General features: G+C 60.5%; 59 protein-coding genes and 4 tRNA genes (2 of these 63 cut by a window edge). 50 read left to right on the forward strand and 13 right to left on the reverse strand.

From position 1 onward, the window contains the following. The 5 genes from aat to QTL56_RS02865 form a co-directional block, all read right to left on the reverse strand. On the reverse strand, positions 1-386 hold the 5' portion of the coding sequence (gene aat, locus QTL56_RS02845) for a leucyl/phenylalanyl-tRNA--protein transferase (protein ID WP_245137073.1). It extends 229 nt beyond the left edge of the window; the window shows 386 of its 615 coding nt (coding positions 1-386); the start codon lies at positions 384-386; its stop codon lies beyond the left edge, outside the window. A 4-nt stretch (positions 387-390) separates the two neighbouring features. Beyond that, a complete protein-coding gene (gene accC / locus QTL56_RS02850; RefSeq protein WP_229576002.1) occupies positions 391-1,743 on the reverse strand; it encodes an acetyl-CoA carboxylase biotin carboxylase subunit in 1,353 nt (450 codons plus the stop codon). A gap of 4 nt (positions 1,744-1,747) precedes the next feature. Further along, the gene (gene accB, locus QTL56_RS02855) at positions 1,748-2,224 is read right to left on the reverse strand and encodes an acetyl-CoA carboxylase biotin carboxyl carrier protein (protein WP_245137072.1); all 477 of its coding nucleotides are present in this window, start codon (positions 2,222-2,224) and stop codon (positions 1,748-1,750) included. Positions 2,225-2,246: 22 nt separating this feature from the next. Continuing rightward, positions 2,247-2,687, reverse strand: coding sequence for a type II 3-dehydroquinate dehydratase (aroQ, locus tag QTL56_RS02860; protein WP_229576004.1), 441 nt, complete (start codon positions 2,685-2,687; stop codon positions 2,247-2,249). Positions 2,688-2,828: 141 nt separating this feature from the next. Beyond that, a complete protein-coding gene (locus QTL56_RS02865) occupies positions 2,829-3,590 on the reverse strand; it encodes a DsbA family protein (RefSeq protein ID WP_245137071.1) in 762 nt (253 codons plus the stop codon). A gap of 195 nt (positions 3,591-3,785) precedes the next feature. On the opposite strand from QTL56_RS02865, the gene QTL56_RS02870 reads away from it, so the two are divergent. After that, a complete protein-coding gene (locus QTL56_RS02870; protein WP_245137070.1) occupies positions 3,786-4,952 on the forward strand; it encodes an aminotransferase class I/II-fold pyridoxal phosphate-dependent enzyme in 1,167 nt (388 codons plus the stop codon). Between the two features lie 116 nt (positions 4,953-5,068). Next, positions 5,069-5,629 (forward strand): GNAT family N-acetyltransferase, encoded by a 561-nt coding sequence (locus QTL56_RS02875; RefSeq protein WP_245137069.1) that lies wholly within the window; start codon positions 5,069-5,071, stop codon positions 5,627-5,629. A gap of 74 nt (positions 5,630-5,703) precedes the next feature. Here the strand turns inward: QTL56_RS02875 and QTL56_RS02880 are convergent, their stop codons facing one another. Beyond that, on the reverse strand, positions 5,704-8,625 hold the full coding sequence (locus QTL56_RS02880; protein ID WP_245137068.1) for an Rne/Rng family ribonuclease: 2,922 nt from the start codon (positions 8,623-8,625) through the stop codon (positions 5,704-5,706). A 679-nt stretch (positions 8,626-9,304) separates the two neighbouring features. On the opposite strand from QTL56_RS02880, the gene QTL56_RS02885 reads away from it, so the two are divergent. From QTL56_RS02885 to prfB, 3 genes are all read left to right on the forward strand, one after another. Continuing rightward, positions 9,305-10,588, forward strand: coding sequence for an N-acetylmuramoyl-L-alanine amidase (locus tag QTL56_RS02885; protein ID WP_370660319.1), 1,284 nt, complete (start codon positions 9,305-9,307; stop codon positions 10,586-10,588). A gap of 236 nt (positions 10,589-10,824) precedes the next feature. Then, positions 10,825-13,278 (forward strand): penicillin-binding protein 1A, encoded by a 2,454-nt coding sequence (locus tag QTL56_RS02890; RefSeq protein ID WP_245137067.1) that lies wholly within the window; start codon positions 10,825-10,827, stop codon positions 13,276-13,278. A gap of 105 nt (positions 13,279-13,383) precedes the next feature. After that, positions 13,384-14,512, forward strand: a protein-coding gene (gene prfB, locus QTL56_RS02895; RefSeq protein ID WP_229576010.1) for a peptide chain release factor 2 whose coding sequence is annotated in 2 segments (ribosomal slippage) — positions 13,384-13,452 and positions 13,454-14,512 — 1,128 coding nt in all. Because the reading frame shifts where the segments join, the coding sequence is not laid out codon by codon here. 78 nt (positions 14,513-14,590) lie between these two features. Here the strand turns inward: prfB and QTL56_RS02900 are convergent. Both QTL56_RS02900 and QTL56_RS02905 read right to left on the reverse strand, forming a co-directional pair. After that, positions 14,591-15,067, reverse strand: a complete 477-nt coding sequence (locus QTL56_RS02900) for a hypothetical protein (RefSeq protein ID WP_245137066.1) — start codon at positions 15,065-15,067, stop codon at positions 14,591-14,593. 7 nt (positions 15,068-15,074) lie between these two features. Then, entirely contained in the window at positions 15,075-16,034 is a 960-nt protein-coding gene (locus tag QTL56_RS02905) for an NAD kinase (protein WP_280640732.1), read from the reverse strand. A gap of 8 nt (positions 16,035-16,042) precedes the next feature. On the opposite strand from QTL56_RS02905, the gene QTL56_RS02910 reads away from it, so the two are divergent. The 3 genes from QTL56_RS02910 (at position 16,043) to QTL56_RS02920 (ending at position 17,751) form a co-directional block, all read left to right on the forward strand. Next, positions 16,043-16,118 (forward strand) — tRNA-Thr (locus QTL56_RS02910). Between the two features lie 83 nt (positions 16,119-16,201). After that, the gene (locus QTL56_RS02915) at positions 16,202-17,176 is read left to right on the forward strand and encodes an MliC family protein (protein ID WP_245137065.1); all 975 of its coding nucleotides are present in this window, start codon (positions 16,202-16,204) and stop codon (positions 17,174-17,176) included. Positions 17,177-17,265: 89 nt separating this feature from the next. Next, positions 17,266-17,751: a hypothetical protein gene (locus QTL56_RS02920; RefSeq protein WP_245137064.1), complete on the forward strand. Its 486-nt coding sequence runs from the start codon at positions 17,266-17,268 to the stop codon at positions 17,749-17,751. Between the two features lie 16 nt (positions 17,752-17,767). Here QTL56_RS02920 and QTL56_RS02925 read toward each other — a convergent pair whose 3' ends face one another. The 3 genes from QTL56_RS02925 to rlmB are packed head-to-tail and all read right to left on the reverse strand — an operon-like array spanning position 17,768 to position 20,693. Next, positions 17,768-18,982, reverse strand: coding sequence for a glycosyltransferase family protein (locus QTL56_RS02925; protein WP_245137063.1), 1,215 nt, complete (start codon positions 18,980-18,982; stop codon positions 17,768-17,770). Between the two features lie 38 nt (positions 18,983-19,020). Next, positions 19,021-19,812 carry an HAD-IIB family hydrolase gene (locus QTL56_RS02930; protein ID WP_245137062.1) on the reverse strand — a complete coding sequence of 264 codons (792 nt, stop codon included), beginning with the start codon at positions 19,810-19,812 and terminating at the stop codon, positions 19,021-19,023. Further along, positions 19,812-20,693: a 23S rRNA (guanosine(2251)-2'-O)-methyltransferase RlmB gene (rlmB, locus tag QTL56_RS02935; RefSeq protein ID WP_229576017.1), complete on the reverse strand. Its 882-nt coding sequence runs from the start codon at positions 20,691-20,693 to the stop codon at positions 19,812-19,814. The genes QTL56_RS02930 and rlmB overlap by 1 nt, the downstream gene beginning before the upstream one ends. Positions 20,694-20,899: 206 nt before the next feature. On the opposite strand from rlmB, the gene QTL56_RS02940 reads away from it, so the two are divergent. The 3 genes from QTL56_RS02940 (at position 20,900) to tuf (QTL56_RS02950) (ending at position 22,479) form a co-directional block, all read left to right on the forward strand. Then, a tRNA-Tyr gene (locus QTL56_RS02940) sits at positions 20,900-20,984 on the forward strand. Positions 20,985-21,005: 21 nt separating this feature from the next. Next, positions 21,006-21,079, forward strand: a tRNA-Gly gene (locus tag QTL56_RS02945). Positions 21,080-21,303: 224 nt separating this feature from the next. Next, complete coding sequence (gene tuf / locus QTL56_RS02950) at positions 21,304-22,479, forward strand: elongation factor Tu (protein ID WP_245137060.1); 1,176 nt, start codon at positions 21,304-21,306, stop codon at positions 22,477-22,479. A 106-nt stretch (positions 22,480-22,585) separates the two neighbouring features. Here tuf (QTL56_RS02950) and QTL56_RS02955 read toward each other — a convergent pair whose 3' ends face one another. After that, the gene (locus QTL56_RS02955; RefSeq protein WP_229577021.1) at positions 22,586-22,960 is read right to left on the reverse strand and encodes a pentapeptide repeat-containing protein; all 375 of its coding nucleotides are present in this window, start codon (positions 22,958-22,960) and stop codon (positions 22,586-22,588) included. 753 nt (positions 22,961-23,713) lie between these two features. Here QTL56_RS02955 and QTL56_RS02960 point away from each other — a divergent pair. From QTL56_RS02960 to rpoC, 9 genes are all read left to right on the forward strand, one after another. Next, positions 23,714-23,789: transfer RNA gene (locus QTL56_RS02960), tRNA-Trp, on the forward strand. A 180-nt stretch (positions 23,790-23,969) separates the two neighbouring features. After that, positions 23,970-24,170: a preprotein translocase subunit SecE gene (secE, locus tag QTL56_RS02965; protein WP_112248105.1), complete on the forward strand. Its 201-nt coding sequence runs from the start codon at positions 23,970-23,972 to the stop codon at positions 24,168-24,170. A gap of 16 nt (positions 24,171-24,186) precedes the next feature. Then, positions 24,187-24,717: a transcription termination/antitermination protein NusG gene (nusG, locus tag QTL56_RS02970; protein ID WP_112248104.1), complete on the forward strand. Its 531-nt coding sequence runs from the start codon at positions 24,187-24,189 to the stop codon at positions 24,715-24,717. Positions 24,718-24,864: 147 nt separating this feature from the next. Continuing rightward, positions 24,865-25,296 carry a 50S ribosomal protein L11 gene (gene rplK, locus QTL56_RS02975; protein WP_147888564.1) on the forward strand — a complete coding sequence of 144 codons (432 nt, stop codon included), beginning with the start codon at positions 24,865-24,867 and terminating at the stop codon, positions 25,294-25,296. A gap of 2 nt (positions 25,297-25,298) precedes the next feature. Continuing rightward, a complete protein-coding gene (rplA, locus tag QTL56_RS02980; RefSeq protein ID WP_229577022.1) occupies positions 25,299-25,994 on the forward strand; it encodes a 50S ribosomal protein L1 in 696 nt (231 codons plus the stop codon). Between the two features lie 341 nt (positions 25,995-26,335). Continuing rightward, complete coding sequence (rplJ, locus tag QTL56_RS02985; protein ID WP_229577023.1) at positions 26,336-26,854, forward strand: 50S ribosomal protein L10; 519 nt, start codon at positions 26,336-26,338, stop codon at positions 26,852-26,854. Between the two features lie 67 nt (positions 26,855-26,921). Then, a complete protein-coding gene (gene rplL, locus QTL56_RS02990) occupies positions 26,922-27,296 on the forward strand; it encodes a 50S ribosomal protein L7/L12 (protein ID WP_229577024.1) in 375 nt (124 codons plus the stop codon). A gap of 248 nt (positions 27,297-27,544) precedes the next feature. Beyond that, positions 27,545-31,678, forward strand: a complete 4,134-nt coding sequence (rpoB, locus tag QTL56_RS02995) for a DNA-directed RNA polymerase subunit beta (protein ID WP_229577025.1) — start codon at positions 27,545-27,547, stop codon at positions 31,676-31,678. A 194-nt stretch (positions 31,679-31,872) separates the two neighbouring features. After that, positions 31,873-36,084, forward strand: coding sequence for a DNA-directed RNA polymerase subunit beta' (gene rpoC / locus QTL56_RS03000; RefSeq protein WP_229577026.1), 4,212 nt, complete (start codon positions 31,873-31,875; stop codon positions 36,082-36,084). A 213-nt stretch (positions 36,085-36,297) separates the two neighbouring features. Here the strand turns inward: rpoC and QTL56_RS03005 are convergent, their stop codons facing one another. Beyond that, a complete protein-coding gene (locus tag QTL56_RS03005; RefSeq protein WP_054149591.1) occupies positions 36,298-36,591 on the reverse strand; it encodes a hypothetical protein in 294 nt (97 codons plus the stop codon). Between the two features lie 509 nt (positions 36,592-37,100). Here QTL56_RS03005 and rpsL point away from each other — a divergent pair. From rpsL to QTL56_RS03155, 30 genes are all read left to right on the forward strand, one after another. Beyond that, positions 37,101-37,472, forward strand: coding sequence for a 30S ribosomal protein S12 (rpsL, locus tag QTL56_RS03010; RefSeq protein WP_003507760.1), 372 nt, complete (start codon positions 37,101-37,103; stop codon positions 37,470-37,472). 85 nt (positions 37,473-37,557) lie between these two features. Beyond that, entirely contained in the window at positions 37,558-38,028 is a 471-nt protein-coding gene (gene rpsG / locus QTL56_RS03015; RefSeq protein WP_076395909.1) for a 30S ribosomal protein S7, read from the forward strand. Positions 38,029-38,060: 32 nt separating this feature from the next. Next, positions 38,061-40,160 (forward strand): elongation factor G, encoded by a 2,100-nt coding sequence (fusA, locus tag QTL56_RS03020; RefSeq protein ID WP_245137061.1) that lies wholly within the window; start codon positions 38,061-38,063, stop codon positions 40,158-40,160. A gap of 71 nt (positions 40,161-40,231) precedes the next feature. Further along, the gene (gene tuf, locus QTL56_RS03025; protein ID WP_245137060.1) at positions 40,232-41,407 is read left to right on the forward strand and encodes an elongation factor Tu; all 1,176 of its coding nucleotides are present in this window, start codon (positions 40,232-40,234) and stop codon (positions 41,405-41,407) included. Between the two features lie 375 nt (positions 41,408-41,782). Then, the gene (rpsJ, locus tag QTL56_RS03030; RefSeq protein WP_009109911.1) at positions 41,783-42,091 is read left to right on the forward strand and encodes a 30S ribosomal protein S10; all 309 of its coding nucleotides are present in this window, start codon (positions 41,783-41,785) and stop codon (positions 42,089-42,091) included. 173 nt (positions 42,092-42,264) lie between these two features. Beyond that, positions 42,265-42,903, forward strand: a complete 639-nt coding sequence (gene rplC, locus QTL56_RS03035; RefSeq protein WP_229576468.1) for a 50S ribosomal protein L3 — start codon at positions 42,265-42,267, stop codon at positions 42,901-42,903. 13 nt (positions 42,904-42,916) lie between these two features. Beyond that, positions 42,917-43,537, forward strand: a complete 621-nt coding sequence (gene rplD, locus QTL56_RS03040; protein WP_229576467.1) for a 50S ribosomal protein L4 — start codon at positions 42,917-42,919, stop codon at positions 43,535-43,537. Then, entirely contained in the window at positions 43,534-43,827 is a 294-nt protein-coding gene (locus QTL56_RS03045) for a 50S ribosomal protein L23 (protein WP_006728685.1), read from the forward strand. The genes rplD and QTL56_RS03045 overlap by 4 nt, the downstream gene beginning before the upstream one ends. A gap of 17 nt (positions 43,828-43,844) precedes the next feature. Next, complete coding sequence (rplB, locus tag QTL56_RS03050; RefSeq protein WP_229576466.1) at positions 43,845-44,681, forward strand: 50S ribosomal protein L2; 837 nt, start codon at positions 43,845-43,847, stop codon at positions 44,679-44,681. Positions 44,682-44,696: 15 nt separating this feature from the next. Continuing rightward, positions 44,697-44,975: a 30S ribosomal protein S19 gene (gene rpsS / locus QTL56_RS03055; protein ID WP_102019766.1), complete on the forward strand. Its 279-nt coding sequence runs from the start codon at positions 44,697-44,699 to the stop codon at positions 44,973-44,975. Between the two features lie 2 nt (positions 44,976-44,977). Then, a complete protein-coding gene (gene rplV / locus QTL56_RS03060; RefSeq protein WP_006728682.1) occupies positions 44,978-45,367 on the forward strand; it encodes a 50S ribosomal protein L22 in 390 nt (129 codons plus the stop codon). After that, a complete protein-coding gene (rpsC, locus tag QTL56_RS03065; RefSeq protein WP_136558515.1) occupies positions 45,367-46,101 on the forward strand; it encodes a 30S ribosomal protein S3 in 735 nt (244 codons plus the stop codon). Before rplV ends, rpsC begins: the two co-directional genes overlap by 1 nt. 39 nt (positions 46,102-46,140) lie before the next feature. After that, the gene (gene rplP / locus QTL56_RS03070; RefSeq protein WP_006728680.1) at positions 46,141-46,554 is read left to right on the forward strand and encodes a 50S ribosomal protein L16; all 414 of its coding nucleotides are present in this window, start codon (positions 46,141-46,143) and stop codon (positions 46,552-46,554) included. An 11-nt stretch (positions 46,555-46,565) separates the two neighbouring features. Continuing rightward, complete coding sequence (gene rpmC / locus QTL56_RS03075) at positions 46,566-46,766, forward strand: 50S ribosomal protein L29 (RefSeq protein ID WP_136558514.1); 201 nt, start codon at positions 46,566-46,568, stop codon at positions 46,764-46,766. Between the two features lie 12 nt (positions 46,767-46,778). Beyond that, on the forward strand, positions 46,779-47,015 hold the full coding sequence (gene rpsQ, locus QTL56_RS03080) for a 30S ribosomal protein S17 (RefSeq protein WP_112247641.1): 237 nt from the start codon (positions 46,779-46,781) through the stop codon (positions 47,013-47,015). Between the two features lie 229 nt (positions 47,016-47,244). Then, positions 47,245-47,613, forward strand: a complete 369-nt coding sequence (rplN, locus tag QTL56_RS03085; RefSeq protein ID WP_006728677.1) for a 50S ribosomal protein L14 — start codon at positions 47,245-47,247, stop codon at positions 47,611-47,613. 13 nt (positions 47,614-47,626) lie between these two features. Beyond that, positions 47,627-47,935, forward strand: coding sequence for a 50S ribosomal protein L24 (gene rplX / locus QTL56_RS03090; RefSeq protein WP_076395922.1), 309 nt, complete (start codon positions 47,627-47,629; stop codon positions 47,933-47,935). After that, complete coding sequence (gene rplE, locus QTL56_RS03095; protein WP_229576465.1) at positions 47,928-48,485, forward strand: 50S ribosomal protein L5; 558 nt, start codon at positions 47,928-47,930, stop codon at positions 48,483-48,485. The genes rplX and rplE overlap by 8 nt, the downstream gene beginning before the upstream one ends. 33 nt (positions 48,486-48,518) lie before the next feature. Beyond that, positions 48,519-48,824 (forward strand): 30S ribosomal protein S14, encoded by a 306-nt coding sequence (gene rpsN, locus QTL56_RS03100; protein WP_229576464.1) that lies wholly within the window; start codon positions 48,519-48,521, stop codon positions 48,822-48,824. A 12-nt stretch (positions 48,825-48,836) separates the two neighbouring features. Beyond that, positions 48,837-49,235, forward strand: a complete 399-nt coding sequence (rpsH, locus tag QTL56_RS03105; protein ID WP_112247650.1) for a 30S ribosomal protein S8 — start codon at positions 48,837-48,839, stop codon at positions 49,233-49,235. 43 nt (positions 49,236-49,278) lie between these two features. Continuing rightward, positions 49,279-49,812 (forward strand): 50S ribosomal protein L6, encoded by a 534-nt coding sequence (gene rplF, locus QTL56_RS03110; protein ID WP_229576463.1) that lies wholly within the window; start codon positions 49,279-49,281, stop codon positions 49,810-49,812. Positions 49,813-49,824: 12 nt separating this feature from the next. After that, positions 49,825-50,187: a 50S ribosomal protein L18 gene (gene rplR / locus QTL56_RS03115; protein ID WP_229576462.1), complete on the forward strand. Its 363-nt coding sequence runs from the start codon at positions 49,825-49,827 to the stop codon at positions 50,185-50,187. 141 nt (positions 50,188-50,328) lie between these two features. Next, entirely contained in the window at positions 50,329-50,898 is a 570-nt protein-coding gene (gene rpsE / locus QTL56_RS03120) for a 30S ribosomal protein S5 (protein ID WP_229576461.1), read from the forward strand. Between the two features lie 14 nt (positions 50,899-50,912). Beyond that, entirely contained in the window at positions 50,913-51,122 is a 210-nt protein-coding gene (gene rpmD, locus QTL56_RS03125) for a 50S ribosomal protein L30 (protein WP_220328596.1), read from the forward strand. Between the two features lie 16 nt (positions 51,123-51,138). Continuing rightward, positions 51,139-51,618, forward strand: a complete 480-nt coding sequence (gene rplO / locus QTL56_RS03130; protein WP_245137059.1) for a 50S ribosomal protein L15 — start codon at positions 51,139-51,141, stop codon at positions 51,616-51,618. A 240-nt stretch (positions 51,619-51,858) separates the two neighbouring features. After that, on the forward strand, positions 51,859-53,199 hold the full coding sequence (gene secY / locus QTL56_RS03135; protein ID WP_229576459.1) for a preprotein translocase subunit SecY: 1,341 nt from the start codon (positions 51,859-51,861) through the stop codon (positions 53,197-53,199). Further along, positions 53,196-53,846 carry an adenylate kinase gene (locus tag QTL56_RS03140; RefSeq protein WP_245137058.1) on the forward strand — a complete coding sequence of 217 codons (651 nt, stop codon included), beginning with the start codon at positions 53,196-53,198 and terminating at the stop codon, positions 53,844-53,846. The genes secY and QTL56_RS03140 overlap by 4 nt, the downstream gene beginning before the upstream one ends. A 231-nt stretch (positions 53,847-54,077) precedes the next feature. Continuing rightward, on the forward strand, positions 54,078-54,446 hold the full coding sequence (gene rpsM / locus QTL56_RS03145) for a 30S ribosomal protein S13 (protein ID WP_229576457.1): 369 nt from the start codon (positions 54,078-54,080) through the stop codon (positions 54,444-54,446). 129 nt (positions 54,447-54,575) lie between these two features. Next, positions 54,576-54,965: a 30S ribosomal protein S11 gene (gene rpsK, locus QTL56_RS03150; protein WP_015915761.1), complete on the forward strand. Its 390-nt coding sequence runs from the start codon at positions 54,576-54,578 to the stop codon at positions 54,963-54,965. A gap of 100 nt (positions 54,966-55,065) precedes the next feature. After that, on the forward strand, positions 55,066-55,413 hold the 5' portion of the coding sequence (locus QTL56_RS03155; RefSeq protein WP_112247662.1) for a DNA-directed RNA polymerase subunit alpha. Its footprint extends 663 nt past the window's final position; 348 of the gene's 1,011 nt are visible here — the first part of the coding sequence; it begins with the start codon at positions 55,066-55,068; its stop codon lies off the right edge, out of view.

Below are 55,413 nucleotides of genomic sequence, written 5' to 3' on the forward strand. Positions count from 1 at the left end.
ACGCCGTAGAGACCACCGACCAGTTCATCGCCTTCGAAGGCCTCGACGCTATGGGCGTGGCCGAGGCGATGGAGGGCCCCGTAGAGTTCGCGGATGGTCTGGTTGATCCAGGTGCTCGGCCGGTCGGGGGCCGCCTCCGCGCATTTGTCCACCACCTGGTCGAAGGCGGTGTCGAAGCGGATGTCGAAGGGTCGTTTGCGGATTGCCTTGGCAAGGCTCGACGAAACGTGGAAGTCGTCGAGGGGGATAATGCCCCGGATCTCCGGTTCGACCCAGAAGAGCTCCGGGTCGTCGGCTGAATCCGACATCGGGAACATCCCGATGGAATAGGCGCGCAGCAGGAGTTCCGGCGTAATGCTTCGGTCCCTGCTGCGTCGCCCAGCCATTGTTTTACTTGGCCGAGGTTTCGGCCAGGTATTTTTCCAGCCAGTGGATGTCGTACTCGCCATTGGCGATGTCCTGGTTGGACACGAGATCCTGGAACAGCGGCAGCGTGGTCTTGATGCCGTCGACGACGAATTCGTCGAGCACGCGGCGAAGGCGCATCATGCATTCGACGCGGGTGCGTCCATGCACGATCAGCTTGCCGATCAGGCTGTCATAGTAGGGCGGGATCTTGTAGCCGGCATAGGCGCCGCTATCGACGCGAACGCCCAGACCACCCGGGGCATGGAAATGCGTGATCGTGCCCGGCGACGGCACGAAGGTGCGCGGGTCCTCGGCATTGATGCGGCATTCGATGGCATGACCGGAGAAGACGATCTCGTCCTGTGTGACCGAGAGGCCGGCGCCGGAGGCGACGCGGATCTGCTCATGCACGAGGTCGATGCCGGTGATGGCTTCCGTGATCGGGTGCTCCACCTGCAGGCGGGTGTTCATTTCGATGAAATAGAACTCGCCGTTTTCGTAGAGGAATTCGATCGTGCCGGCGCCCCGGTACTTCATCTTCTTCATGGCTTCGGCGCAGATCGAACCGATCTTCATCCGCTGCTCGACATTGAGGGCAGGGGAATTCGCCTCTTCCCAGACCTTCTGGTGGCGGCGCTGCAGCGAGCAATCGCGTTCGCCGAGATGGATCGCGTTGCCCGCACCATCGCCGACGACCTGCACTTCGATATGGCGCGGCTTGCCGAGATATTTTTCCATGTAGACGGCGTCATTGCCGAAGGCTGCGAGCGCTTCGGAACGGGCGGTCGAGACGGCCTCTTCCAGCTCTTCCTCGGTCTTTGCCACCTTCATGCCGCGGCCACCGCCGCCGGCCGTCGCCTTGATCAGCACGGGAAAGCCGATTTCGCGGGCGATTTCCAGCGCATTTTCCGGCAGAACTTCACCGGCGGATCCCGGAACGACCGGGATGCCGAGTTCGACCGCGGTCTTCTTCGCCGTGATCTTGTCGCCCATCAGGCGGATATGCTCCGCCGTCGGTCCGATGAAGGTGATGCCATGGGCGTCGAGAATGTCGGCGAACTTGGCGTTTTCAGACAGAAAGCCGTAGCCCGGATGAACGGCGTCAGCGCCGGTGATCTCGCAGGCAGCCACGATCTGGTGAATGTTGAGATAGCTGTCGCGGGACGGCGGCGGGCCGATGCACACGCTCTCGTCGGCAAGGCGCACATGCATGGCATCAGCGTCTGCCGTGGAGTGCACGGCCACCGTCTGGATGCCGAGTTCCTTGCAGGCGCGCAGCACGCGCAGGGCGATTTCGCCTCTGTTGGCGATGAGAATTTTTGAGATACCGCTCATCGGCTCACTCGATGATCACAAGAGGCTCGCCGTATTCGACCGGGCTTGAATCGTCGATAACGATTTCGACGACCTTGCCGGACTTGGGCGAGGGGATCTGGTTCATGGTCTTCATCGCTTCGATGATCAGCAGCGTCTGGCCTTCCTTGACCATCTGGCCGACTTCGACGAAGGCGCGGGCGCCCGGCGCCGGCGACAGATAGACGGTGCCGACCATGGGGGCCGTCACGGCATTGGAGAGATCGCGGCCGGCGGGAGCGGCCGGCGCTGTGGCAGCCGCAGGGGCGGCAGCCGGTGCAGCCGGCGCCTGATAGGCATAACCTGCCATCTGCTGCGGCATCATCATCGGGGTCCCGTTGCGCGAGACGCGGATGCGCAGGTCGTCCTGCTCCACTTCGATCTCGGTGAGATCCGTGTCGTTGAGGATGTTTGCGAGATCGCGGATCAGCGACTGGTCGATGCCCGATTTCTTGTCAGCCATGGGTTGATGTCCTGTATTCTTGTTATTGCGTGATGGTTTTCAGCGCCTGAAGCGCCAGGATGTAGCTATGAGGTCCGAAACCACAGATGACGCCCTTTGCGGCGGGCGCTATCATCGATTTGTGGCGGAATTCCTCGCGCGCATGCACGTTGGAAATGTGCACCTCGATCACCGGGATCGGCGAAATGGCACGGATCGCGTCATGCAGCGCAACCGAGGTGTGCGTATAGGCGCCGGCATTGAAGGCAACGCCGGCTGCCTTGTCGGCGGCCTCATGCAGCCAATCGACGAGCATGCCCTCATGATTGGACTGGCGGAAGTCGATGGTCAGGCCGAGCTCGTCACCGGCGGCCTTGCAGTCGGCCTCGATGTCGGCGAGCGTCTTGCCGCCATAAATCCCGGGCTCCCGCTTTCCCAGCATGTTGAGATTGGGGCCGTTCAGCACGAAAATGGTCTTGCTCATCTACGCTTCCGTCGACTTTCAACCGCCTCCTATAAACCGAGAGGCCTTATAGGGAAAGCCCTTTGCCGTGATCACGCCAAACCGTCCCCGGAAATCCGGGGCAGGGTTAAGATCGAAGGGCAAAGGCGGGCCGGATTTGTCTCAGCAGGTGGCCTTGCCGCAGGCGCGAATATTGGCGACCTTGGCCTCGATCGCCTCTTTGCCGACGGCACCCGGAACGGTCTCGTTGCCGATCACGTAGGATGGCGTGCCGGTGATCCCCAGGCTGGTCGCCAGCTGATAGGCTTCCTGCACCTGTTCCGTGTTCGGGCTCTCGCTCATCTTGGCGCGGATCGCGTCTTCGGCAATGCCCAGTTCGCCGGCGATCGCTATCGCGCTCTCTTCCGAGGCGCGGCCATCCTGGGTCATCATGGCGCGGAAGAAGGCGCCGTAATTGTCCGGAGACAGCTTGCGCACGGCATCGGATACCTTGTGCGCCGCTTCCGAATCCGGCCCGAGAATCGGGAATTCCTTCAAGACGTAGCGGACATTCTTGTCCCCTTCGATGACGGCTTCCATGTCGGCATGGGCGCGACGGCAATAGCCGCAATTATAGTCGAAGAACTCGACGACCGTGACATCGCCCTTCGGATTGCCAATGGCGAGATCATAGGCGGACTTGAAGATCGCATCCTGGTTGGTCGAGAGCGCCTCTGCCGAGCGCTGCGAGCGGATCTCCTCCTGCTTTTTCTGCAGGGCGTCCTGCACTTCGAGCATGATCTCCGGGTTCTCGATCAGGTATTCGCGGATGAATGCGCCGAATTCCTTTTTCTGCGCCTCGTCGAGGGCGGCGGCCGGAAGCGGCATCAGGGCAGGGAGAAGCGCGATACCGGCGCTGGCGATCATTTTGAAGTTCATGCCCATGGTGTTCCTCGTCCTTGCTGCCATCTGTCGTGTCTTCGACCACAGGCATTTCCATCCCGAAGGCCGGCTTGCGCCGAGCCTGAAGCCTGACGCTTTCATGCGGAATGGCTTTTTTGCACCGCCTTGTCCAGCCTCTCCATTGTGATGCCATGCGCTTTGCGGCAAATGTCTGGCATGTGACCGAGGAGCATCAAGTTGATTTCGATTTCCAAGCGCAGTGCCGTCGAACCCTTCCACGCCATGGACATTCTGGCCGAGGCTACCCGCAGGCGGCAGGCAGGCCGCCCGGTTATCTCCATGGCGGTTGGACAGCCAGGCCACCCGGCACCGCAGGCGGCGCTTGAAGCCGCCCGCAAGGCGCTGGAAGGGGGCCGCATCGGCTATACGGATGCGCTGGGCATGACGGGGCTGCGCCAGGCGCTTGCCGAGGAATATCGCCGCCGGCACAATGTCTCGGTCGACTGGAACCGGATCGTCGTGACAACCGGTTCATCTGCCGGCTTCAATCTCGCCTTCCTCTCCCTCTTTGACGTTGGCGACGCCGTGGCGATTGCCAGACCCGGCTACCCCGCTTATCGCAGCATCCTCGCCGCCCTCGGCCTCAAGGTCGTCGAGGTCGCCGTCGGCCCGGACACCGGCTTCACCCTGACACCTGAAAGTCTGGAACGCGCTCAGGCAGAAGCCGGTGTTCGCCTCAAGGGCGTCCTGCTCGCAAGCCCCGCCAACCCGACAGGCACCGTCACGACCAGGGTGCAGCTGAAGGCTGTCTACGACTACTGCCAGGGCCAAGGCATCACCCTGATCTCTGACGAGATCTACCATGGCCTGACCTACGGCTCCGAAGAGACGACGGCGCTGGAGATCGGCGACGAGGCCGTGATCATCAATTCCTTCTCCAAGTATTATTGCATGACCGGCTGGCGCATCGGCTGGATGGTCTTGCCCCAAGAACTGGTCCGCCCCGTCGAATGCGTCGCCCAGAGCCTCTACATCTCGGCGCCTGAACTTTCACAGATCGCCGCGCTTGCGGCCCTGAGCGCAACCGTGGAACTGGAGCACTACAAGGCGGCCTGCCGGGCCAATCGCGACTTCCTAATGGACCGACTGCCAGCGCTTGGCCTGCCGTTGCTCTCGCCGATGGACGGCGCATTCTACGCCTATGTCGATGCGACGCGCTTCACCAATGACAGCATGGCTTTTGCCAAGAAGATCCTCGCGGAGACGGATGTTGCCGTCACGCCGGGGCGTGATTTCGACCCGGCGGAGGGCCATCTGGCGCTGCGCCTCTCCTATGCGGGCACGATGGCGGAGATGGTCGAGGCGACCGACCGGCTTGAGAAATGGCTGCCACGAAGCGATTAGGCAGTGAGCGAAATGGATTCGCGATCAAGGCCTTCGCAGCGGAACGTGAATCAGATTGCGAACCGGCTCACGCGGTCTCTGAACTCCGCAGCCTGATGGAAACGGGAAGCGCGCATATGCCGATCGAAAGAATGAGCCCCTTCATCACCGCGCCCCAAATCCGGACGGAGCGAACCATTCTCAGGGCCCATCGCCTCGAAGATTTCGGTCCGATGCTCGCCATGTGGCAGGATGAGGCCGTCTACCGCCATATCTTGGGTCGCCCTTCGACAGGCAGTGAGACCTGGTCGCGGCTTCTCCGCTATATCGGCCATTGGACAGCACTCGGCTTTGGCTATTGGGTGATCGAGGACCGGCAAACGGGCCTTTTCCTCGGAGAGGCTGGCTTCGCTGATTTCCGCCGCGATATGGATCCGCCGCTCGGCCCCGCGCCTGAGGCCGGCTGGGCGCTTGTGCCTTTTGGGCACGGACGTGGTCTCGCGACGGAGGTCGTGTTGGCCGCCCATGTCTGGATGGACGCTCACAACACGCGGGACCATACCCTCTGCATCCTCAATCCGGAGCATCGGGCGTCACGCCGGATTGCGGAGAAGTGCGGCTATCGCCACGCTTATAACACCACATTCGCCGGTGGTCCGACATCGGTCATGAAGCGCATATCCGCCCTGGCGATCTGATCGGCAAACACGCGACGAACGAAAAAGGGCCCCGTTGAGGGCCCTTTTTGCATTCTGTCAGAACGTCACCATTCTCAGAAGAAACCACCGCGCTTCTGCCACCAGCCGCCCTTCTTGGGCTTTGCCTCGGTCGCATCTTCCGCCGCCTTGACCGAAGTCACGACCGGCTCGGAGGACGCGACGTTGGATTCGCGGTTGGCGCGGGTCGGCTTGGCCTCTTCGGTGACCGGGGTGGGCGCAGGCGCAGGGGCTGGAGCAGGAGCCGCTGCGACCGGCTCGGCAGCAGGTGCCTCCACGGCAACGACTTCGGCAACGGCCTCTACCGGTGCGGCAGCGACGGGTGCAATTTCGGCGGCCACTTCGGGCTCGGCCACGGCCTTTGCCTTGCGCGTCCGGCGCGGCTTGGGCTTCACCGCTTCCGGAGCGTCCACCACGACTGCGGCGGGTTCCGGTTGGGCGTCGACCGTTTCGGCGACTGCGACATCGTCCGAGCGATCGCCGGCATCGTCGCCATCGTCACCAGCCTCGTCGGAGCCTTCCATCGAGCCTTCTTCGCCCGGACGGTTGCGACGGCCACCGCGCTTGCCGCGACGGCGGCGCTTGCGCTTCTGGGCGTCGTCGCCATTTCCATCACCTTCGGCTTCAGTGGCGCGGATTTCGCCATTGCTCTCGCCGGCGTCGTCCTCGTTTTCGTCACCATCCTCATCATCGAGGTCGGAACCGTTGTCACCGTTCTGAGCATCGCCATTCGGGCCATTGCCGTTCTGGCCATTCTTGCCACGACGGCGACGACGACGCTTGCGCTTGCGATTGCCATCGTCTGCATCGGCACGCGCCGCCTGCGGTGCGCTCTCGGCCTTGGCGGCGACGACGATCTCTTCCTCGTCTTCCTCCTCCGGCTCCGGAACGTAATCGTCCTCTTCCTCGATGTCTGGCAGGAGAGACATCAGGCTCTCGATCTTCACCGGGTTCTCGACGGCTTCGCCGCGTTCGATCGTGAAGTGCTGCGCGCCGCCATGCTGTGCCGGCATGCCGCCGTCGATGACGATCGAGACGCCGAAACGGCCTTCGTAGTCGACGATGGTGTCACGCTTCTGGTTGAGGAGGTAGAGCGCCGTGTCCGGCGTCGTGTGCACGACGATGTCGTGCGTGGTGCTCTTCAGCAGGAACTCCTCGATGCCGCGCAGGACATGCAGGGCAACAGAAGACTGCGAGCGGATGAGGCCGGTCCCGGTGCAATGCGGGCAAACCTGCGTGGTCGATTCCAGCACCGAGGCGCGAATGCGCTGACGCGACATCTCGAGCAGGCCGAAATGCGAGATGCGGCCAACCTGGATGCGGGCACGATCGTTCTTCAGGCAATCCTTCAGCTTCTTCTCGACAGCGCGGTTGTTGCGCTTTTCTTCCATGTCGATGAAGTCGATGACGATCAGGCCGGCCAGGTCGCGCAGGCGCAGCTGACGCGCCACTTCTTCCGCCGCTTCCAGGTTGGTCTGCAGCGCGGTGTCCTCGATCGAGTATTCCCGGGTCGAGCGACCGGAGTTTACGTCGATGGAGACCAGCGCTTCGGTCTGGTTGATGATGATGTAGCCACCCGACTTCAGCGTCACCTGCGGCTGCAGCATCTTGTCGAGCTGGGCTTCGATGCCCGAGCGCGCAAAGATGGGATGGAGATCGCGATAGGGCTGAACCACCTTGGCATGGCTCGGCATCAGCATCTTCATGAAGTCTTTCGCTTCACGATAGCCTTCCTCGCCCGAAACGACGATCTCGGAAATATCCTTGTTGTAGAGGTCGCGAATGGAGCGCTTGATCAGCGATCCCTCTTCATAGACAAGGCACGGCGCAGTCGAGGCGAGCGTCAGCGTGCGGACGTTCTCCCACAGGCGCATCAGATATTCGAAGTCGCGCTTGATCTCGACCTTGGTGCGGTTGGCACCGGCGGTGCGCAGGATCACGCCCATGCCCTGCGGCACTTCGAGCCCGCGGGCAATTTCCTTCAGGCGCTTGCGGTCGGTCGGCTGGGTGATCTTGCGGGAAATGCCGCCACCACGCGCCGTGTTCGGCATCAGCACCGAGTAGCGGCCGGCCAGCGACAGATAGGTGGTGAGAGCTGCACCCTTGTTGCCGCGTTCTTCCTTGGCGACCTGCACGAGCAGGATCTGCCGGCGCTTGATCACTTCCTGGATGCGGTACTGCTTGCGCGGCTTGCGCTGGACGCGGTCCGGAACCTCTTCCATGGCGTCTTCGGCGCCGACGGATTCGATCTCTTCTTTTTCCTCGATGTGATCGTCGTCGTCATCATCGTTGCCATCGTCGTCGTCGCGACGGCCGCCGCGGCGTCCGCCGGCTTCCTCGGAAATCTCGTCCATGTCGACCATGGCGGCAATCGTGCCACCCGCAGCGTCATCAGAAGCTTCGCTGCCTTCCTCGGCAGGCGTCTCTTCGGCGGCGGCCTTCTTGGCGCGCGGCTTGCGGACGCGCTTCGGCTTTGCCTTGGCCGCCGGCTCTTCTGCTGCGGTCTGGCCCTCGACCGAGGCGGCGGCTGCCACGTCGGCATCGGCTTCTGCGGCGAGTTCGGCAGCTACATCGTCGACGATCGCTGACGCGACGGAAGACGTGGTGTTGATTCCGACATCGGGCTGATCCTGCTCGGCCGGATCATTGCTCATGACCTCGTCGCCCTCGACGTCGTTTTCCTTGCGGTGTTCTTCGGCTTCCGCACGAAGCAGCGCCTGACGGTCGGCGAGCGGGATCTGATAATAATCGGGATGGATTTCGGCGAAAGCCAGGAAGCCGTGGCGGTTGCCGCCGTAGTCGACAAAGGCGGCCTGCAGCGAGGGCTCGACCCTCGTTACCTTCGCCAGATAGATATTGCCCCGGATCTGCTTTTTGTGTTGGGATTCGAAGTCAAATTCTTCAATGCGGTTACCACGAACGACGACAACGCGCGTCTCTTCTTCGTGAGACGCGTCGATAAGCATTTTGTCTGCCATTTAAGCTGTGCTCCTCGGCGCCCTCGGTCTGTGGTCCACCCGCGCGCTGAACTTGGAAGCGGCTGGAACCTAGCGGACTGTGCGCCGGATATAGATGTAGACACACGGTGGACCGGGTTCGCAGCATACGGACGGACGACGGGGCTCTTTCCGATCCCGGTCCGTTCCTGGTCATGTCAACCTGCTGCAAAGACATCAAATACCGTACGTCAACGACAATGATATGGACCCCTCGGGATCCGATGAATGCTCGGTAAAGAGCTGTTGGTGGAGAGCCACCGATGAAGTGCCGACCAAGTCGGCGTGTTGAACCAGTTTCAGGAAAAAAATGCGGAGACGGCAGATGAATGTCCGGTCGAACAGGCGCCAAATCCATTGTCTGAGGTTGGCAGCCGTGGGCGGAAATTCTATCCCGTTTGCACTTTTATCCCTCGTTTGCCTTGTATGTTTTCTACGTCACAATAGCAAGCGTAAACGGATTTATGCCATAATGGCAGTCGATTAGGGGAGTTGTCTCATTCTGCGTGATTCCGATGGGTAAAAAGCGGTCTTCGGCCGTAATTTCGATAGCCATCGGGCCGGCACGGCGAGGCATGTGGCGGATAATCTGAGAAAATGGCGCGATATGCGACGTGTGACTTGTGTCACAGTTTTGTCGCTGTCATGACGGGGGCAGGATTTGACAAGAGCTTTGGCGCTGACGGCGGGGCGAAAACTCGTATTTTGGGCCCGAATCGTTCAGGCGTTTGTCTCACTGGCGGGACCCTTGTTGCTGACGCCGCTGTTGCTCGCACCGAACGTCGCCCATGCGGTCACGGCAGACGTGCCGGCGCAGCGATTGGTCGCCTTTGCCGCTCGCATTGCCGGTGACGAGGCCCGAACCCGCATCGTCCTCGACTTTGATCGCGCCCCGACCTTTGAAACCCGTTACATTGCCAATCCGGATCGCATCGTCATTGATCTGCCGGCAACGGCCTTCGCTTTTGCAGAGGCCGATCTGAAGGCGACCGGCTTGTTCAGCGATATCCGATACGGGTCGATGGATGCGGCCTCGGCCCGTCTCGTCCTGACAGCGGCCCGTCCGGCCAGGCTCGCTGCTGCGGAAGTTCAGCCCAATGAGGATGGCAACGGTTACCGCCTGGTTCTCGATGCTGAGCTCGTGCCGGAGGAGGACTTTGCAGCGCTCGTCTCGGCTCAGGCCTGGGCATCCACGCAATCCGACGCGGCTGTGACCGGCACGGTGCCCGTCGCCACTGCGGCGGCGGATGAATTCGTCATCGCGATTGACGCTGGCCATGGCGGCATCGATGCCGGTGCAACGGGTGCGTCAACCAAGACGTCGGAAAAGGACATCACGCTCGCCTTTGCGAAGATCCTCAGCGAAAAGCTGAAGGATCTGCCGGGCATTCGCGCTGTCATGACCCGCGATACCGACAAGTTCCTGTCGCTCTCCGAGCGCGTGTTGATCGCTCGCCAGAAGGGGGCAGATCTGCTGATCTCGCTCCATGCCGATACGCTGCGCCAGGCCGACATCCGTGGCGCAACCGTCTACACCATCTCCGACAAGGCCTCCGACCACATGGCAGCCCAGCTCGCCGAGCGGGAAAACTTCTCGGACACCGTGGGAGGCGTCGCGCTGCCGACCGAGACCGAGCCGGAGGTTGGCGACATCCTTCTCGATCTGACCCGGCGCGAGACCCAGGCCTTCTCGATCGCCATGGCACAGGCCGTGGTCGGCTCCTTCGAGGGCCAGATCTCGCTCATCAACAATCCCCATCGTCACGCCGGCTTCCGGGTCCTTCAGGCCCCGGACGTGCCGTCGGTTCTGCTCGAACTCGGTTTCCTTTCGAACAAGGATGATGAGAAACTCTTGCTCGACCCCGTCTGGCGCGAAAGGGTGGCGGGCCTGCTCGTGGAGGCGATCAGGAAGTATCGGCAGCCACAGCTCGCCAATGGCGGTTAGGTCACATCCCCCGAGGAAGCTGTGACCGGGCAGCGCTTCCCGTGCTACCGGCCCTATTTTCCTCACATTGTGCCCGTTACTCGGGGAAATCGCACAAGTCGGACCATTGTCGAATCGCCGCGCTTGTGCAGGAAATCGGCATGTCTTGCCATCCATGGCGTGACGTGCAAAACGCCACAGGGCGTGCGAAGCTTGTCGCGGCGCGCGAAACCTGAAGCAGAGCCGGTAGCGGAAACATGATCAGACTGATTGGATATCTCTTCGGATTGGCGTCCGTGCTGGCGCTCGGCGTCGCGGCCGTTGTCGCCGTCTATCTGAACGGGGTGACCAAGGACCTGCCGAACTACGAGGTTCTGGCGAGCTACTCTCCGCCGGTCACGACCCGCATTCATGCCGGCAACGGCGCGCTGGTGGCCGAATATGCCCGCGAGCGTCGCCTCTTCCTGCCGATCCAGGCGATCCCGGACCGGGTCAAGGCAGCCTTTCTCTCGGCCGAAGACAAGAATTTCTACAACCATCCCGGCGTCGATATTTATGGTCTCGGCCGCGCCATCCTGGTCAACGTCCAGAACCTCGGTTCCGGACGCCGTCCGGTCGGTGCCTCGACGATCACCCAGCAGGTGGCGAAGAACTTCCTTTTGTCTTCTGACCAGACCATGGACCGCAAGATCAAGGAAGCGATCCTGTCCTTCCGCATCGAGCAGGCCTATTCCAAGGACAAGATCCTTGAACTCTATCTGAACGAGATCTTCTTCGGCCTGAACGCCTATGGCATCGCCGGCGCAGCGCTGACCTATTTCGACAAGTCGGTCACCGAACTGACAATCGCTGAAACAGCCTATCTCGCGGCTCTGCCCAAGGGGCCGAACAATTACCATCCCTTCCGCCGCACGGATGCGGCCCTCGAGCGCCGCAACTGGGTCATCGATCGCATGGTCGAGAATGGCTTCGTCGCACGGCAAGAGGGTGAGGACGCCAAGACGCAGCCGCTCGGCGTCAACCTGCGCCGTTCCGGTTCGTCTCTCTTTGCCTCCGACTATTTCGCGGAAGAAGTCCGCCGCCAGATCATCGAGAAATATGGGGACAAATCTCTCTATGAAGGTGGCCTTTCGGTCCGCACCTCGCTCGATCCCCAGATGCAGATCGCGGCCCGCAAGGCGCTGCAGTCGGCACTCCTGACCTATGACCAGCGTCGCGGCTTCCGCGGACCCATCAAGCAGATTCCGCTTGAGGGCGACTGGGGTGTGCCGCTCGCTGAGATCCCTGGTCTCGCTGACGTACCGGAGTGGAAGATCGCCGTCGTCCTCGACGTGGCTGCCGACGGCGTCGATATCGGTCTGCAGCCCGCCAAGGAGGGGGGCGGCAAGGTCGTGGCGGAACGCATCCGTGGCCGTATCGCCCCCGCTGACATGGAATGGGCCTATCGCTCCGCCCTCGGCGACCGCAAGTCGGTGAAGTCACCCGAAGGTGTGCTGTCGCCGGGCGATGTGGTCTATGTCGAGGCCCTGGAAGAAGGCTCGAGCGCCTATCGCCTGCGTCAGACGCCGAAGGTCCAGGGCGGCCTCGTCGCCATGGACCCGCATACTGGCCGCGTTCTCGCGATCGCCGGCGGGTTCTCCTATGCTCAGTCCGAGTTCAACCGCGCCACCCAGGCGATGCGTCAGCCCGGTTCGTCCTTCAAGCCCTTCGTCTATGCCGCTGCACTCGACACCGGCTATACCCCGGCATCCGTCATCATGGACGCCCCGGTCGAATTCGTCTCCGGTGGCCAGGTCTGGCGCCCGCAGAATTATGGCGGCGGTTCCGCCGGTCCGCAGACCCTGCGTCTCGGCATCGAGAAATCGCGTAACCTGATGACGGTGCGTCTAGCCAACGACATGGGCATGAACCTGGTGGCCGAATATGCCGAACGCTTCGGCATCTACGACAAGATGAACCCGGTGCTCGCCATGTCGCTCGGCTCCGGCGAAACGACGGTCATGCGCCTGGTCTCGGCCTATGCCGTCTTCGCCAATGGTGGCAAGCAGATCAAGCCGACACTGATCGACCGTATCCAGGATCGCCACGGCAAGACGATCTTTCGTCACGAGGACCGGATCTGCGAAGCCTGCAACGCCGAGCGCTATACCGGCCAGGAAGAGCCGACTGTCGTCGACAATCGCGATCAGGTGCTCGATCCCATGACCGCCTACCAGATCACTTCGATGATGGAGGGCGTCGTCAGCCGAGGCACGGCTGCCGGCAAGATCAAGCTCGACCGCCCTGTCGCCGGCAAGACCGGAACCTCCAACGACGAGAAGGACGCCTGGTTCGTCGGCTACACGCCCGACCTCGTGGCCGGTGTTTTCATCGGCTTCGACCAGCCGGCACCGCTCGGGCGCGGCTCGACCGGCGGCTCGCTTGCAGCTCCTGTCTTCAATGACTTCATGCAGATGGCGACGGCCAACACGCCGCCCGGCAAGTTCTTCGTGCCGCAGGGCATGAGCTTCATTCCGGTCAACCGGACCACCGGCATGGCCGCCTATGAAGGCGAACCCGATACGATCATGGAGGCGTTCAAGCCCGGCACCGGCCCGGCCGACTCGCTGTCGATCATCGGCATGGACGGCTATGCGCCACCGGAGGAAATCCTGCGAGATTCGCCTCAGGCCAACCAGGCTGTGACCTCGGGTTCCGGCGGCCTCTTCTAGGCCTTATCGCACCGTTCCTCGTGACCCGGCTCTTTACATCAGGGCCGGGCGCAACTATGCGAGGGGCCAGATTTTCACCAGTTTCAGAGGTCGAGAACCGAACGCATGCGCAATGAAATTGAAAATGTCGTCGACGAAATCAAGCAGGCCATAAGCCTGCTGAGGAGGCATCTTTGACTGGGATCAGGCGGTAAGACGACTGGACTGGTTGAACAACAAGGCCGAGGACCCGAACCTCTGGAACGATGCCCAGGAAGCCCAGAAGCTGATGCGCGAGCGCCAGCAGCTGGATGACAGCATTGCTGGCGTCAAGCGCCTCGAACAGGCGATGAACGACAACATCGAGCTGATCGAGATGGGCGAGGAAGAGGACGACGAATCGGTCGTCAAGGATGCCGAGGACCAGTTGAAGGCCCTGAAGACCGAGGCCGCCCGCCGTCAGGTGGAGGCCATGCTTTCGGGCGAGGCGGACAGCAACGACACCTATGTCGAAGTCCATTCGGGCGCCGGCGGCACAGAGAGCCAGGACTGGGCGAACATGCTTCTGCGCATGTATACCCGCTGGGCCGAGCGCTCTGGATTCAAGGTCGAGGTGCTGGAAGTGCATGACGGCGAAGAAGCCGGCATCAAGTCTGCAACGATCCTCATCAAGGGCCACAATGCCTATGGCTGGATGAAGACCGAATCGGGCGTGCATCGCCTGGTCCGGATCTCACCCTATGATTCGAATGCGCGTCGCCACACATCGTTTTCGTCGATCTGGGTCTATCCGGTCGTTGACGACTCGATCAACATCGACATCAACGAGAGCGACTGCCGCATCGATACCTATCGTTCGTCGGGCGCCGGCGGCCAGCACGTCAACACGACCGATTCGGCCGTCCGCATCACGCATATCCCGACCGGTATCGCGGTTGCCTGCCAGCAGGAGCGCTCGCAGCACAAGAACCGCGCCAAGGCCTGGGACATGTTGCGTGCCCGCCTCTACGAGGTCGAGCTGAAGAAGCGGGAAGAGGCAGCCAATGCCGAAGCCGCCTCGAAGACCGATATCGGCTGGGGCCACCAGATCCGCTCCTACGTGTTGCAGCCCTACCAGTTGGTCAAGGACCTGCGCACGGGCGTCGAAAGCACTGATCCGGACAGCGTCCTGAACGGCGAGCTGAACGAGTTCATGGAAGCAGCCCTTGCCCACCGCATCAGCGGCAAGGCATCGGAAGTCGCCGACATCGACTGACCATATCGGTCATCAGACAGGAAAAGGCGGAGCGCCGGGCGCTCCGCCTTTTTTTATGGCGATCCGTCACCGGTCGTTTCAGTTGCTCGCCCGCTCCACGCGAATGTCGCCCAACTCGTCGATCAGCACCGTCCATTCCTCGACCCGATCGGTGTCGGGGGCGGTCTTGAGGTAGACGGTAGCAAAGAAGCCGGGCGTGCCGGCGACGCCGCCCATGCTCTCGGGACGGATGCCCGTCACATAGGGCTTGATGGCCGTGAATTCTTCGAGCTCGACGCTTTCCACCAGCCGAAGCCCTTGCTCGTCCGAGGCAATCATCTGCAGATGAACCCGGGCCGTCCGGTCCTCCTGTCGGATCGCCACGAGCTTGTAATAGCCGCGCTCGCCGCCTTCGACGCCGCTCTCTGCACCGGGCACGCCCTCCGGCCCCGATTCCCAATAGCCGCCGCTCATCACGAAGGTGGCGGCGAGGGGCAGGTCTCCGATGTCATCGGCCACGGCAGGCGCAGACATGAAGAGCAGAAAGGCGAGGGCGGTCGAAAAGCGCGCTTTCATCGGAGCCTCAATCGGAAAACTGTTCGGCAATGATTCGGTCTGACCAGGATCTGTCCGGATCGGACAGGATGCGCGCGGTGGTGTCCTCGGATTGCGCGATCTCCACCCTCAGAACCGATTTGACCTCTGTATGATCCGCCACCGCGTTGACCGGACGCTTTTCCGGCTCCAGCACTTCGAGAACCACGGTGACCTTGTCCGGCAAAAGAGCGCCCCGCCAGCGGCGGGGACGGAAGGCGCTGACCGGCGTAAGTGCCAGAAGCGGTGCCTCGAGCGGCAGGATAGGGCCATGGGCGGAAAGATTGTAGGCAGTTGATCCGACGGGCGTCGCCACCATCAGCCCGTCGCAGATCAGTTCCTCGAGCCGCACCTTGCCATCGATCACCACGCGCAGTTTCGCGGCCTGATACGATTGACGCAGCACCGAGACCTCGTTGATCGCGAGCGCAAAGGAGACGGATCCGTCGGTATTGCTGGTCGTCATTTTCAGCGGGTGGAATTCGTTTTCCACGGCCACCTCGATCCGCTCCGGCAGACTGTCGGTGGAAAAATCGTTCATCAGGAAGCCGACAGAGCCGCGGTTCATCCCGTAGATCAGCTTGCCGCTGTTCATCGTGTCGTGCAGCGTCTGCAGCATGAAGCCGTCGCCGCCGAGCGCCACGATGACATCGGCCTCAGCCGGCTCGGTGTGACCGTAGAGCCGAATCAGGTCATTGCGCGAAGCCTGGGCTTCGTCGGTGTTGGAAGCGATGAAGGCGAGCGACCGGAACGTGCGAGACATGGCGAGCCCTGATGAGATGTTGCCATGTCGTACATGACAAATAGCTGTAACCACAAGCCGTTTTGCCCTCGAAACGGTTCGGCTCGCGGTTGAGTGATCAGCCCGCGCCCCATGCGGAAATTCATCATATCCGCTAACCGTCCGGCGATTTTTTGCTTTACCGCAAATCGATTTCCGCCTAAACACCGCGCACTGCCCTTGTAGCTCAGTTGGTAGAGCACCTGATTTGTAATCAGGGGGTCGCGGGTTCGAACCCTGCCGGGGGCACCACTTCTCTTCACATCTGGCTATTTTTGTCATTGTCCTTTCGGGCTGTTCTTTGGCATGGTCTGGCGACAGCCGAGGGAGACCCGATGCACGTACCGATTTTGGCCGGCCTTGCACTGGCCATGACTGCCGTTCTGAGCCTTCCGCGCGAAAGCCGGGCCGCCGATATCAAATATGCCTGTGACGACGGTACCTCCCTGACCGTCACCTTCAGCGAGAAGGCGGCGGAACTCACGCTCCCAGACGGCGAGAAGTTCTCCCTTCCGCAACAGCCGGCCGCCAGCGGTTTCTGGTATTCAAACAGTCGTTACGAGCTGCGCGGCAAGGGCGAGGAATTGCGATTCGCAATCGGCCGCATGGCGCCCGTCACCTGCCGCAATGCTGGCGAGGTCACCGGACAGTTCGACAGGGCGACGCGCGCCGAGGTCGAGCTTGCCGAGAAAGACACAGGCTTCGACACGAAGGGCAAGCTTACCTGCCTGCGGTATCCGAACTTCGCCTTGAAGGAGCTCGACCTCGGCGAAAAAGGGGCGGCCGGGCTGTTCATCGCCTCGTCCGAGGGACCCTGTCAGCTCAACCCGGCGCTCGACCGCAGGATAGAGGACGAACGTGCCGGCTATCTCTGGGGCGCGGTCGGCCCTTACGCCTTCTTCCGCGGCGCAGATGGCTGGAACGGTGGCCTGCCATTCGTCGTCTACGACGCACGCACGGGCGCGCGCCTGATGGAGGATGTCCTGGCCGGCGAGTTTTCCGCGCTGGCCCTCGTCGGCGAGGAGCTGACCCTGCGCTATCGCCGCATCTTCGCCGCCGAATGCTCGCTGATTGCCGCGCCGGAGAGCTGCTCGGCCACTCTTCGCAGGGAGCTCGGCCTCGAAGCCGATCGCCCCATGCCCGATTGCCGTGCCGCATACCAACCCGCCATCGCCGCTGATCCGGATGCCGCAAAGACCATCGAGGCCTGGCCGAGCGTCATCGAATATCCGGTTGAGCGCAGCCTCTCTAATGATGGCACGTCCGCCGTCGCGATCGAAGGGGAAATCACCTGCCGGCCGGCCATGTGACCGCACGATGCCTGTCGGCGGATTTCGATTCGACAAACGTAAAAAATGAGAGCTTACTGCGTGGGTGCAACTGCCACGGGGACACTCTCATGATCTTCGGTATGTCGCCTTTCACATTTTTTCATGTTGTGCTGAGCCTGATCGGCATCGCCGCCGGTTTCATCGCCCTCGGAGGCTGGCTCCGTGGGCACCTGCGCTCCGGCTGGACCGTCGTCTTTCTCGTCACGACGATCGCCACGGTGCTGACGGGATTTGTCTTCCCCTTCACCGTCGTCACGCCCGCCATCGTGTTCGGGATCATCTCGACGGTGGTGCTGGCCATCGCCGTCTTTGCGCTGTACCGCCAGCATCTCCTTGGGCGCTGGCGATTGGCCTTTCTGCTCAGTGCCCTTTTCGCGCTTTACCTCAACACATTCGTGTTGATCGTCCAGGCGTTCCAGAAGGTCGGGCCGCTCAACGCTCTGGCGCCGACGGGAACGGAGCCTCCATTCGCCGTCGCGCAGGTCCTGTTGCTCGTGGTCTTCATTGCCCTCGGCTACCGGCTCTTGCGGCGTTCCGTACCCTTTGCCATGTGAGTGGCGGCGTGGAGGCTCATTCCTCCGCGTCCCGGCGCGCGGCCTCCTGTATGTCGTGCAACAGGTCGGGCAGGGCGCTCTGCACCCGGTTCCAGCTCGGCATGAAGGGCGTGGCATTCGGCTTGTCGAGATAGAGCTGGCCGGCCTCGATGAGATTGGCGGCGAACAGTTCGACCGCCTGCTCCTCGCGGTGCCGGTCGGTGGTCAGCCCGTTCATTCTTGCGTCGTGGTAATAGGTTTCCACAAGGTCCAGTGCGGTCCGGTAATAGGTGGCCTTCAGCGTCCGGAAGGCGTCCTGGCTGAACACCACGCCGTCGGTCGCAAGTTTGCGGTAGAGCGCCTTGGTGATGTCGATCGACATGCGCGACAGCCCCTTGGCCGCATCTTCGGGTGACAGCGGCTGGTGCTTGTGGTCATAGGCGTCGGCAATATCCACCTGGCAGATCGTCTGGACCGAATAATTGCGCCACAGTTCCGACAGGACGCCGATCTCCAGCCCCCAATCGGAGGGAATGCGGATGTCGGAAAGGATATGGGTCTGCATGGCGAATTCGCCGGCGAGCGGATAGCGGAAGGCCTTGAGGTACTCGATGTAGGGATGGTGCCCCACCACCTTTTCCAGGCTGAGCAGCAGGGGTGTCACCAGCAGCCGCGTCACGCGGCCATTCAAAGATCCGTCGGCAATGCGCGGATAGTAGCCCTTGGAAAAAACGTAAGGGAAGCGCGGATTGGAAACCGGATAGACGAGGCTGGTCAGCATGTCGCGGGAATAGGTGATGATATCGCAGTCATGCAGGGCCACCACACCCGCCTGCCGGCCGGCCAGCACATAGCCCATGCAGAACCAGACGTTTCTTCCCTTGCCCGGCTGGTCGGGTGACAGATTTTCGACCTTCAGTTTCTCGTCGATGGCCCGCATTCGTGGACCGTCATGCCACAAGATGGTGTGTTTCTGCGGCAGGCGCGAGAAATAGTCTTTGGCGTGACGGAACTGCTTTTCGTCCGCCTGGTCGAGCCCGATGACGATCTCGGAGATATAGGAGACCTGCGAGAGTTCGGAAACGATGTGTTCGAGGGCAGGGGCTTCCAGTTCGGAATAGAGCGACGGCAGGATGAGCGTGATCGGACGGGAGGCGGAAAAGTCCGTGAGCTCCTTTTCCATCCGTTCCTGGGAGTGTTCCCGAAGATTGTGCAGGGTTGGGACCACGCCATTCTGATGGAAATCCGCCATGTCTAATTCCTTTCGTGATGAAACCGGTTGAAACCGGCTCAGAGAAATCCCGTGGCAACGAGTTGATGGATAATGATGTTCCAGCCTTCGGGACCGGCCTGCTGCGAACGCAGGATATTCCCCTGCCTTTCCCGCTCCGTGACGGGCAGGGGCTGGTGCGCGGGATTGGCGATGATGATGCCGCAATCGGCGGCTTCCAGCATGGCAAGGTCATTGGGCGCATCCCCGAGCGCGACGGTGCGAACAGGCGTTCCCAGGCTCGACTGATAATGCGCGACCACCTCGGCCATGCGCTCGGCCTTGGAGGTCTTCGGCATCAGCGTGAAGAAGCGTCCGCCCTGGACGGCCGTGAAGCCTCGTCTATCGAGGAAGTCGAGAAACGCCTGCTTCTGCCCATCGGTCCCGCTGAAAAGACCGGGCTCCGAAAAGCGCCGCTGTCGCGCAAGCACGGCGGAGGCATGGGAGAGGCCCGTCTTCCTGGACACCTCTTCCGCGTCCCAATCCCCGAAGCCTTCGAAACAGGCGCTGAGCTCCTTAGGTAAGTCCCTAAGGATTGCCCGCAGATGTTTGTAAGGACTCGATGAATTGTCATCCGTCCCGGCCGCTTCCGAAGGCAGCCCGACGACGCCGGCGCCGTTTTCCACGATCATCGGGTGAGCAATGCCGATCGCGTCGGCAATCGGGCGCATTTCGGCCTCTGTCTTGCTGCTCGCGAGGATCACCGGGATGCCACGCGCCTTCAAGAGGTCGAGCGCCGGCCGGGCGGCCTCGAAGGAATAGCTGCCGTGGTCGAGCAGCGTTCCGTCGAGGTCGGTGAAGACGAGCATCATCAGCCCTTGGTCGCCAGATGCTGGCGCGAGGCGTAAAGCGCGATGGCTGCCGCATTCGAGACGTTGAGCGACTTGATGGCGCCCGGCATGTCGAGGCGGGCAAGCGCCGATACCGTCTCACGCGTCTTCTGCCTCAGTCCCTTGCCTTCGGCGCCGAGCACCAGCGCGATCCTGTCGCCGACAAGGGTCTCCTCCATCGGCGCTGGCCCGTCCGAATCGAGACCGACCGAGAAGAAGCCGAGCTTGTGCAACTCGGCGAGCGCATCGGCGAGATTGGTCACCTGGATATAGGGGATAAGTTCCAGCGCACCGGACGCCGATTTCGCCATCACGCCCGATTCCGTCGGGCTATGCCGCTGCGTGGTGATGACGGCACCGGCATCGAAGGCGACGGCCGAGCGCATGATCGCCCCGACATTGTGTGGATCGGTGACCTGGTCAAGCACCAGGATCAGTGGGCTGTCTTGCAGTGCCTCCAGCCGGCGCGGCGGCAGCGGCCGGGTCTCCAGCATCACGCCCTGGTGGATCGCTTCGGGGCCCAGGATCTTGTCGAGGTCCTGCGGGGTCACCGTCTCAAAGGGAATGCCGAGGTTTTCCACAGATGCGATTTCGAGCCGGACCAGCGCATTTTGTGTCGCCGAAAGCTTGATCAGCTTGCGTTCAGGATTGTCGAGTGCAGCGCGTACGGTGTGCAGCCCGTAGAGCAGCACCTGCTCCGGCGCGAGCTTCGGCGGTGTCCAGCCGGCATTGCTCTTGCGCGGCTTCTGCGGCTCCGGCGTGGGAATTTCGCCCCTTTCGCGCCTGGCATCGCGCACCTGTCGGCGCAGCGTCGCATAATGGGTGTCGCGGGCGGTTTTGTCGATTTTCGGATCTTTGGCCATGCGCCCTTATAACGTCGGGCGAGGGGCGGGCATAGACCCGGCCTGAAAATCACATATGTGTCTGATCCATGAAACTTTTCGGAATTTTTCGTCAATCTGCGTGTTGACATGAGCCGGTTGGGCCGTCATATACCCGCCGCAGATCAGGGGGCGACGCACTCTGGTCGAGACTGAAAAGCTTGGTCGCCAGATCCGGACGAAAGAATGGAGAGATGCCCGAGTGGTTAAAGGGGACGGACTGTAAATCCGTTGGCTCAGCCTACGTTGGTTCAAATCCAACTCTCTCCACCATTCGTCCTCGGATCTGAATATGCGGGTATAGCTCAATGGTAGAGCAGCAGCCTTCCAAGCTGAATACACGGGTTCGATTCCCGTTACCCGCTCCAGCTATCTTTCTGACTTAAGTCTCGGTTTGCAAACAATTTTCATGCCATGCCTTCCGCAGTGACAGGGCGCTTGTCCCGGCTGCGATTCTGGCCGTGAAAACCGTGCCTTCCGGGCGCTGGAAGGCGGATTATTTAACGCTTGCGCATTGCGCATGAAAGCCTTAAACGGCGGGACCAAACCGGTTCGCCGGGGCAACCCCGTTTCGTTCACAGGAAGCATTCAAATGGCAAAGAGTAAGTTTGAGCGCAACAAGCCGCACGTCAACATCGGCACGATCGGCCACGTCGACCACGGCAAGACGTCTCTGACGGCAGCGATCACCAAGTACTTCGGTGAATTCAAGGCCTATGATCAGATCGACGCAGCTCCGGAAGAAAAGGCCCGCGGCATCACCATCTCGACGGCCCACGTCGAGTATGAGACGCCGAACCGCCACTACGCGCACGTCGACTGCCCCGGCCACGCCGACTACGTCAAGAACATGATCACCGGTGCAGCGCAGATGGACGGCGCGATCCTGGTCTGCTCGGCTGCCGATGGCCCGATGCCGCAGACCCGCGAGCACATCCTGCTCGCCCGTCAGGTTGGCGTTCCCGCGATCGTGGTCTTCCTGAACAAGGTCGACCAGGTTGACGACGCAGAACTTCTGGAACTCGTCGAACTGGAAGTTCGCGAACTCCTGTCGTCCTACGACTTCCCCGGCGACGACATCCCCTTCGTCAAGGGTTCGGCTCTGGCTGCCCTGAACGACAGCGACAAGAAGATCGGCGAAGATGCCGTTCGCGAGCTGATGGCCGCTGTTGACGCCTACATCCCGACGCCTGAGCGTCCGATCGACCAGCCCTTCCTGATGCCGATCGAAGACGTGTTCTCGATCTCTGGCCGTGGTACGGTTGTCACGGGCCGCGTCGAGCGTGGTATCGTCAAGGTTGGCGAAGAAGTCGAATTCGTCGGCATCCGCGACACCAAGAAGACGACGGTGACCGGCGTTGAAATGTTCCGCAAGCTGCTCGACCAGGGCCAGGCTGGCGACAACATCGGTGCGCTCGTCCGTGGTATCCAGCGCGACGACGTCGAGCGTGGCCAGGTTCTCTGCAAGCCGGGTTCGGTCAAGCCGCACAAGAAGTTCATGGCAGAAGCCTACATCCTGACGAAGGAAGAAGGCGGCCGTCATACGCCGTTCTTCACCAACTATCGTCCGCAGTTCTACTTCCGCACGACGGACGTGACCGGTATCGTGTCGCTTCCGGAAGGCACGGAAATGGTTATGCCGGGCGACAACGTCACGGTTCAGGTTGAGCTGATCGTTCCGATCGCGATGGAAGAAAAGCTGCGCTTCGCGATCCGCGAAGGCGGCCGTACCGTCGGCGCCGGCATCGTCGCCTCGATCATCGAGTAAGCATCTCCCGAAGGGTGAATGAGAAGGCCTCGCTGGAAACAGCGGGGCCTTTTTCTGTTGAGCGGGAAGCAGGGGAAAGGTGGGGCGAGTCCGGCCGAAAGCCCTGTCAGGCCCTTTCGAGAAACTGCTCTTCGGCCAGCCGCAACAGGTCGGTCACGAGATAGCCGTTGATCGTCATGCCGGTGAGGTCGCATTCGGCGATCGTGGTGTCGGCGAAGCTCGCAAAGCGGATCGTGCTGCCGTTCAGGTCGACATGGGTGAGGCTGGCTGCATGCATGACGACGTTCTCGATTACCGCCGCATTCATCGCCACATTGCGGACCACCATCTGGTCCGCATTGGCGTCGGTGATCAGACAGCGCCCGAGGTCGACATTGCTGAAAACGGCCTCTTTCAGAGAGACGTCGGTGAAGCGGGACTCTGTCAGGTCACTGTCGTCGAATTCCGAGCCGGGCAGGGCGGCATTGCTGATACGGATCATGTCTGTCCTCCGCGGGAGCCTTGGGGAGTATCAGTCAAAGCAGGGAAGCTGGCAAGCGCAAGGAAAACGTCGATACCAGTCGAATGTCTGCCGGAAATCCCGGCGGGCCGGATGCATGGCTCCCGTGTGCGCCGGTCCCCTGCCTGGCGTGTAGCGGAGTTGCGTTGGAAACTGACCTGATTCGCCAGGCTTGAGCAGGGCTGCGGCGCACGCATGGGACCCACAACACATGGCGCAGACATGACATGCCGTCACTTGTGCATGGCCCGGCTGGTGTCGCTCGCTCTCTCTCCCGCTGCCAGCGCAGCAGAGGAGGGCTCCTTTGTCTGGAGCGCCGTCTTTTTGGCGAACGAGATGTCGATTCGCACCGGCCGCGCACTCGGCATGCAGTTCCACCCGCCTCGCGGCGGCGAGTCGATATCGCGCAAGGCTACGCAAACCGATGCGGGCGCAGTTTAACCGCCGCTGCGGCTGCAGGGCGAGGGGAGCGACAGCCTGAGCGATACCGCGCCTGCCGTGCTCGACCTTGCGCTGAATGCGCGGCTGCTCCCGGCATAAGCCTGGAGGAAATCCTGTCCGATCCCGCCCATGTGCCAGCCGCACGCATCCATGCGCGCGTCGAGCGGCAGTGGTGAGCGATGCCATTGACGGCTTTGGGGAAAAGCAGAAAAAAGACACTTGCCATTCCGGCGCTCCCGCCTTAAAGGGTGCTCCATGCCTCGGACGGAAGCGTTTCTGTCCGATGTGAGGCTTAGGGGTATAGCTCAGTTGGTAGAGCGGCGGTCTCCAAAACCGCAGGTCGTCGGTTCAAGCCCGGCTGCCCCTGCCAAGTCGCACGGCGCGCCTTAGGGCTGCGACGCGCAATGAAGATGTGGCAAAGCCGAAAGAGTGCTGGAGAAGATTTCCTCTTGTGAAAAGGGGAATCGCTCTCTATGTAGAGTTCAAACAGACACGCGGTGCGTGGGGCTGACGAGGTCGGCTTTACGCGCCGTAAATCCGTGGGCAATAAATGGCATCCAAGGGTAATCCATTCGCGTTTCTGCAGCAGGTACGCTCTGAGACGAACAAGGTAACGTGGCCCTCGCGCCGCGAGACCATGATTTCGACGCTCATGGTCCTGGCGATGGTGTTTTTCGCTGCGCTGTTTTTCTTCGGCGCTGACCAGCTGATCAGCTGGTTGCTCGGCCTTGTGCTGAGCGTTGGCAATTAATCGGGCGGAGACGAACATGGCGGCACGTTGGTACATCGTCCACGCGTATTCGAATTTTGAAAAGAAGGTCGCGGAAGACATTGAGCACAAGGCGCGTCAGAAGGGCCTTGAGCATCTCTTCGAGAAGATCCTCGTTCCGACCGAGAAGGTCGTCGAGATTCGTCGCGGTCGCAAGGTGGACAGCGAACGCAAGTTCTTCCCCGGTTACGTGCTGGTGCGTGCGAACCTGACGGATGAAGCTTATCACCTGATCAAGAATACCCCGAAGGTTACGGGTTTCCTCGGTTCCGACAACAAGCCGGTTCCGATCCCGGATTTCGAGGCAGAGCGCATTCTGGGTCAGGTCCAGGAGGGTGTTGAGCGTCCGAAGTCTTCCGTATCCTTCGAGATCGGCGAACAGGTTCGCGTTTCCGACGGTCCTTTCGCTTCCTTCAACGGCATCGTCCAGGATGTGGATGAAGAGCGCTCGCGCCTCAAGGTCGAAGTGTCGATCTTCGGTCGCGCGACCCCCGTCGAGCTTGAATACAGTCAGGTCGAAAAGGTCTGATTGCACGAGGGGAGGCAACTCCCCGACCCGCGTGGGAGGATGGCGGTCTTTAGCCGGACCGACCAGACGCACCACGCAACCGCAGCCGCCAGCTGAAGGCTGGCATACTGGATCGGGCAACCGGTCTGAAATGAAAGGCAGAGAGTAATGGCTAAGAAAATTGCAGGCCAGCTCAAGCTCCAGGTCAAGGCAGGATCGGCAAACCCGTCCCCGCCGATCGGCCCGGCACTTGGTCAGCGTGGCATCAACATCATGGAATTCTGCAAGGCGTTCAATGCCGCCACGCAGGAAATGGAAAAGGGTATGCCGATCCCGGTCGTCATCACCTATTACCAGGACAAGTCCTTCACCTTCGCAATGAAGCAGCCGCCGGTCACCTACTGGCTGAAGAAGGAAGCAAAGATCACCTCCGGCTCGAAGACTCCGGGCAAGGGTGCGAAGGTCGGTACGATCACCAAGGCGCAGGTCCGCGCAATTGCCGAAGGCAAGATGAAGGATCTGAACGCCGCCGACATCGATGGCGCAATGCTGATGGTTGAGGGCTCTGCCCGCTCCATGGGCCTGGAAGTGGTGGCTTGATCATGACTAAGGTTGCAAAGCGTATCCAGAAGAGCCGCGAAGGCATCGATCCCACCAAGCTGATTGCCCTTTCGGATGCAATCGTTCTGGTCAAGGAGCGTGCCACCGCAAAGTTCGACGAAACCGTCGAAATCGCCATGAACCTCGGCGTCGATCCGCGTCACGCAGACCAGATGGTCCGCGGCGTGGTCAACCTGCCGAACGGTACCGGCCGTGATGTTCGCGTCGCCGTCTTCGCACGTGGCGCCAAGGCTGATGAAGCCAAGGCCGCTGGTGCAGACATTGTCGGCGCCGAAGACCTGCTGGAAATCGTCCAGGGCGGCAAGATCGACTTCGATCGCTGCATCGCCACCCCGGACATGATGCCGCTCGTCGGTCGCCTCGGTAAGGTTCTCGGCCCGCGTGGCATGATGCCAAACCCGAAGGTTGGCACCGTGACCATGGACGTCGCTGGCGCCGTCAAGGCATCCAAGGGCGGTGCTGTCGAGTTCCGCGTTGAGAAGGCTGGTATCATCCATGCCGGCATCGGCAAGGCATCCTTCGACGCCAAGGCTCTGGAAGAAAACATCAAGGCATTCGCCGACGCCGTCATCAAGGCGAAGCCGGCTGGCGCCAAGGGTAACTATCTGAAGCGCGTTGCTATCTCCTCGACCATGGGTCCGGGCGTGCGCATCGAGCCGTCGACGGTCACCGTTTGATTATGATTTGACCGGAGCCTCGCGCTCCGGTCCAACACGTTTTCGGCCTTTCGGGGCCGGAAATGCCTGGGTGTCAAATCCAGGCACTCCTGTCCGAGATTGTGGGCGGCCTCAGGGCCTTAATATCTGCCTGCATGAGACGGGTAAGATCCGTTTTTAAACGTCTGATGACGTCTTGAAGTTCGGTTCGAGCCTTATTCGCCTTATGGTTGGAAATCATTCCTTCCAGAGGGGACAGGATCCTCAAGCGTCGCTCGGGGTCCGACATGTTGGATCCCTTGAGGCAAAGGCAAACCCGGTGGGGCCTGCAGGATTGCGGTCCCATCAACTGGAGACAGACAGTGGAAAGAGCGGAAAAACGCGAATTCGTCACAGAACTGAACGAAGTCTTCAAGGCTTCCGGTTCGGTTGTTGTGGCCCACTATGCTGGTGTCACGGTTGCGCAGATGAACGATTTTCGTTCGAAGATGCGCGCTGCTGGCGGCACCGTCAAAGTCGCGAAGAACCGCCTGGCCAAGATCGCTCTTCAGGGCACGGAAGCCGAAGGGATCACGGATCTCTTCAAGGGCCAGACGCTGATTGCATTCAGCACTGACCCGATTGTGGCTCCGAAGGTCGTCATGGAATTCGCCAAGACCAACGACAAGATCGTTGTGCTCGGCGGCGCCATGGGAACAACCACCTTGTCCCCCGATGCAGTCAAGTCGCTTGCGACCCTGCCTTCGTTGGACGAACTGCGTGCAAAGCTGCTGGGCATGATTCAGACCCCGGCTACCCGCATCGCAGGTGTTGTGGCAGCACCGGCAGCTCAGCTTGCTCGCGTGTTTGCGGCCTATGCAAAGAAGGACGAAGCCGCGTAAGGCGGTTTTTCGCTGTTCAAACCCTAATCGTTCGTTTCGAACCGAACATCTATAAGGAAGTACCATCATGGCTGATCTCGCAAAGATCGTTGAAGACCTCTCTGCTCTGACCGTTCTGGAAGCTGCTGAGCTTTCCAAGATGCTTGAAGAAAAGTGGGGCGTTTCGGCTGCTGCACCGGTAGCCGTTGCTGCTGCTGGCGGCGCTGCTCCGGCCGCTGCTGAAGAAGAAAAGACCGAGTTCGACGTCATCCTCACGGATGCCGGCGCGAACAAGATCAACGTCATCAAGGAAGTCCGCGCCATCACCGGTCTCGGCCTCAAGGAAGCCAAGGACCTCGTCGAAGGCGCTCCGAAGGCTGTCAAGGAAGGCGTTTCCAAGGCTGAAGCCGCTGACCTCAAGAAGAAGCTTGAAGACGCCGGCGCCAAGGTCGACGTTAAGTAATATCGGAATGCGGCGGGAGAAGGTTTCCTTTTCCCGCCGGTTTCCTCCGGACACATTACCCAGGTACCGTATGAAAACGGTCCCTGGGTAATGGGTTCTCAAGAGGATGGTCTCGACCCGCGCGCCCGGCAAACCGGCCGGCCGTCCGGATCTCGAGACGAGATTGAGTGATCCATTTATTGACGGAGCCGCCTGGCCAGCGGTCACCGTCTGTTGCAGGCCCGGGTGCAAACTGACAAGGAGCGACGATGGCTCAGACCCTTACCTTTAACGGTCGCAGGCGCGTACGCAAGTTTTTCGGAAAAATTCCAGAAGTCACAGAAATGCCGAACCTCATCGAGGTTCAGAAGGCATCCTATGACCAGTTCCTCATGGTCGACGAGCCGCAGGGCGGCCGTCCCGACGAGGGGCTTAATGCCGTTTTCAAGTCCGTCTTCCCAATCACCGACTTTTCCGGTGCTTCGATGCTGGAATTCGTGTCCTACGAATTCGAACAGCCGAAGTTCGACGTCGATGAATGCCGCCAGCGCGACCTGACCTATGCCGCACCGCTCAAGGTCACCCTGCGTCTGATCGTGTTCGATATTGACGAGGATACGGGCGCACGTTCGATCAAGGACATCAAGGAACAGTCCGTCTACATGGGCGACATGCCCCTGATGACGAACAATGGTACCTTCATCGTCAACGGCACCGAGCGCGTCATCGTCTCGCAGATGCACCGTTCGCCGGGCGTCTTCTTCGACCACGACAAGGGCAAGAGCCACTCGTCGGGCAAGCTTCTGTTTGCCGCGCGCGTCATCCCGTATCGTGGTTCCTGGCTCGACATCGAATTCGACGCCAAGGACATCGTGCACGCCCGTATCGACCGTCGCCGCAAGATCCCGGTGACCTCGCTGCTGATGGCACTCGGCATGGACGGCGAAGAAATCCTGTCGACCTTCTACTCGAAGTCCGTCTATGAACGCGACGGCAAGGGCTGGCGTTTCCCGTTCAACCCGGAAACCCTCAAGGGTGCCAAGGCCATTTCCGATCTCGTCGACGCCGACAGCGGCGAAGTCGTGGTCGAAGGTGGCAAGAAGCTGACCCCGCGCCTGCTGCGTCAGCTGTCGGACAAGGGCCTGAAGTTCCTGAAGGCATCGGACGAAGACCTGTTCGGCAATTATCTCGCCGAAGACCTGGTCAACATGTCGACCGGTGAAATCTACATGGAAGCAGGCTCGGAAATCGACGAGAAGACGCTTCCGCAGATCCTCGAGTCCGGCTTCGAAGAGATCCCGATCCTCGGCATCGACCACATCAATGTCGGCGCCTACATCCGCAACACGCTGTCTGCCGACAAGAACGAGAACCGTCAGGACGCTCTGTTCGACATCTACCGCGTCATGCGTCCGGGTGAACCGCCGACCATGGATTCGGCCGAAGCCATGTTCAACTCGCTGTTCTTCGATTCGGAGCGCTACGACCTGTCGGCCGTTGGTCGCGTCAAGATGAACATGCGTCTCGACCTCGACTGCCCGGACACCGTCCGCGTTCTGCGCAAGGACGACATCCTGGCCGTGGTCAAGATGCTGGTCGAGCTGCGCGATGGCCGCGGCGAGATCGACGACATCGACAACCTCGGCAACCGTCGCGTTCGCTCTGTCGGCGAACTGATGGAAAACCAGTACCGTCTCGGCCTGCTCCGTATGGAGCGCGCGATCAAGGAACGCATGTCGTCGATCGAAATCGACACCGTCATGCCGCAGGACCTGATCAACGCCAAGCCGGCTGCTGCCGCCGTCCGCGAATTCTTCGGCTCCTCGCAGCTGTCGCAGTTCATGGACCAGGTGAACCCGCTTTCGGAAATCACCCACAAGCGCCGTCTTTCGGCTCTTGGACCGGGTGGTCTGACCCGCGAGCGCGCAGGCTTCGAAGTCCGCGACGTTCACCCGACGCACTACGGACGTATTTGCCCGATCGAGACGCCGGAAGGCCCGAACATCGGTCTGATCAACTCGCTTGCCACCTTCGCACGGGTCAACAAGTATGGCTTCATCGAAAGCCCGTACCGCAAGATCATCGACGGTAAGGTGACGATGGACGTCGTCTATCTCTCGGCGATGGAAGAAGCCAAGTACTACGTGGCGCAGGCCAACTCCGAGCTGACGGCCGATGGCCAGTTCGTCGAAGAGTTCGTCGTCTGCCGTCATGCTGGCGAAGTCATGCTGTCCCCGCGCGACACCATCAACCTGATGGACGTCTCGCCGAAGCAGCTGGTTTCGGTTGCGGCTGCTCTCATTCCGTTCCTGGAAAACGACGACGCCAACCGCGCCCTCATGGGTTCGAACATGCAGCGTCAGGCCGTGCCGCTCCTGCGTGCCGAAGCCCCGTTCGTCGGGACCGGCATGGAGCCGATCGTCGCCCGTGACTCCGGTGCTGCCATCGGTGCCCGTCGCGGCGGCGTGGTCGACCAGGTCGATGCGACCCGTATCGTTGTGCGTGCAACGGAAGATCTCGATCCGGGCAAGTCCGGCGTCGACATCTACCGTCTGCAGAAGTTCCAGCGTTCGAACCAGAACACCTGCGTCAACCAGCGCCCGCTGGTGACGGTTGGCGACATCGTCAACAAGGGTGACATCATCGCGGACGGTCCGTCGACCGACCTCGGCGATCTGGCGCTCGGCCGCAATGCGCTCGTCGCGTTCATGCCGTGGAACGGCTACAACTATGAGGACTCGATCCTCATGTCGGAGCGCATCGTCTCGGAAGACGTCTTCACCTCGATCCACATCGAGGAATTCGAAGTCATGGCCCGCGACACCAAGCTCGGTCCGGAAGAAATCACGCGCGACATTCCGAACGTGTCGGAAGAAGCGCTGAAGAACCTCGATGAAGCCGGTATCGTCTACATCGGTGCGGAAGTCGCTCCTGGCGACATCCTGGTCGGCAAGATCACCCCGAAGGGCGAAAGCCCGATGACGCCGGAAGAAAAGCTTCTGCGCGCCATCTTCGGTGAAAAGGCATCCGACGTTCGTGACACCTCGATGCGCATGCCTCCGGGCACCTTCGGGACCGTCGTGGAAGTTCGCGTCTTCAATCGCCACGGCGTTGAGAAGGACGAGCGCGCGATGGCCATCGAGCGCGAGGAAATCGAACGCCTCGCCAAGGACCGTGACGACGAGCAGGCGATCCTCGACCGTAACGTCTACGGCCGTCTGATCGACATGCTGCGGGGCCAGGTCTCGATTGCAGGTCCGAAGGGCTTCAAGAAGGGCGTCGAACTCACCAACGCCGTCGTCTCCGAATACCCCCGCTCGCAGTGGTGGATGTTCGCGGTCGAGGACGAAAAGGTGCAGGGCGAACTCGAAGCGCTCCGCGGCCAGTACGACGAATCCAAGTCGCGCCTTGAACAGCGCTTCATGGACAAGGTCGAGAAGGTTCAGCGCGGTGATGAAATGCCTCCGGGCGTCATGAAGATGGTCAAGGTCTTCGTCGCTGTGAAGCGCAAGATCCAGCCGGGCGACAAGATGGCCGGCCGTCACGGCAACAAGGGCGTCGTGTCGCGCATCGTTCCGGTCGAGGACATGCCGTTCCTCGAAGACGGCACGCATGTCGACATCGTTCTGAACCCGCTCGGCGTGCCCTCGCGCATGAACGTCGGTCAGATCCTCGAAACCCACCTTGCCTGGGCTTGCGCCGGCATGGGCAAGAAGATCGGCCAGATGCTCGAAGACTATCGCAAGCACCTCGACATCACGGATCTCCGCAAGGAACTGACGGAAATCTATGAGTCCGAAGCGCATGACGAAGTGAAGCACTTCGACGACGACGCACTCGTCAAGCTTGCTGAAGAAGCCAAGCGCGGCGTGTCCATCGCCACGCCGGTCTTCGACGGTGCGCATGAAAGCGACGTTTCCGCGATGCTCACGCGTGCGGGTCTCAACCCGTCGGGTCAGTCGGTTCTGTACGATGGTCGTACCGGTGAAGCCTTCGACCGCCAGGTCACCGTTGGTTACATGTACATGATCAAGCTGAACCACCTGGTCGATGACAAGATCCACGCCCGTTCGATCGGTCCTTACTCGCTCGTCACCCAGCAGCCGCTCGGTGGTAAGGCGCAGTTCGGCGGTCAGCGCTTCGGGGAAATGGAAGTCTGGGCACTCGAGGCTTACGGTGCGGCTTATACCCTGCAGGAAATGCTGACGGTGAAGTCGGACGACGTGGCCGGCCGTACCAAGGTCTATGAGGCGATCGTCCGAGGCGACGATACCTTCGAGGCCGGTATTCCGGAAAGCTTCAACGTTCTCGTCAAGGAAATGCGCTCTCTGGGCCTTTCCGTCGAACTCGAGAACTCGAAGCTCCTGACGGAAGACGGCCAGCTGCCCGACGCAGCCGAATAACGGTTTGACAAAGGCGTGCGAGGCTTCGGCCGCGCACGCCATTCCCTGATCGCCCCGAAGGCCAATGTCGGGACGGGAAGGGGAGTTTCGCCGCATTTCGCGGTTATTGTCATTTCAGGGTCCGGCGCGGCATCCCGGGATTTCGCCGCGACCAGGACCCAATCGAGGGCTTCTAGCCCCATAAGGAGACAGGCATGAACCAAGAGGTCATGAACCTTTTCAACCCGACAGTGCCGGCTCAGCACTTCGACTCCATCCGGATCTCGATCGCGAGCCCGGAAAAGATCCTGTCGTGGTCCTACGGCGAGATCAAGAAGCCGGAAACCATCAACTACCGCACGTTCAAGCCAGAGCGTGACGGTCTCTTCTGCGCGCGCATCTTCGGACCGATCAAGGACTACGAGTGCCTGTGCGGCAAGTACAAGCGCATGAAGTACAAGGGCATCATCTGCGAAAAGTGCGGCGTCGAAGTCACGCTGTCGCGCGTTCGCCGCGAGCGCATGGGCCATATCGAGCTCGCAGCCCCGGTTGCCCACATCTGGTTCCTGAAGTCGCTGCCGTCGCGCATCTCGACGTTGCTCGACATGACGCTGAAGGATGTCGAGCGCGTTCTCTACTTCGAGAACTACATCGTGACCGAGCCGGGCCTGACCTCGCTCAAGGAAAACCAGCTGCTCTCGGAAGAAGAGTACATGATGGCCGTCGACGAGTTCGGCGAAGACCAGTTCACCGCCATGATCGGCGCTGAAGCCATCTTTGAAATGCTGGCCTCGATGAATCTCGAGAGGATCGCTGGCGATCTGCGCTCCGACCTGGCTGAAACCACGTCGGAACTGAAGCAGAAGAAGCTGATGAAGCGCCTGAAGATCGTCGAGAACTTCATGGAGAGCGGCAACCGTCCGGAATGGATGATCATGAAGGTCGTGCCAGTGATCCCGCCGGACCTGCGTCCGCTGGTTCCGCTCGATGGCGGCCGCTTTGCGACGTCTGACCTGAACGATCTCTATCGTCGCGTCATCAACCGTAACAATCGTCTGAAGCGCCTGATCGAACTGCGCGCTCCGGGCATCATCATCCGCAACGAAAAGCGCATGCTGCAGGAATCTGTGGACGCGCTGTTCGACAACGGCCGTCGTGGCCGCGTCATCACCGGCGCCAACAAGCGTCCGCTGAAGTCGCTCTCCGACATGCTCAAGGGCAAGCAGGGCCGCTTCCGCCAGAACCTTCTCGGCAAGCGCGTCGACTATTCCGGCCGTTCGGTCATCGTGACCGGTCCGGAACTGAAACTGCACCAGTGCGGCCTGCCGAAGAAGATGGCGCTCGAACTGTTCAAGCCGTTCATCTATGCCCGTCTCGACGCCAAGGGTTATTCCTCGACCGTCAAGCAGGCAAAGAAGCTGGTTGAAAAGGAAAAGCCGGAAGTCTGGGATATCCTCGACGAGGTCATCCGCGAGCATCCAGTTCTCCTGAACCGCGCACCGACGCTGCACCGCCTGGGCATCCAGGCCTTCGAACCGATCCTGGTCGAAGGTAAGGCCATCCAGCTGCACCCGCTCGTCTGCACGGCCTTCAACGCCGACTTCGACGGCGACCAGATGGCCGTTCACGTGCCGCTGTCGCTCGAAGCTCAGCTCGAAGCCCGCGTCCTGATGATGTCGACGAACAACATCCTGCACCCGGCCAACGGTGCACCGATCATCGTTCCGTCGCAGGACATGGTTCTCGGCCTCTACTATCTGTCGATCCAGAACCAGAACGAGCCGGGCGAAGGCATGGCCTTCTCCGACATGGGCGAACTGCACCATGCGCTGGAGAACAAGGTCGTCACGCTGCACGCCAAGATCCGTGGCCGCTTCAAGACCGTCGATGCCGAAGGCAAGCCGGTTTCGAAGATCTACGAGACCACGCCTGGCCGCATGATCATTGGCGAACTTCTGCCGAAGAACGTCAACGTGCCCTTCGACATCTGCAACCAGGAAATGACCAAGAAGAACATCTCCAAGATGATCGACACGGTCTATCGCCATTGCGGCCAGAAGGACACGGTCATCTTCTGTGACCGCATCATGCAGCTCGGCTTCACCCATGCCTGCCGCGCCGGCATTTCGTTCGGCAAGGACGACATGATCATCCCGGAGACCAAGGCGAAGATCGTTGGCGACACCGAAACGCTGGTCAAGGAATATGAGCAGCAGTACAATGACGGCCTGATCACTCAGGGCGAAAAGTACAACAAGGTCGTCGACGCCTGGGGCAAGGCAACCGAAAAGGTCGCCGAGGACATGATGGCCCGCATTAAGGCCGTCGAGTTCGATCCGGAAACGGGTCGCCAGAAGCAGATGAACGCCATCTACATGATGTCGCACTCGGGTGCCCGTGGTTCACCGAACCAGATGCGCCAGCTGGGCGGCATGCGCGGCCTGATGGCCAAGCCGTCGGGTGAAATCATCGAGACGCCGATCATCTCGAACTTCAAGGAAGGCCTGACCGTTAACGAGTACTTCAACTCGACCCACGGTGCCCGTAAGGGTCTCGCAGACACCGCTTTGAAGACCGCGAACTCCGGTTACCTGACCCGTCGTCTCGTCGACGTGGCCCAGGATTGCATCGTCAACCTCGTGGATTGCGGCACCGATAAGGGCCTCACCATGACGGCGATCGTTGATGCCGGTCAGGTCGTTGCCTCCATCGGCGCCCGCGTCCTTGGTCGTACCGCTCTTGATGATATCGATCATCCGATCACGGGTGAGCGCATCGTCGATGCCGGTCAGATGATCCTCGAGCCGGCTGTTGTGGAAATCGAGAAGGCTGGCATCCAGTCCATCCGCATCCGCTCGGCACTGACCTGCGAAGTCCAGACGGGCGTCTGCTCGATCTGCTACGGCCGAGATCTCGCCCGTGGTACGCCTGTCAACATGGGTGAGGCCGTCGGCGTCATCGCGGCGCAGTCGATTGGTGAGCCGGGTACCCAGCTGACCATGCGTACCTTCCACTTGGGCGGTACCGCGACCGTGGTCGACCAGTCGTTCCTGGAAGCCTCGTACGAAGGTACGGTGCAGATCAAGAACCGCAACATGCTGCGCAATTCCGATGGCACCCTGATTGCCATGGGCCGCAGCATGGCGGTGATGATCCTCGACGAACGTGGCATCGAGCGCTCCTCGCAGCGTGTTGCCTACGGCTCGAAGGTCTTCGTCGATGACGGCGACAAGGTGAAGCGCGGCCAGCGTCTGGCCGAGTGGGATCCTTACACACGCCCGATGATGACGGAAGTCGAGGGTATCGTGCACTTCGAGGACGTCGTCGACGGTCTCTCCGTGCTCGAAGCCACCGACGAGTCGACCGGTATCACCAAGCGTCAGGTCATCGACTGGCGTTCGACGCCGCGCGGTGCCGACCTCAAGCCGGCAATCGTCATCAAGGATGCGAGCGGAAACGTTCTGAAGGTCGCACGTGGTGGCGAAGCCCGCTTCCACCTGTCCGTCGAGGCGATCCTGTCGGTCGAGCCTGGTCAGAAGGTCTCCCAGGGTGACGTGCTTGCACGTTCGCCGCTGGAAAGCGCCAAGACCAAGGACATCACCGGTGGTCTGCCGCGCGTTGCCGAACTGTTCGAAGCCCGTCGTCCGAAGGACCATGCCATCATCGCTGAGATCGATGGTACGATCCGCCTCGGCCGCGACTACAAGAATAAGCGTCGCGTCATCATCGAGCCGGCGGAAGACGGTGTCGAGCCTGTCGAATACCTGATCCCGAAGGGCAAGCCCTTCCACCTTCAGGAAGGCGACTACATCGAAAAGGGTGATTACATCCTCGACGGTAACCCGGCTCCGCACGACATCCTGGCGATCAAGGGCGTCGAGGCACTCGCCTCGTACCTGGTCAACGAAATCCAGGAAGTCTACCGTCTGCAGGGCGTTGTGATCAACGACAAGCACATCGAGGTGATCGTTCGCCAGATGCTGCAGAAGGTCGAGATCACGGATTCGGGTGACAGCCACTACATCGTGGGTGACAACGTCGACCGCATCGAACTGGATGACAACAACGACCGCCTGGTCGAAGAGGGCAAGAAGCCGGCTTACGGCGATCCTGTCCTGCTCGGCATCACCAAGGCCTCGCTGCAGACTCCGTCGTTCATCTCGGCCGCGTCCTTCCAGGAAACCACCAAGGTTCTCACGGAAGCCGCGATCGCCGGCAAGACCGACACGCTGCAGGGCCTGAAGGAAAACGTCATCGTTGGCCGTCTGATCCCGGCTGGTACCGGTGGTACCATGACGCAGATCCGCCGCATCGCCACGTCTCGCGACGACCTCATCCTCGAGGAACGCAAGAAGGGCACGGGCGCAGATGTTGCGACCCCGATGCTGCAGAACCTCGCCGGCGAAAGCGCTCCGGCCGCCGAGTAATCGGCGACAAGGGTTCGACACGATCAGAAAGGCCGCCCGGAGCAATCCGGGCGGCCTTTTTCGCTTGAGGGGGCCGTGAGGGTGGCGGAGCTTGGCAGGGGCGCTGCCACACGCGGTCGAGCCCACGACCCCGTGCCCTCGCGTACACAAACAATAAGGCCGCTCGGATGGCTCCGGGCGGCCTTTGATGGGAAATCTCTCTGTGGCGGAAACTCAGGCGAAGCGGATGATCGCCACTTCCCCTTCGAGTGCACCCTGATAGGCCGAGGCATGCGGCTCCTCGTCCGGTGCGCCGGTGATCATGCCGATCTGGTCCAGGTCGGCTTCCAGGAAGCCTTCTTCCGAAAGCGCGTTCAGCGTCAGCCTGACGGCAGTATCGTCGTCAGGGGCCGTCAGCATGACATGCAGGTCGATCGGTTGCCCGCCCTCGGTCTCGTAGGCCTTGGCGATCACGATGAACACCATCGGCTCGTCGCGGTTGTTGTCATTGTCGGGACTGGTAATCATGGCGCCTGGTCTTCCTGTTGTGGCGTGTCGATTCTCTGGCTGTGGCCGATTCGACCAGCCGGGCAGGGCTGTTGACCCTTCATCTCTACCTATCTAGAAGTTTCCCGCCGCAAGCCAAGCCAAATCGTCTCAGGGCTGCCATTTTCCCGTGCCGAAACGCCGAGACTCCCGCCCAGACAGGGCGCCAGGGGCAATAATTCGCAGATGTGACTTGACGTTAAGGGGGGAAAACAGTAGTACCCCGGCCATCGGAGCCCATGTGAGACCGGGTTGTTCGGGACGACTCGTCCTGAAGTTCGTCTCAAACAGGTCTCCAAACGCACGTTGACGACAAGAATGCTGCTCGCACGACGCACTCCCGCGGTGCGTCCTCTGTCTTTTGTGGTCCATCCGCGAAAACGGGTCGGGCCACATTTTGCGCATGAAGAAAACTGTGCGGCCGCCGCCGGAAACGGCAAACCACCAGGGCCTGAAAGGGCTTGAGACTAGATTTTGCAAGGGATGGGTATATGCCTACCGTAAACCAGCTGATCCGCAAGCCGCGTCAGGCGCAGGTAAAGCGCAATAAGGTTCCTGCTCTGCAGGAAAACCCGCAGAAGCGCGGCGTTTGCACCCGCGTTTACACGACGACCCCGAAGAAGCCGAACTCGGCTCTGCGTAAGGTCGCAAAGATTCGTCTGACCAATGGCTTCGAAGTCATCGGCTACATTCCGGGTGAAGGTCACAACCTGCAGGAACACTCTGTCGTCATGATCCGTGGCGGCCGCGTAAAGGACTTGCCGGGCGTTCGTTACCACATCATCCGCGGCGTTCTCGACACCCAGGGCGTCAAGAACCGCAAGCAGCGCCGTTCCAAGTACGGTGCGAAGCGTCCGAAGTAAGCTTCGGCACTTCATCAATCAGATACCGGCGCTGCGCGAGGTTCTCCGCGTTCTAAAGCGTCCCAACCGTTGAGAGACAAATAGTATGTCCCGTCGCCATAGTGCAGAAAAGCGTGAGATCAATCCGGACCCGAAGTTCGGCGATCTCGTCGTCACCAAGTTCATGAACGCCATCATGCTTCACGGCAAGAAGTCTGTCGCGGAAAGCATCGTTTACGGTGCCTTCGACGTCGTTCAGAACAAGGCCAAGGCTGAGCCGATCGCAATCTTCCATCAGGCGCTCGACAATGTCGCGCCGCATGTTGAAGTCCGTTCGCGCCGCGTCGGTGGTGCAACCTACCAGGTCCCGGTCGATGTTCGTCCGGAGCGTCGCCAGGCCCTCGCCATCCGTTGGCTGATCACTGCTGCCCGCAAGCGCAACGAGACCACCATGGTCGATCGTCTGTCGGGCGAACTCATGGACGCCGCCAACAACCGCGGTAGCGCCGTCAAGAAGCGCGAAGACACCCACAAGATGGCCGATGCAAACCGCGCCTTCTCGCATTACCGCTGGTAATCCACCGATCGAATATTGAAAGGCAGTCCGTTATGGCTCGCGAATATAAAATCGAAGACTACCGCAACTTCGGTATCATGGCGCACATCGACGCCGGCAAGACCACGACCACCGAACGCATCCTCTACTACACCGGTAAGTCTCACAAGATCGGCGAAGTTCATGACGGCGCAGCCACCATGGACTGGATGGAGCAGGAGCAGGAGCGTGGCATCACGATCACCTCCGCTGCCACGACGACCTTCTGGAAGGGTCGCGACGGCAAGATGCGCCGCTTCAACATCATCGACACCCCCGGCCACGTCGACTTCACCATCGAAGTCGAACGTTCGCTGCGCGTTCTCGACGGTGCAGTTGCTCTCCTCGACGCCAATGCCGGTGTCGAGCCGCAGACCGAAACCGTGTGGCGTCAGGCTGAAAAGTACAACGTCCCGCGGATGATCTTCTGCAACAAGATGGACAAGACCGGTGCTGACTTCTACCGCTCGGTAGAGATGATCAAGACCCGTCTCGGCGCCACCGCCGTTGTCATGCAGCTCCCCATCGGCGCAGAAACCGAGTTCAAGGGCGTTGTCGACCTGATCGAGATGAATGCTCTCGTCTGGCGCGACGAGTCCCTCGGTGCTGCCTGGGATATCGTTGAGATCCCGGAAGACCTGAAGGAAAAGGCCGAGGAATATCGCGAAAAGATGATCGAGACGGTGGTCGAGATCGACGAACAGGCGATGGAAGACTACCTGAACGGCATCATGCCGGACAATGACAAGATCCGTGCACTCGTTCGCCGCGGCACCATCGACGTCAAGTTCCACCCGATGTTCTGCGGTACGGCTTTCAAGAACAAGGGTGTACAGCCCCTGCTCGACGCCGTTGTCGAATATCTGCCGTCGCCGCTCGACATTCCCGCAATCAAGGGCATCGACTTCAAGACCGAAGCCGAAATCGAGCGTCACGCAGACGACGCCGAGCCGCTTGCCATGCTCGCGTTCAAGATCATGAACGACCCCTTCGTTGGTTCGCTCACCTTCGCACGCATCTACTCGGGCAAGCTCGAAAAGGGCGCATCGGTTCTGAACACGGTCAAGGACAAGCGCGAGCGCGTCGGCCGTATGCTGCAGATGCATTCCAACAGCCGTGAAGACATCGAAGAAGCCTTTGCAGGCGACATCGTGGCTCTGGCCGGCCTCAAGGAAACCACGACGGGTGACACGCTCTGCGATCCCCTGAAGCCGGTTATCCTCGAGCGCATGGAATTCCCGGAACCGGTCATCCAGATCGCGATCGAGCCGAAGTCCAAGGGCGACCAGGAAAAGATGGGCCTCGCGCTCAATCGCCTCGCCGCCGAAGACCCGTCTTTCCGCGTCAAGACCGACCAGGAATCCGGCCAGACGATCATCGCTGGCATGGGTGAACTTCACCTCGACATTCTCGTCGACCGCATGCGTCGCGAGTTCAAGGTCGAAGCCACCGTCGGTGCTCCGCAGGTTGCCTATCGTGAAACCATCACGAAGACGCACGAAGAAGACTACACGCACAAGAAGCAGTCCGGTGGTACCGGCCAGTTCGCGCGCGTCAAGCTCGTCTTCGAACCGAATCCGGATGGCGAAGACTTCAAGTTCGAATCCAAGATCGTCGGCGGTGCTGTTCCCAAGGAATACATCCCGGGCGTCCAGAAGGGTATCGAAAGCGTTCTGTCTTCGGGTCCGCTCGCTGGCTTCCCGATGCTCGGCGTCAAGGCCACCCTCATCGATGGTGCCTTCCACGACGTTGACTCCTCGGTTCTCGCCTTCGAAATCGCCTCGCGTGCCTGCTTCCGTGAAGCAGCCAAGAAGGCTGGCGCACAGCTGCTCGAGCCGATGATGAAGGTCGAAGTCGTCACGCCGGAAGATTATGTCGGCGACGTTATCGGCGACCTGAACTCGCGTCGTGGCCAGATCCAGGGCCAGGAACAGCGCGGCATTGCGATCGTGATCAACGCTCACGTCCCGCTCGCCAACATGTTCAAGTATGTCGACAACCTGCGGTCCATGTCGCAGGGCCGTGCACAGTACTCGATGACCTTCGATCACTACGCACCGGTCCCGTCGAACGTCGCCGCTGAAATCCAGGCAAAGTATTCCGGTCAGAAGTGACCGGGATACCCCGCCCGTCCAATTGAATTGTGAATTTCCCCTGACGGGGACCAGAAAATGGAGAGCCGAAAATGGCAAAGAGTAAGTTTGAGCGCAACAAGCCGCACGTCAACATCGGCACGATCGGCCACGTCGACCACGGCAAGACGTCTCTGACGGCAGCGATCACCAAGTATTTCGGTGAATTCAAGGCCTATGATCAGATCGACGCAGCTCCGGAAGAAAAGGCCCGCGGCATCACCATCTCGACGGCACACGTCGAGTATGAGACGCCGAACCGCCACTACGCGCACGTTGACTGCCCCGGCCACGCCGACTACGTCAAGAACATGATCACCGGTGCAGCGCAGATGGACGGCGCGATCCTGGTCTGCTCGGCTGCCGATGGCCCGATGCCGCAGACCCGCGAGCACATCCTGCTCGCCCGTCAGGTTGGCGTTCCCGCAATCGTGGTCTTCCTGAACAAGGTCGACCAGGTTGACGACGCAGAACTTCTGGAACTCGTCGAACTGGAAGTTCGCGAACTCCTGTCGTCCTACGACTTCCCCGGCGACGACATCCCGTTCGTCAAGGGTTCGGCTCTGGCTGCCCTGAACGACAGCGACAAGAAGATCGGCGAAGATGCCGTTCGCGAGCTGATGGCCGCTGTTGACGCCTACATCCCGACGCCTGAGCGTCCGATCGACCAGCCCTTCCTGATGCCGATCGAAGACGTGTTCTCGATCTCTGGCCGTGGTACGGTTGTCACGGGCCGCGTCGAGCGTGGTATCGTCAAGGTTGGCGAAGAAGTCGAATTCGTCGGCATCCGCGACACCAAGAAGACGACGGTGACCGGCGTTGAAATGTTCCGCAAGCTGCTCGACCAGGGCCAGGCTGGCGACAACATCGGTGCGCTCGTCCGTGGTATCCAGCGCGACGACGTCGAGCGTGGCCAGGTTCTCTGCAAGCCGGGTTCGGTCAAGCCGCACAAGAAGTTCATGGCAGAAGCCTACATCCTGACGAAGGAAGAAGGCGGCCGTCATACGCCGTTCTTCACCAACTATCGTCCGCAGTTCTACTTCCGCACGACGGACGTGACCGGTATCGTGTCGCTTCCGGAAGGCACGGAAATGGTTATGCCGGGCGACAACGTCACGGTTCAGGTTGAGCTGATCGTTCCGATCGCGATGGAAGAAAAGCTGCGCTTCGCGATCCGCGAAGGCGGCCGTACCGTCGGCGCCGGCATCGTCGCCTCGATCATCGAGTAAGCCATTGAGTGAGCGGCCTCGGGCTCAGCGTCCGAGGCCGCTTTTCGTTTCCGTCTGCCGGTTGGTGCAAACCAGCCATGCAGACCGCGCGCATGTCGCCAATTCGTCCGGCTGGGCGCATTGACGAACGGCCGTTTGCGGTGTATGTCGCCGGCCACGATCAGAATCGTACGGTGATTTGCACCGGCGGTTCTAAGCGCTGCAGATTTCGCGACCTGGCGACGGGTCGAGTTCGGCAGGGCTCCTGATGACGAGAAAGAGTGACAGGGCCGCAGTGGTGTTCCTGTGATTTTTGAAAATTTGGGGCCGGCCAGTCATGGTAATTCACTGTCTCTGCGTATGCGGGACGCAAGAAAAGAAACAAGGACAAGTCGAATGAACGGCCAGAATATCCGCATCCGCCTCAAGGCGTTTGATCACCGGGTTCTCGATGCCTCCACACGGGAGATCGTGCAGACCGCCAAGCGCACCGGTGCAAGCGTTCGCGGCCCGGTTCCGCTCCCGACCCGCATTGAAAAATTTACCGTCAACCGTTCGCCTCACGTCGACAAGAAGAGCCGCGAACAGTTTGAAATGCGCACGCATAAGCGCCTGCTCGACATCGTAGACCCGACCCCGCAGACCGTGGACGCGCTGATGAAGCTCGACCTGGCTGCCGGCGTGGACGTCGAGATCAAGCTCTAAGAAGGAATTCCGGCGAGAGCCGTAATAACAAGGAAGGTACGTGGCAAGACCTGCCAACGACTTCTCGAAACGGGAAACCCGATGGTTCGGAAGGGCCTGAGTGGAATCCTTAAACAAAGAGGAAAGGTCAGGATCGCGAGATCCCGTCCGCGACTCTCAAGAGGAATGAACCAATGCGTTCAGGTGTGATTGCACAGAAAGTGGGAATGACCCGCGTCTATAACGACGCCGGCGAACATATCCCGGTAACAGTTCTGCGTCTGGATAACGTACAGGTCGTGGCTCAGCGTACCGCCGACAAGAACGGCTATGTCGCGCTTCAGCTCGGTGCCGGTACGTCGAAGGTGAAGAACACGACGAAGGGCCTGCGCGGTCACTTCGCCGCTGCGAGCGTTGAGCCCAAGGCCAAGCTCGTCGAATTCCGCGTTTCCGAAGACAACCTCATCGATGTCGGCGCACAGCTGACCGCGAGCCATTTTGAAGCCGGCCAGCTGGTCGACGTCACGGGCACGACGATCGGTAAGGGTTTTGCCGGTGCCATGAAGCGCCACAACTTCGGTGGTCTCCGCGCTACCCACGGTGTCTCCGTGTCGCACCGTTCGCATGGTTCGACCGGTTCGAACCAGGATCCGGGCAAGGTCTGGAAGGGCAAGCGCATGGCTGGTCACATGGGCCAGACGCGCGTCACCACCCAGAACCTCGAAGTCGTTTCGACCGATGAAGATCGTGGTCTCATCCTTGTGAAGGGCGCCGTTCCCGGTTCCAAGGGTTCCTGGATCATCGTCCGCGACGCCGTCAAGTCGGCGAAGTAAGGGAGCCAAGCACATGGAATTGAACGTCAAGACCCTCGAGGGCAAAGACGCCGGCAAGCTTTCTCTGTCGGACGAAATCTTTGGTCTGGATCCCCGCGAAGACCTGATCTCGCGCATGATCCGCTACCAGCTGGCCAAGAAGCGCCAGGGCACGCACAAGACCAAGGGCCGTTCGGAAGTTTCCCGCACCGGTTCGAAGATGTACAAGCAGAAGGGCACCGGTCGTGCTCGTCACCATTCGGCCCGCGCTCCGCAGTTCCGCGGCGGTGGTAAGGCTCATGGTCCGGTTGTTCGCAGCCACGCCCATGACCTGCCGAAGAAGGTTCGTGCACTCGCTCTGCGTCACGCCCTGTCTGCCAAGCTGAAGTCGGACGACCTGATCATCATCGACAACCTGGTTGCGGCTGAAGCCAAGACCAAGGCGCTCGTTGGTAGCTTCGCTTCGCTCGGCCTCACCAATGCTCTCGTGATCGGCGGCGCCGAAATCGACAGCAATTTCAAGCTCGCCGCTTCGAACATCCCGAACATCGATGTTCTCCCGGTTCAGGGCATCAACGTTTATGACATCCTGCGTCGTGGCAAGCTCGTGCTTTCCAAGGCTGCTGTGGAAGCTCTGGAGGAGCGGTTCAAATGACGGATCTTCGCCATTACGACGTGATCGTATCTCCGTCGATCACGGAAAAGTCGACCATGGTGTCTGAGTTTAACCAGGTTGTCTTCAACGTCGCCAAGGGTGCGAGCAAGCCTGAGATCAAGGCTGCTGTCGAAGCCCTCTTCGGCGTCAAGGTTACTGCCGTCAATACGCTCGTCCGCAAGGGCAAGACCAAGCGTTTCCGCGGCTTCGCCGGCAAGCAGAAGGACGTCAAGAAAGCCGTCGTGACGCTTGCCGAAGGTCAGTCCATCGACGTGTCGACGGGCGTCTGAGGTAGGGAACAAGAACAATGGCATTGAAAAGCTACAATCCGACGACCCCCAGCCAGCGTCAGCTGGTCATCGTCGACCGCTCTGGCCTCTGGAAGGGCAAGCCGGTCAAGGCGCTGACGGAAGGTCTCTCCAAGAGCGGTGGCCGTAACAACTACGGCCGCATCACTGCTCGCTTCATCGGTGGTGGTCACAAGCGCACCTATCGTCTGGTTGACTTCAAGCGTCGCAAGTTCGACGTCGAAGGCACTGTCGAGCGCCTGGAATACGACCCGAACCGTTCGGCCTTCATCGCTCTCGTCACCTATGCCGACGGCGAGCAGGCCTACATCCTGGCACCGCAGCGCATCGCTGCCGGCGACAAAGTCATCGCGTCTGAAAAGGCCGTTGACGTGAAGCCCGGCAACTCCATGCCGCTGCAGTACATCCCGGTCGGTTCGATCGTTCACAACGTCGAGATGAAGCCCGGCAAGGGCGGCCAGATCGCTCGTTCGGCTGGCACCTATGTCCAGCTCGTCGGCCGCGATGCCGGCATGGCGATCCTGCGCCTGAACTCTGGCGAGCAGCGTCTCGTCCCGGGCTCGTGCCTCGCCACGATCGGCGCGGTCTCCAATCCTGACCACGGCAACACGAACGACGGCAAGGCCGGTCGTACCCGTTGGCGCGGCAAGACCCCGCATAACCGCGGTGTCGTCATGAACCCGGTCGACCACCCGCACGGTGGTGGTGAAGGCCGCACCTCCGGTGGTCGCCACCCGGTTTCCCCTTGGGGCAAGCCGACCAAGGGCAAGCGGACTCGCTCGAACAAGTCGACCGACAAGTTCATCATGCGCTCGCGCCACCTGAAGAAGAAGTAAGAGAGGTAGTCAGAAATGGCTCGTTCAGTATGGAAAGGCCCGTTCGTCGACGGCTATCTTCTCAAGAAGGCTGAGAAGGTTCGCGAGACAGGCCGCAATGAAGTGATCAAGATGTGGAGCCGTCGCTCCACCATCCTGCCGCAGTTCGTGGGTCTCACCTTCGGCGTCTACAACGGCAGCAAGCATGTGCCCGTCTCTGTCAACGAAGACATGGTCGGCCACAAGTTCGGTGAGTTCGCTCCCACCCGGACCTATTACGGTCACGGTGCGGACAAGAAGGCGAAGAGGAAGTAACGATGGGCAAGGCAAAAACCGAACGCCGGCTCAAGGACAACGAAGCGCAGGCAGTCGCCCGCACGATCCGCGTCAGCCCCCAGAAGCTCAACCTGGTTGCCGCGCTCATCCGCGGCAAGAAGGTCGAGCGCGCTCTCGCTGAGCTGGAATTCTCCCGCAAGCGTATCGCCGGCACCGTTCGCAAGACGCTCGAGTCTGCGATCGCCAACGCTGAAAACAACCATGATCTCGACGTCGACCAGCTGGTCGTCGCCGAGGCCTATGTTGGCAAGTCGATCACCATGAAGCGTTTCCACGCTCGTGGCCGCGGCCGCGCATCGCGCATCGAAAAGCCGTTCTCGCACCTGACCATCGTGGTGCGTGAAGTCGAAGCCAAAGGGGAGGCCGCATAATGGGTCAGAAAATCAATCCGATCGGCTTCCGCCTCGGTATCAACCGCACCTGGGATAGCCGCTGGTTTGCAGACAATGCCGAATATGGCAAGCTTCTGCATGAAGACCTGAAGATCCGCGCCTACCTGATGAGCGAGCTGAAGCAGGCCGGCATCGCCAAGGTCGTCATCGAGCGTCCGCACAAGAAGTGCCGCGTCACGATCCACTCGGCTCGCCCGGGTCTGATCATCGGCAAGAAGGGTGCAGACATCGAGAAGCTTCGCAAGAAGATCTCGACGATGACGAACTCGGAAACGCACCTCAACATCGTTGAAGTGCGCAAGCCGGAAGTCGACGCAACGCTGGTTGCACAGTCGATCACCCAGCAGCTTGAGCGTCGTATCGCTTTCCGTCGCGCCATGAAGCGCGCCGTTCAGTCGGCCATGCGTCTGGGTGCCGAAGGCATCAAGATCACCTGCGCCGGCCGTCTCGGCGGTGCTGAAATCGCGCGTACCGAATGGTACCGCGAAGGCCGCGTTCCGCTCCACACCCTGCGCGCCGACATCGACTACGGCACGTCCGAAGCGGCAACTGCCTATGGCATTTGCGGCGTCAAGGTCTGGATCTTCAAGGGCGAAATTCTCGAGCACGATCCGATGGCGTCTGAACGTCGTCAGCTCGAGGGCGATGCCCAGGGTCCGGCAAGCCGGGGTGACCGCGGTGATCGTGGCGACCGTCGCCGCGAGAACGCTTGATTGAACGCTGGCGAAAGATAAGCTCGGAGAAGTAAGAAAATGTTGCAGCCAAAGCGTACAAAGTACCGCAAGCAATTCAAGGGCCGCATCAAGGGCGTCGCCAAGGGCGGTTTTGATCTGGCATTCGGTGAATTCGGCCTGAAGGCTCTGGAACCGAACCGCGTGAACGCTCGCGAAATTGAAGCCGCCCGTCGTGCGATCACCCGCTACATGAAGCGTGCTGGTCGCGTGTGGATCCGCGTATTCCCTGACGTTCCGGTCACGGCAAAGCCGACCGAAGTTCGTATGGGTAAGGGTAAGGGTTCGGTCGAATACTGGGCATGCAAGGTCAAGCCCGGCCGTATCATGTTCGAGATCGACGGCGTTTCGGAAGAGATCGCGCGCGAGGCACTTCGCCTCGGTTCCGCCAAGCTCTCTGTCACGACGCGCTTCGTACAGCGCATTGCAGAGTGAGGATCATGTCGATGAAAGCCACAGACGTACGCGCCATGAGCGCTGACCAGCTGAACGACGAGCTTGCGAAGCTGAAGAAGGAGCAGTTCAACCTGCGCTTCCAGAAGGCCACTGGCCAGCTTGAGAAGTCTTCCCGCATTCAGGAAGTCCGTCGCGATATCGCACGCGTGAAAACCATTGCCCGCCAGAAGGCGGCAGAAGCCAAGGCCTAAGGACCGAGAAATATGCCGAAACGCATTCTGCAGGGCGTAGTTGTCAGCGATAAGAACGACAAGACAATTGTTGTTCGCGTTGAGCGTCGATTCGCCCACCCTTTGCTTCAGAAGACCGTTCGCCGGTCCAAGAAGTACAAGGCCCATGACGAGAACAATCAGTTCAAGACCGGTGACGTTGTTTCCATCCAGGAATGCGCCCCGATCTCCAAGGACAAGTGCTGGACGGTGATTGCCGCCCAGGCTTAATTTACGGACTTGCTGCGCAAGGGCTTGCACCTTGCGCAGAATTCTGTATGAAGCAGGCCACTGGCTGAGAACGCTCGGAATCGAGCGTTCTTTTGCTTTGAGCGCACGGAAGGTCCCTTATGGGAAACCACCCTGTATTTGTCTTCCCGCGCACAATTGAAATTTATCATAAGCCGGAATAGGGGGCCCAGGCCCAACCGTTCGGGTTACAACAAGAAGGCGACCTGACATGATTCAGATGCAGACTAACCTCGACGTCGCGGATAATTCCGGCGCACGTCGTGTCATGTGCATCAAGGTGCTGGGCGGCTCCAAGCGCAAGTACGCTTCCATCGGCGACATCATCGTCGTTTCGATCAAGGAAGCGATCCCGCGCGGCCGCGTGAAGAAGGGTGACGTGATGAAGGCGGTTGTCGTGCGCACCGCCAAGGACATTCGTCGCGCCGACGGCAGCGTTATTCGTTTCGATAACAACGCAGCCGTTCTCATCGACAACAAGAAAGAGCCGATCGGCACCCGTATCTTCGGACCGGTTCCGCGCGAACTTCGCGCCAAGAACCACATGAAGATCATCTCGCTGGCTCCAGAAGTACTGTAAGGAGCGGGAAGCGATGAACAAGATCCGCAAAGGCGACAGCGTTGTCGTACTCGCCGGCAAGGACAAGGGCCGTACTGGCGAAGTCCTGCAGGTAATGCCGAAAGAAGATCGCGCACTCGTGCGTGGTATCAACATGGTGAAGCGCCACCAGCGTCAGTCTCAGACGCAGGAAGCCGGCATCATCAATAAGGAAGCTTCCATTCACCTGTCCAACATTGCCATCGTCGGCAAGGACGGCAAGCCGACCCGCGTTGGTTTCTCCGTCGTCGACGGCAAGAAGGTGCGTGTAGCGAAGCGTTCGGGAGATGTGATCGATGGCTGAATCCAAGTACGAGCCGCGGCTCAAGGCTGAATACGTTTCCCGCATTCGCGCAGCGATGCAGGAGCAGTTCTCCTACGCCAACGGCATGATGATCCCCAAGCTGGACAAGATCGTCATCAACATGGGTGTTGGCGAAGCCACTGCCGATTCGAAGAAGCCCTCCGTGGCTGCTGCCGACCTGGCCGCGATTGCCGGTCAGAAGCCGGTCATCACCAAGGCGCGCAACTCGATCGCAGGCTTCAAGGTTCGCGAATTCATGCCGATCGGTGCGAAGGTTACTCTTCGTGGCGCCCGCATGTATGAATTCATGGACCGCCTGATCAACATCGCGCTTCCGCGCGTTCGCGACTTCCGGGGCCTGAACCCGAAGAGCTTTGACGGCCGTGGCAACTTCGCCATGGGCATCAAGGAGCACATTGTGTTCCCTGAGATCAACTACGACAAGGTTGATCAGATGTGGGGCATGGACATCATCGTTTGCACGACGGCGCCGACGGACGACGAAGCACGGGCTCTCTTGAAAGAGTTCAACTTCCCGTTCCGTACATAACCGTAACGACGAGCGTAGAAGAGGAACTTCCATATGGCGAAGACAAGCGCAGTTGAAAAGAACAAGCGCCGCCGCAAGATTGCAGCGAGCCAGGCGACGAAGCGTGCCGGCTTGAAGGCAATCATCATGAACCAGTCTCTTTCGATTGAAGAGCGGTTCAAGGCCACCCTGAAGCTGGCAGAACTGCCACGCGATGGCTCCAAGACCCGTATTCGCAACCGTTGCGAAGTCACCGGTCGTCCGCGTGCGTTCTATCGCAAGCTTGGAATGTCGCGTATCGCGCTTCGCGAGCTTGGCAACACCGGCAAGGTGCCGGGCGTTGTGAAGTCGAGCTGGTAAGGAGACGGCAATATGACGATGACTGATCCGTTGGGCGATATGCTCACCCGTATCCGGAATGGCGCGGCTCGCCGCAAGAGCTCCGTCTCCACTCCGGCTTCCAATCTCCGTGCCCGCGTTCTCGACGTTCTGCAGGCCGAAGGTTACATCCGTGGCTACAGCCAGACCGATTACGGCAATGGCAAGTCCGAAATCACGATTGAACTGAAGTACTACGAAGGTGCTTCGGTCATCCGCGAAATCGGCCGCGTATCCAAGCCGGGCCGCCGAGTTTATGTCTCGGTCAAGTCCATCCCGCAGGTCGCGAACGGCCTCGGCATTACCATCCTTTCGACTCCGAAGGGTGTGATGGCCGATCACCAGGCTCGCGAACAGAACGTTGGTGGTGAGGTACTCTGCTCCGTCTTCTAAGACGGGCAGGGGATCTCCATAGCGAACAGACAGGATAAAAACTATGTCTCGTATCGGTAAGAAGCCCGTTCCGGTTCCGGCTGGTGTGACCGCCTCTGTCGAAGGCCAGAAGGTCTCCGTCAAGGGTCCGAAGGGTGAACTTTTCTTCGTCGCAAACGACGAAATCTCCGTGAAGCTCGAAGACAACGCCGTTGTCGTCCAGCCGAACAGCGACTCCAAGGACGCTCGGTCGAAGTGGGGCATGTCCCGCACGATGATCGAGAACATCCTGAAGGGTGTTAAGGACGGTTACGAGCGCAAGCTCGAAATCAACGGCGTTGGTTACCGTGCGTCGCTTCAGGGCAAGAACCTGCAGCTCGCGCTCGGCTTCAGCCACGACGTCGTCTATGAGCCGCCGGTCGGCATTTCCATCGCTGTTCCGAAGCCGACCGAAATCATCGTGTCCGGCATCAACAAGCAGCAGGTCGGCCAGGTTGCCGCCGAGATCCGCGAATATCGCGGTCCGGAGCCCTACAAGGGCAAGGGCGTCAAGTATGCCGAAGAGCGGATCGTCCGCAAAGAAGGCAAGAAGAAGTAAGGAACGCGCGAAATGGCAAGCAGAAAAGAAGCACTTGTTCGCCGTGCGAACCGCGTACGGCGTCAGATCAAGGCGGTGGCAAATGGCCGTCCGCGTCTGTCGGTACATCGCTCTTCGAAGAACATCTACGCTCAGATCATCGACGACGTCGCTGGCAAGACCCTTGCGGCTGCTTCGACCCTCGATGGTGGCCTGAAGGCCGAGCTCAAGACCGGCGCCGACACAGCAGCAGCTGCTGCCGTTGGCAAGCTGGTTGCCGAGCGCGCGACCAAGGCCGGCGTCAAGGAAGTTGTCTTCGATCGTGGCGCCTTCATCTATCATGGCCGTATCAAGGCCCTGGCAGAAGCCGCCCGAGAAGGTGGTCTGACCTTCTGATCAAGTTTCCGCCCGAGCTTGTGTTCGGGCGGATTTCCGGCTTATAGCCGGTCACACCGGATTCCACCTTGACCCGACAGGGCAGGGTGGAACTTTGCGTAATCTGCCGATTGCACCCGGAAAAGAAAAAGGAAAAGGACAATGGCACAAGAAAAGCGTGGTTCGCGCGATGATCGCCAGAACCGTGAAGAGCGCGATAGCGAGTTCGTCGACAAGCTGGTCGCGATCAACCGCGTCGCTAAGGTCGTCAAGGGCGGCCGTCGTTTCGGCTTCGCAGCCCTCGTCGTCGTCGGCGACCAGAAGGGTCGTGTAGGCTTCGGTCATGGCAAGGCACGTGAAGTGCCGGAAGCCATCCGCAAGGCCACCGAAGCTGCCAAGCGCGAATTGATTTTCGTTCCCCTGCGTGATGGCCGTACGCTCCATCATGACGTCAACGGCCGTCACGGCGCCGGCAAGGTTCTGCTGCGCTCCGCCAAGGCTGGTACCGGCATCATCGCCGGTGGTCCGATGCGCGCCGTCTTCGAAACGCTCGGCATGTCCGACGTTGTCGCCAAGTCGACCGGTTCGTCGAACCCGTACAATATGGTTCGCGCCACGTTCGACGCCCTGAAGCATCAGGTGCATCCGAAGGATGTGGCAGCTCAGCGTGGCCTGAAATACGCCACCCTCCAGGCTCGCCGCGCTGCCTCCGGCAACGCAGCTGAAGAATAAGAGGAGTCTGACCCATGGCCAAGGCTACGAAGAAGACTGAAGCAAAGACGATCACGGTCGAACAGATCGGCTCGCCTATTCGCCGTCCGGCTATCCAGCGCGCAACGCTGGTTGGTCTGGGCCTCAACAAGATGCACCGGGTCCGCACCCTGGAAGATACGCCTTCCGTTCGTGGCATGATCCGTGCTGTCCAGCATCTCGTTCGCGTCGTCGACGAGAAGTGAGACGGGGGAAGTCATCATGAAACTGAATGAAATCAAAGACAACGAAGGCTCCTCCAAGGACCGTATCCGCGTAGGTCGCGGCATCGGCTCTGGCAAGGGCAAGACCGGCGGTCGCGGCGTGAAGGGTCAGAAGGCTCGTTCGGGCGTCGCCATCAACGGCTTCGAAGGCGGTCAGATGCCAATCTACCGTCGTCTGCCGAAGCGCGGCTTCAACAACATCTTCGCCTCGGACTACGTGACCGTTTCGGTCGGCCGTATCCAGACCGCGATCGATGCTGGCAAGCTGGACGCCAAGGCGACTGTCGATGCCGCATCGCTCAAGGCAGCCGGCGTGATTCGTCGCGTCAAGGACGGTGTTCGCGTCCTGTCGGGTGGCGAACTCAAGGCAAAGCTGACGATCGAAGTCGCCGGCGCCTCCAAGGCAGCCGTCGAGAAGATCGAAAAGGCCGGTGGTTCCATCAAGCTGCTCGAAGCAGCCAAGGAAGCCGCTGAATAAGTGAAAGACAATCGCCCGGGGTGCTTCACACCGGGCGATTTTGCTCCCATATGTGAGCCTCACGATCCCAGGACGGAATGGACGTTGTTTCGTCTTCCGGGTCATCTGGAAAACAAGGGTGTGAGGCATGCGGTTGCTCGGCAACTTCTCCCGCGCCCTGTTTTCTGAAAAAGCAGTTTGATTAAAGAGCCTCCGGTTCCGGCGTAGCGCCGCCACCGGTCTGGGTTTGCGGAGAATTCTATGGCTTCTGCAGCGGAACAACTGGCCTCGAACCTCAACTTCTCGACTTTCGCCAAGGCGGAAGATCTGAAGAAGCGTCTGTGGTTCACTCTGGCCGCATTGCTGGTTTATCGCCTCGGCACGCATATTCCGCTGCCTGGCCTCAATCCGGAGGCCTATGCCGCCGCCTTCCAGGGGCAGTCGGGTGGCATCCTCGGACTTTTCAACATGTTTGCCGGCGGTGCAGTCGAGCGCATGGCGATCTTCGCGCTGGGCATCATGCCCTATATCTCCGCGTCGATCATCGTGCAGCTGATGACGTCGGTCGTGCCCACCCTCGAGCAGCTCAAGAAAGAGGGCGAGCAGGGGCGCAAGATCATCAACCAGTACACGCGCTACGGCACTGTGCTTCTGGGTGCCCTCCAGGCCTATGGCATCGCCGTCGGTCTCGAAACGGGCCAGGGCATCGTGGCCGATCCGGGCTGGTTCTTCCGTATTTCGACCGTGCTGACCCTGCTTGGCGGCACCATGTTCCTGATGTGGCTGGGTGAACAGATCACCTCGCGCGGTATCGGCAACGGCATTTCGCTGATCATCTTCGCCGGCATCGCGGCCGGCCTGCCGACAGCCGTGGCACACACCCTTGAGCTCGGCCGTACCGGTGCGCTCTCGACCCTGCTCATCCTGGCCGTCATCGTTGTGGCAATTGGCGTCATCGCGCTGATCGTCTTCGTCGAGCGTGCCCAGCGTCGCCTGCTGATCCAGTATCCGAAGCGCCAGGTCGGCAACCGCATGTTCCAGGGCGACACGTCGCATCTGCCGCTGAAGCTCAACACTGCAGGTGTCATTCCGGCAATCTTCGCCTCGTCGCTGCTGCTTCTGCCTGCAACGGCTGCAGGTTTCGCCGGCAACAGTCAGCTTCCGGGCTGGGCAACGACCGTGATCGCCGCGCTGCAGCACGGCCACCCGGTCTACATGATGCTCTATGCGGCCTTGATCGCCTTCTTCGCCTTCTTCTACACGGCCATCGTCTTCAACCCGAAGGATACGGCCGACAATCTGAAGAAGCATGGCGGCTTCATCCCCGGCATCCGCCCCGGTGACCGTACAGCCGAGTATATCGACTACGTTCTGACCCGCATCACGGTGGTCGGCGCGATCTACCTCGTCTTCGTCTGCGTCCTGCCTGAAATCCTCATCGCACGCACCGGGATCCCATTAGCCCTTGGTGGTACTTCGCTTTTGATTGTTGTCAGCGTGACCCTTGATACTGTAGCACAGGTTCAGGGACATCTGATCGCCCAGCAGTATGAGGGGCTGATCAAGAAGTCGAAGTTACGTGGAGGAAAGAGGGGACGATGAGACTGATTCTGTTAGGACCGCCGGGCGCGGGTAAGGGAACCCAGGCCCAGCGGATCGTTGAGAAGCACGGCATTCCGCAGCTTTCCACCGGTGACATGCTCCGTGCAGCCGTTTCGGCCGGCACGGAGGTCGGCAAGCGCGCCAAGGCTGTCATGGACGCCGGCAAGCTGGTCTCGGACGACATCGTCATCGCCATCGTCTCCGAGCGCATCGATGCGCCCGACTGTGCCAATGGCTTCATTCTTGATGGTTTCCCTCGGACACTGGTCCAGGCGGATGCCACCGAGGCCATGCTGAAAGGCAAGAATCTCGACCTGACGGCGGTGATCGAAATCCGCGTCGACGACGAGATTCTGGCTGAGCGAATCGCCGGCCGTTACACCTGCGCCAACTGCGGTGCCGGCTATCACGACGAGAACCTGAAGCCGAAGGTTGAAGGCGTCTGTGACAAGTGCGGCTCGACGCATTTCAAGCGTCGTCCGGATGACAACCGCGATACGGTCCGCACCCGTCTGCAGGCCTACTACAAGGAAACCTCGCCGCTGATCGGCTATTACCACGCCAAGGGTAAGCTGCATTCGGTCGACGGCATGGGGGAGATCGATGCCGTAACCGGCGAGATCGAAGCCATTTTCGCCAAGCTCTGAAGCCGGCGGAATCCAAGAATCTTCGCGGGATCGGTTGCTTTTGTCGATCGATTCCGTTAAAGACCGCGCCAACTCGCGACATGTCTGCGATCGGCGCGTTCTTCCAAAACGCTGGGAGACCGGGTTCGATCGTTTTGGTTTGTCGTGAACCCGAATTGTAATTGCGGTCCATTTGGGCCGTGTAACGAGACACCACTTGCCGGATGGCAACTGGAAGCAAGGAGAATAGGCGTGGCACGTATCGCTGGCGTCAACATCCCGACTGCGAAGCGCGTAATCATCGCGCTGACCTATATTCACGGGATTGGACCGAAGTTCGCAAAGGAAATCATGGAGAAGGTCGGTCTTCCGGCCGAGAAGCGCGTTCATCAGCTGACCGACGCTGAAGTGCTCCAGATCCGCGAAACCATCGACCGCGATTACCAGGTCGAAGGCGACCTGCGTCGCGATACCGCGATGAACATCAAGCGTTTGATGGATCTCGGCTGCTACCGTGGCCTGCGCCATCGTCGTGGTCTGCCGGTTCGCGGTCAGCGCACGCACACCAACGCCCGCACCCGCAAGGGTCCGGCGAAGGCGATCGCTGGTAAGAAGAAGTAATTTTTTCGCGGCATTTTGGATGAGGGCAGTCGGCGGTAGGAAGCTACCGCTCACTGCCTAAATCCTATTGCCTCGATTGGTGTAGCCGCTGGAACTACGGCGGTGCTTAGATCAACTGAAAGGAAGACCATGGCCAAGGAAGCCACACGCGTCCGCCGTCGCGAACGCAAGAACATCTCGTCGGGCGTTGCCCACGTTAACTCGACCTTCAACAACACGATGATCACCATCACCGACGCACAGGGCAACGCAATTGCCTGGTCGTCTGCTGGTGCCAAGGGCTTCAAGGGTTCGCGCAAGTCGACCCCGTTCGCAGCCCAGATCGCTGCTGAAGACTGCGCCAAGAAGGCTCAGGAACACGGCATGAAGTCTCTCGAAGTGGAAGTCTGCGGTCCGGGTTCGGGTCGTGAATCCGCTCTGCGCGCCCTCCAGGCTGCCGGCTTCATGATCACGTCCATCCGCGACGTGACGCCGATCCCGCACAATGGCTGCCGTCCGCGCAAGAAGCGTCGCGTTTGATCGTTCTTCGTTTTGCCGGCCAGGTGTTTGCGCGCCTAGCCGGTGCTTCTCATATTCGGCCGTCACGATTGAATGGTGATGGCGAACGGAAGGTAAAATCATGATTCAGAAGAATTGGCAGGAACTGATCAAGCCGAACAAGGTGGAGTTTTCCTCCTCCGGCCGCACCAAGGTGAACCTCGTCGCCGAGCCGCTTGAGCGTGGCTTCGGTCTGACGCTCGGCAACGCCCTGCGTCGCGTTCTCCTGTCGTCGCTTCGGGGTGCAGCCGTCACGGCTGTCCAGATCGACGGCGTTCTGCACGAGTTCTCGTCTATCCCGGGCGTTCGCGAAGATGTCACCGACATCGTCCTGAACATCAAGGAAATCGCTATCAAGATGGACGGCGACGATGCCAAGCGCATGGTTGTCCGCAAGCAGGGTCCGGGCGTTGTAACCGCCGGTGACATC

The organism is Peteryoungia algae (genome assembly GCF_030369675.1).
Classification (GTDB): Bacteria; Pseudomonadota; Alphaproteobacteria; order Rhizobiales; family Rhizobiaceae; genus Allorhizobium; species Allorhizobium algae.

Coding starts and splice junctions, on each gene's coding strand:
- QTL56_RS03140 (WP_245137058.1), top strand. CDS start 53,196: ATGAGACTGATTCTGTTAGGACCGCCGGGCGCGGGTAAGGGAACCCAG.
- rlmB (WP_229576017.1), bottom strand. CDS start 20,693: ATGGCCAAAGATCCGAAAATCGACAAAACCGCCCGCGACACCCATTAT.
- nusG (WP_112248104.1), top strand. CDS start 24,187: ATGGCGGCACGTTGGTACATCGTCCACGCGTATTCGAATTTTGAAAAG.
- rplO (WP_245137059.1), top strand. CDS start 51,139: ATGAAACTGAATGAAATCAAAGACAACGAAGGCTCCTCCAAGGACCGT.
- rplK (WP_147888564.1), top strand. CDS start 24,865: ATGGCTAAGAAAATTGCAGGCCAGCTCAAGCTCCAGGTCAAGGCAGGA.
- rpoB (WP_229577025.1), top strand. CDS start 27,545: ATGGCTCAGACCCTTACCTTTAACGGTCGCAGGCGCGTACGCAAGTTT.
- rplC (WP_229576468.1), top strand. CDS start 42,265: ATGCGTTCAGGTGTGATTGCACAGAAAGTGGGAATGACCCGCGTCTAT.
- QTL56_RS02915 (WP_245137065.1), top strand. CDS start 16,202: ATGCACGTACCGATTTTGGCCGGCCTTGCACTGGCCATGACTGCCGTT.
- rplE (WP_229576465.1), top strand. CDS start 47,928: ATGGCTGAATCCAAGTACGAGCCGCGGCTCAAGGCTGAATACGTTTCC.
- rplX (WP_076395922.1), top strand. CDS start 47,627: ATGAACAAGATCCGCAAAGGCGACAGCGTTGTCGTACTCGCCGGCAAG.
- accC (WP_229576002.1), bottom strand. CDS start 1,743: ATGAGCGGTATCTCAAAAATTCTCATCGCCAACAGAGGCGAAATCGCC.
- QTL56_RS03005 (WP_054149591.1), bottom strand. CDS start 36,591: ATGATTACCAGTCCCGACAATGACAACAACCGCGACGAGCCGATGGTG.
- secE (WP_112248105.1), top strand. CDS start 23,970: ATGGCATCCAAGGGTAATCCATTCGCGTTTCTGCAGCAGGTACGCTCT.
- rpsK (WP_015915761.1), top strand. CDS start 54,576: ATGGCCAAGGAAGCCACACGCGTCCGCCGTCGCGAACGCAAGAACATC.
- QTL56_RS02865 (WP_245137071.1), bottom strand. CDS start 3,590: ATGGGCATGAACTTCAAAATGATCGCCAGCGCCGGTATCGCGCTTCTC.
- QTL56_RS02925 (WP_245137063.1), bottom strand. CDS start 18,982: ATGGCGGATTTCCATCAGAATGGCGTGGTCCCAACCCTGCACAATCTT.
- rplA (WP_229577022.1), top strand. CDS start 25,299: ATGACTAAGGTTGCAAAGCGTATCCAGAAGAGCCGCGAAGGCATCGAT.
- rplR (WP_229576462.1), top strand. CDS start 49,825: ATGGCAAGCAGAAAAGAAGCACTTGTTCGCCGTGCGAACCGCGTACGG.
- rpoC (WP_229577026.1), top strand. CDS start 31,873: ATGAACCAAGAGGTCATGAACCTTTTCAACCCGACAGTGCCGGCTCAG.
- secY (WP_229576459.1), top strand. CDS start 51,859: ATGGCTTCTGCAGCGGAACAACTGGCCTCGAACCTCAACTTCTCGACT.
- rpsC (WP_136558515.1), top strand. CDS start 45,367: ATGGGTCAGAAAATCAATCCGATCGGCTTCCGCCTCGGTATCAACCGC.
- tuf (WP_245137060.1), top strand. CDS start 21,304: ATGGCAAAGAGTAAGTTTGAGCGCAACAAGCCGCACGTCAACATCGGC.
- rplF (WP_229576463.1), top strand. CDS start 49,279: ATGTCTCGTATCGGTAAGAAGCCCGTTCCGGTTCCGGCTGGTGTGACC.
- rpsG (WP_076395909.1), top strand. CDS start 37,558: ATGTCCCGTCGCCATAGTGCAGAAAAGCGTGAGATCAATCCGGACCCG.
- rpsN (WP_229576464.1), top strand. CDS start 48,519: ATGGCGAAGACAAGCGCAGTTGAAAAGAACAAGCGCCGCCGCAAGATT.
- QTL56_RS02955 (WP_229577021.1), bottom strand. CDS start 22,960: ATGATCCGTATCAGCAATGCCGCCCTGCCCGGCTCGGAATTCGACGAC.
- QTL56_RS02920 (WP_245137064.1), top strand. CDS start 17,266: ATGATCTTCGGTATGTCGCCTTTCACATTTTTTCATGTTGTGCTGAGC.
- aroQ (WP_229576004.1), bottom strand. CDS start 2,687: ATGAGCAAGACCATTTTCGTGCTGAACGGCCCCAATCTCAACATGCTG.
- fusA (WP_245137061.1), top strand. CDS start 38,061: ATGGCTCGCGAATATAAAATCGAAGACTACCGCAACTTCGGTATCATG.
- QTL56_RS02900 (WP_245137066.1), bottom strand. CDS start 15,067: ATGAAAGCGCGCTTTTCGACCGCCCTCGCCTTTCTGCTCTTCATGTCT.
- accB (WP_245137072.1), bottom strand. CDS start 2,224: ATGGCTGACAAGAAATCGGGCATCGACCAGTCGCTGATCCGCGATCTC.
- QTL56_RS02880 (WP_245137068.1), bottom strand. CDS start 8,625: ATGGCAGACAAAATGCTTATCGACGCGTCTCACGAAGAAGAGACGCGC.
- rpmD (WP_220328596.1), top strand. CDS start 50,913: ATGGCCAAGGCTACGAAGAAGACTGAAGCAAAGACGATCACGGTCGAA.
- rplP (WP_006728680.1), top strand. CDS start 46,141: ATGTTGCAGCCAAAGCGTACAAAGTACCGCAAGCAATTCAAGGGCCGC.
- rpsL (WP_003507760.1), top strand. CDS start 37,101: ATGCCTACCGTAAACCAGCTGATCCGCAAGCCGCGTCAGGCGCAGGTA.
- rpsE (WP_229576461.1), top strand. CDS start 50,329: ATGGCACAAGAAAAGCGTGGTTCGCGCGATGATCGCCAGAACCGTGAA.
- rpmC (WP_136558514.1), top strand. CDS start 46,566: ATGAAAGCCACAGACGTACGCGCCATGAGCGCTGACCAGCTGAACGAC.
- QTL56_RS02930 (WP_245137062.1), bottom strand. CDS start 19,812: ATGATGCTCGTCTTCACCGACCTCGACGGAACGCTGCTCGACCACGGC.
- rplD (WP_229576467.1), top strand. CDS start 42,917: ATGGAATTGAACGTCAAGACCCTCGAGGGCAAAGACGCCGGCAAGCTT.
- rpsH (WP_112247650.1), top strand. CDS start 48,837: ATGACGATGACTGATCCGTTGGGCGATATGCTCACCCGTATCCGGAAT.
- tuf (WP_245137060.1), top strand. CDS start 40,232: ATGGCAAAGAGTAAGTTTGAGCGCAACAAGCCGCACGTCAACATCGGC.
- rpsS (WP_102019766.1), top strand. CDS start 44,697: ATGGCTCGTTCAGTATGGAAAGGCCCGTTCGTCGACGGCTATCTTCTC.
- rplB (WP_229576466.1), top strand. CDS start 43,845: ATGGCATTGAAAAGCTACAATCCGACGACCCCCAGCCAGCGTCAGCTG.
- rplV (WP_006728682.1), top strand. CDS start 44,978: ATGGGCAAGGCAAAAACCGAACGCCGGCTCAAGGACAACGAAGCGCAG.
- rpsQ (WP_112247641.1), top strand. CDS start 46,779: ATGCCGAAACGCATTCTGCAGGGCGTAGTTGTCAGCGATAAGAACGAC.
- QTL56_RS02890 (WP_245137067.1), top strand. CDS start 10,825: ATGATCAGACTGATTGGATATCTCTTCGGATTGGCGTCCGTGCTGGCG.
- rplN (WP_006728677.1), top strand. CDS start 47,245: ATGATTCAGATGCAGACTAACCTCGACGTCGCGGATAATTCCGGCGCA.
- QTL56_RS03045 (WP_006728685.1), top strand. CDS start 43,534: ATGACGGATCTTCGCCATTACGACGTGATCGTATCTCCGTCGATCACG.
- rpsJ (WP_009109911.1), top strand. CDS start 41,783: ATGAACGGCCAGAATATCCGCATCCGCCTCAAGGCGTTTGATCACCGG.
- rplL (WP_229577024.1), top strand. CDS start 26,922: ATGGCTGATCTCGCAAAGATCGTTGAAGACCTCTCTGCTCTGACCGTT.
- QTL56_RS02875 (WP_245137069.1), top strand. CDS start 5,069: ATGCCGATCGAAAGAATGAGCCCCTTCATCACCGCGCCCCAAATCCGG.